The organism is Caldicoprobacter faecalis (assembly GCF_900115765.1).
Classification (GTDB): domain Bacteria; phylum Bacillota; class Clostridia; order Caldicoprobacterales; family Caldicoprobacteraceae; genus Caldicoprobacter; species Caldicoprobacter oshimai.
In genome coordinates, this window is sequence record NZ_FOXR01000004.1 from 115,343 (window position 1) to 155,722 (window position 40,380).

Here is a 40,380-nt window from a genome sequence, read left to right on the forward strand (position 1 = left end):
TCAATAGGCCTGATAACCGGTCCCTCCTTATCCTTGTTATCTTCACCCATGCGTCTGTACATCTGCTGTGCCACGGTTTTAAGCTATGATTCTGCAAGTTTAATTTGCCAAATCCGAGCATTACAGGGTTTCTCATTAAAAGATCAAATCACTTGCAGCAGTCACACTCGACATTCACATCCATCTTCTCAATCATGGCCATTATGAGGTTCCTCACTTTATCGTTATTCTCCTTGAAGACCCTAAAGACCTCTCCCTCGGTCACCGGCGCTATATCGTCGCGCCCTTCAAGCCCGGCATCGTAATCGGTGATGAGCGCAATGTTCACATAGCACATGCCCAGCTCCCTTGCCAGGATCACTTCGGGGTACTGGGTCATATTTATGACCTCCCAGCCCATGCTGCTGAACCAGCGGCTCTCTGCTTTGGTCGAAAACCTGGGGCCTTGTATAACGACCACCGTACCACCATCGTGGATGGTTATGCCCTGCTCTCTGCCAGTCTCCACTGCCAGCTTGCGCAGCCTGTGGCAATAGGGATAGGCGGCGCTCACGTGCCTCACCACCGGCCCCTCAAAAAACGTGTCCTCCCTGCCCCATGTCCTGTCGACAAACTGGTCGCACACCACGAAATCTCCGGGCTTGATGTGGGGCTGCAGGCTGCCCGAGGCGGTGGGCGCGATGATCTGCTTGACCCCCAGCTCCTTCATGGCATACAGATTTGCCCTGTATGGAATCCTGTGAGGCGGGTATCTGTGGTCCTTTCCGTGCCTTGGGAGAAAAGCTACCCGCTTGTCCCCTACCCTGGCCAGGGCGATCTTATCGCTGGGCGCCCCGTACGGGGTAGGTACTGTTATCTCCTCCACATCCTCTAAAAAGGAATAAAATCCTGAGCCACCGAATACTCCTATATCAGCCCTGTATTCCATATCATCTGCGGCGCAAAGCCTCCAACCCGTGTCAGCCTGGATCTGCTGCAAACCACCGCCATGGCCTGCCCAATTGAAAAAACATATACAAAGCTCACAGGCCATGACGGCATCATCCTGCACACCACGGGTTGGAATATAAAGCACCTTCCTCCTTTCTTTTTAAAAATTTTAAACTTTTGTTTTTCTGTTCAGCGCAAGCTTGTTTGAGAAAACACCTTTACTTTAAGCCAATCTAATGTGCAAAACAGGACAAAATTTAAAAATTTGCTGGTGCCCGGTACACCGTATTATACCATGCTCACCTGGTTCGTTACAATTCCGCCTTTACTGTTTGCAGCCATGCGCGAGCGATGAGCGCATGTCCCGCCTGAGAGGGATGAACCCCATCGGGCGCCCAAAACTCCGGCTCGCGTTTTGCGGCAGCTGCCGCAAAAATACCATCCAAGGGGACGTACAGTGCACCAAACTCCCTGGCCAGCTCCCGCACGACCTGAATCTTGGGGTCCAGGTCCTCCCGCCACATCTTGCGGTCCTCCGGCACCGGGAGTACAAAAGGCTCACACAGGATGATTTTCGCATTCAGCTTTTCGCTGACCTCGGTCAAAATCCTTCTGTACCCCGCCGCAAACACCTCCACCGGAGTGGGGTCATTTCTGTCATACCTGCGCCAGCAGTCGTTTATGCCTATCAATATGGACACCCACGAAGGATTAAGATCTATACAGTCGCGCTGCCATCGCTCGACCAGATCCCTTACCCGGTTGCCGCTAACTCCGCGGTTTATAAACCTCACCCTCTTTTCGGGATAAACGGCATTAAACCAGGCCGCTATCATGTTGGGATAGCCCTTTCCCAAATCCTGGTCATCACTCCTGCTTCGTCCGCAATCAGTGATGCTATCACCCTGAAACAAGACCACTGCCCCATCCTCTATCAACGTGCTCATTTTAAAAACCTCCTTACCCTTAATGTTTAGTTTAATATTGTCTGCTGGATCGCATTCACTTCTATACGAACATTTTAACTCCGCTGTACATGAAATACAGCGAAAACCCAATCAAAAACAGCCCCAGGGCAAAGATTACCCTGCGGTAGACGACGTCGCTTAAAATCTTCTTACCTCTAGATACCCCAACAGAGACGGCGGAGTACCATATAAGGTCTGACAGTATGTGGCCCATGTAGAAGAAGGCTACACCCAAGAATCCCAAAGCATAAGCCTGACGTATCATTTCCATGCCGGTGGTGGCCCACCACATTATAAAATACGGGTTGGTAATGCTGACCACCGCACCTGCCAGTACCAGGCTTTGAGCGCTGAAACGGCCTTTGGCGCCATCCTGTATGGAAACGGCGTTGCGCACAGCCAACCTTACCATGCCATAGCCCATCCACATCAAAAAAACTCCGCCCACCAGGCCTATCAACCCCGCCACCTTAGGATTTGCAAAAAAATCCTTAAGGCCGAACGCCATGACCACAACCAGTATCAGTTCCAGAATTCCATGGCCCGACACCACCATAGGCCCGGCGACAGACCCCTTCTTCAGGCTTCCGTCAATGGTGACGCCCAGCATGGGCCCCGGCATCATAGCACCTGAAAAACCTATGATAAGTGCGCTTAAAAATATCCCCCACAGGTTCATATCAGCCTCATAATCCCTTCCTCTCCCTGTCAAAATCTAGTTGAAAATATTTTACCACATTTTTACCTGCTCCGCAAAAGGGAAACTCAACCGGCCTTTTGAAGCGGCGGCTTCATTTATTTTCGCCTGTTTACTGCCTCAATTTTAAATAAAAAACAGCGTAGATGTACAGACTAACAGTACGATAATCAAAAAGGAAGGTGATAATCTTGGAAAAGAAAAAGCGCGTCCGAAAAGATGATATGATAAGCGACGTACTGCAGGACAAGAGCGCTTATGGAGAATTTATCTCTACCTTCCACGCCTGGACAGGCCAGGAAGGAACGCACAAGCGCGGGGCAGAGCTCCAGGAAAAAGGCAAGACCAAAACAAAACAGGATGAGCCTTACGTGGCCAAAACAAAAGAAGAATGAAAAATGGGTGTATCCATCTAAAAAGCATTTTTAAAGCTTTTAAAGCAGGAAAGCTCAACAAGCAGGTGGCGGCTTTTTGCAAACCGGGAACAGCTTAAAAATGATACAGGAAAGTCAGACAGCAGAGGCAAAGCCGCACAAAGGCCTCAGCGGGCACTCTCCGCATGACGGCTTTTTGGCTGCGCAATAATTGTTGCCCACCGCGTCAATCTGCGCGTGGTACTCGTTGTAAAGCATGACATCAGGCGGAATGTGATCCATGAAAAATCTTTGAAGCTGGCCGTATTTTATATCGGCATCCACCATGCCCAGCCTGGAAAATATTCTTTTAGTATAAGCATCCACCACAAAAATGGGTTTCTCGGCAGCATAAAGCAGTATGCTGTCAGCCGTTTCCTCGCCTATGCCGTATATCCCCAAAAGCTCCTCTCTTAAAGGCCAGAGGTCTTTTGCAAAAAGGCGTTCCAGCGATCCATCGTAATTCTCCAGCACATGCCTGCAAAAGGCCTGCAGTTTCCTGGCTTTCATGTTGTAATACCGGGTGGGACGTATAAGCCGGGCTAGCTCATCAAGCTCAGCATGAGCTATAGCAACCAGGTCAAGCAGCCCCGCCTGTTTTAAGTTTTTTATGGCCTGTTCCACGTTTCGCCACGCAACGCTCTGGGTGAGTATAGCCCCCACCACCACTTCAAAGGGCGTATCGGCCGGCCACCAGTGTCTAGGCCCAAAATGCTTATACATCCTGTCGTATATGTCCATCAGCTTCTGATACATGAACGCTTCAACCTCCAGCTGGTAATTTTAACTGCGCTAAACCGAACTCCAATTTTTATCGATTGATTGCATTCTAGTTAGAACTTTACAAAGGTTTTGTCTCCGGTCTCACCTCAACAGGCAACAACGGCCCAATGGTCGCTACCTGCAATCCCTGTACATAGCTATAGCCCCTCTATGCGAAAAAACCACTGCTGCCCGTATACATCTACAAGGTGTACCACCGGGGCTTGATCATCGTACACAGCCATCCTAAGCTCATCATTCAAGCATGGGGTATCAAAGCTCCTCATCGACCAGTTAGCCGCTTTGAACACGCCATCCTCCAAGTAGCCGACTGCCCAGCAATCCACAAGGTCGAGAGGCCCTAAAGGCACCATATCGCTTAAGCGCTCATCCCCCTGGATTTGCGGCAAAACATATCTTTTAAGCCGCACAGCAACCTGGTGATCGGGCAGCCTGACGCACTCCACCTCAACCTCAGGAACCACCATATATCCTGCTTCACCCTTGAAATCCTGACAATAATAAAACAATACTTTGACTCGTATGTTTGATAATTCCCCCGACACCCTGGCAGCATCTCCATATGGATTCCCGTTTACAAGGCGGTTGCAACCATCCTGGCCCACACTGCCTGACCAAACAGGAGCCATCGAATGCACGGCGCCCTCACCGTTATCACACCGCCGTTGCGCCTTCAAACCGGCTTCACCGCAGAAACGGTTCAGCTGGCGCACAAGCCGCTTCCTGCATGTATGCAACGAAAAGATACCATTGTCCACCCCTATCCAGCATCTGCCCAGCCTCTGGGCCACCGCCAGAGTGGTCCCCGAACCGGCAAAAAGGTCGGCCACCAGATCCCCCGGCCTGGACGATGCCTTGATGATCCGCTCAAGCAGCGCCTCGGGCTTCTGCGTATCATACCCCGTCCTTTCGGGGTCCTTTTGGTGGAGGTGAGAGATATCGTCCCACACATCGCTGGGATATATCTTGCTGTCCTCGTAATACCGGTATTCCCTGCCTCCTGACCTTATGGACCAGAATATTCGCCCATCCTCATCCACCTGCTGTTTCATATGGTTGCGCTTGTCCTTTCCCCTGGGAACCCCCACCGCCTCTATGTTGAAATAGTACCGCGGCGATTTCCGGTAAAACAGGATAGTATCGTGTTTACGGCTGAAATGGTTTTTAGCCCTGCCACCGCTCCTATAGTGCCATATGATCTCGTTTAGGAAATTCTCCTCACCGAATATCTCATCCAACATGATGCGCATGTAAGCGCTGGTACGGTAGTCGATGTGCAGATACAACGACCCCTCAGGAGAAAGAAGGCGGTATACGCAGGACAGCACCTCTCTCATCATCGATAAAAAGGCATCCCTGCCCGATTTCCACAGGTCATCGTAGGCGGTATGGGTTATGATGTACTGTCGGTCCCCCCTCCACCCCTGTGCACCAACCGGCTGCTGAAATCGAAACAGCTGGCCGGTCACAAAAGGGGGATCCAGGTACACCAGCTGTATTTTGCCTTCATACTGTTCAAGCAACAATGGAAGGGCCTTTAGCACATCGCACCAATAGAATCTGCCCACGACATGCTGCAAATCATGTCCAGAGCGGCCATATGAATTGCCGCTTAATGCGGCATTTAAACCGGTATTTGGTCCTGCATTTGAATCAGCACATAGGCAGGCGTTTGAAGCGGCATGCGAACCAGTATTTGAACCAGCCTTTGCACCTGTATCTACCCTGCCGTCTGTAAAACAGTCCATGCGAGTATCCATACCTGCGCAGTACTCTTCTCCTATAACATGTACCTGCCTTAATCGAACCAAACCCATCACCACATCAACCATTATCAACCATTAATTCACTTGGTAGGTAGCAAAAACGCCCAAGGCATTGTGACAACGGCAACAGTTACTTTGAAGGAGCATCCATCATTTCACCCTATTATGGTATCACATAGAAAAAATTATGTAAATAACTCCGAAAACAAACTAAGGGGCACGATACCCCTTAAAACATTCTCAAATTCATAAAATAACTTCTTAAAACCGCTTTTACCTTGACGCCACATAGTGAGGCTCGGGTAATTCCCTTGGTATCTCCTCTACCCTGTAACCAAAGCCCGGCCCTTTGATGGTGCTCAGGTCCAACACGCCATCCCTTCTCTTATACAACCCGGAGTGTACCTTGGCCTCTGGTTCTGAGGCTGATGGATAAAACTGCATGGCATTGCTCTCCACGCCCATGATAGTATCAACATGGCTTGCAAGCAGAACATGCGGTATCTGGGCAAGCATCGGGTTTGTGAGGTCCTGCACCATGACGGTCATGCCGTGGGCTTTGGCCCAACAGTATGTGAGCAGCGCCGATGTCTGGGTCTTACACGTCTTCAAAGCCACGCCGCTCCAGCCATCCTCCCTGCCCAGCCTTACAAGCTTCCAGTCATGAGCGCTTTCGTCCATAAATATTGGCTTTCTGTTGGCTATAGGCCTGACGTCTATCCTGCTGGCCTCAAGGTCATAAGGGAAAGGCTGCTCTATGTAGAGTATCCTCGCATACACCTCTGGTTCATCGTATAAAAGCCTGTCCAGGATTTCAACCACATATGCCGGATCTTTTACGGTACAGTTAAAGTCAACGGAAAGCCATAACACCCCGTTATCTATACCCACCCTTGCCACTTTCACTATCCTATTGTAGTCCCATTCAAAATCATTGCCCTTGAGCTTGATCTTTAAGCACTTCAGTCCATCCTGATTTATCCAGTCCTCGAGCAATACGGGATATCCGTCGTTGGGCTCATTTCCCGTGAGTTCCTCTTTGGTTACAGGATCCGTACCACCCACCAAATGCCACACCACAAGCCTTCTTCTTGGCACAGCCCTCAAAAAATCTTGTATGGTTTTCCCTTCAAATGAAACTTTGCCGCCCTCAGCAGGTTCTAAATAGTGCGACAGGTCCTTCTCTATTAAATCTTTCCCATATATTTTGTATACAGGTACTCCCACATATTTAGCGTATGCATCGTGAAACGCTATGTCGAAAGGCGAGTTACAAATAAGTGCAGCCAGCCACGGCATATCTTCGGAGCTTCCCTTAAACTTAGAATTAAACCTGACAAGCGCCAAAGGCAGCACATGCTCAGTAAATAGATATCCCACTTCTACAGGATGGCCTTCCAATTGCAGGTTCAGCCACTCATCAGCCAGCACCTTACAGAGATTTTTCATGTCTGCATGTCTGCTCTCATAGCTTATACTGCTCGGCCATGCCCACTGAACGCTTAAAGGAGTCTCTCCCCATCCGTCCACTATCCTTCCATCTCTGTCTGCTACAAACATATGAACCCTCGCACAGGTAATGGTTGTTAGAACCTGAGAGCCAAACTTCAGCGGCACCCTCGTTGTAACTGGTATGAAATAGAGCTCTATCTTGATGGGTTTAACGAAGTTTTTCACAGACAATCACTCTCCGTTAACAATTTTATTACAGTAAGGATATAAAGGCCTTTTGGCACACATAACCAAAAGGCCTTTATATCATAGCATATATTCTACATCATTTTAAAACTTTCCTCTACAAATAATTCAATGTACTATTTTTTGTCTAAACTTGATGCAGATTCAAAGCCCCGTTTCTTGTTATATAAGACTAAAGCAACTCCTCCAACAATCAGTACAATTCCTACTAACATAAATATTTTGACATCTAGCCAGGAACCGGTTTGTACTAGACGGCCTTCGTCTTTTTCCTCCTCCACCGGCTTCTCATCCTCTACTGGTTTCTCGTCTTCTATTGGCTCCTCATCTTCTACCGGTTTCTCATCTCCTATAGGCTTTTCTTCCTCTACTGGTTCATCATCCTCTACCGGCTTTTCGTCTTCTACCGGTTCTTCGCCTTCCACTGGCTCTTCCTCTTCTATAGGCTCCTCGTCCTCTACCGGTTCCTCATCTTCTATTGGTCCTTCGCCTTCCTCTTGTTTCTCCAAAACTTCTATAGTCAATACGTTTGATTTGTGAGTTACACCATTTTGCGTAACGTTAACATAAACCTCTACAGAGCCTTCCTTATGAGCAATCATAACTCCTTTATCAATGGAAAGGATACTGGGATCACTGCTCACGTATTCAATAGTAGTTCCGTCTAAATACCCCTCTTTGCCATTTACTAAAACTGTTTTTATTCCCAAAACTTTATTATCTCCTACCTCTAGTTGGGTGGTGTCTGAACTGATAACAACAGAAGATATAGGCACTGGAAGTTTATACAGATTAGGCCCTACTGCATAATAAATACTACCATCTTTACCTAATGTCATCAGGTGAACCCATCCACTTACTAACTGTTTATATTCCAAAGTCTTAGGATCAAAAACCAATAATTGCCTTCCCAATGTGGTATAGAGAAGCCCATTGTCACCCCATCTAATAAAGAATGGCCTCCAACTGCTAGCTTTTGTACCCAACTCAAGTATTCTATATTTTATTATCTCTTTCGTATAAGAATTCATAGCAAACAACGCAAAACCTTCTCTGGAACTATTTATATTCCCCCACATAATACCCCATAAGATACCATCGGCATCAAAAGACAGCTGCCCAATCATTTTTGGCGATTGAAATCCTGGAACTTCTGGAACAAACTCTTCTATTTTAACGTCATTTTCTACATCCCAGATAAACATCTTTGCCTCTGTTGCTGCAGGATCAATACCTGCTCCTCCCCAAATACTAGTACCACCGTATAACTTACCATCTTTATAAGCTAACCCAATAATGCTTTGGTCCTGAACAACATTTGTATGTATTACCCACTTACCACTTGATTCATCGTAAATGGCCAAGGCTCCACCCAATTTACCATAATCTGGAACAGTTCCTATAAATAATTTGTTATCCCCTGATGCAAAAGCAAACGGCCTACTTTGTCCAGTTATTGTATAAAATAAACCGGGATTCCCATCTGGAGTTTCCTTATAGTCATAAGGTAAATTTGGATCATAACGATAAATTCTGGCTCCACCATAGGTACCAAAATACACCTTACCATTTAGAAATCCAATACCTTCTATTTGCGAAGGTTGATTTTCTTGCATTTCAAATTTGGCTGTCTTAGGGTTGTAAATGCTCATAGCACCTTGGTATCCTCCCATATATAGGCGGCCATCATCTGCACATTCCAAGCTCTGTACATCAATGCCCTGTCGCTCTATTTCGGGGAACAATCTTGTGAAACTTCTATCTATCGGATCATAAATTACATATTCCAAAAGATGAGAAACCATAGCCAATACTTTTCTTCCCGCTTTTTCCCCTCGTGTTAAGGTAATCCAATCAATCCCTTTTAAAGCACTCTTCGTTACTTCAACCCCTGGTTCTGCCACTTTAATCTCATTAGAAGCCATATTATATATCCATAACTCACCAGTATTTTTATTCCTAAAATAGATTAGATTTGGATCATATGGAGAAGGTGGAGAAATAATGCCATCATAAGTATCAGCATCTTGCCAATCCATTTCTTTTAATACTTCTCCCGTTTCTTCGTCCATAATGGTCATAGAAGTTCCGTAGGCGATAAAAAGCTTTCCTCCATAAATCCAAACATTATTCACCATGGTATCGGTTCCTGTAGCAGGGAACTCAATTTCCACCATTTCTCGTGTCTGCCTATCCATTCGTATCAAATGGGCCTTAGCCCCGATACCAAGATAAAGATATTTATCCGTTACTCCTGCCCCTCTAACGTATTCTTCTCCTTCATAAATAACCCCTAAATCCGTAAAAGTATTAGTTTGTATATCATATTCAAACGCTTTAGCATCGGGGTAAACACTCCCATAAATTTTCCCATCCTCTGAAGCATCCAATTGCCAAACCCATTTATTAGAAGGGTTAACCCCTATCTTCTCAATTTTCATTTCTTTGGGCAGATATCTATACAATATTCCATCATTGGTACCTGCAAAATATACATTTCCATCCGCTCCCACTGTAATTGCCCAAACCACATCGATATTATTAAGGGGCTGCGAAAATTTTACCTCTCCTGTTTCCGCGTTTAAAACATAAAAAACCGAAGGGGAACCATTGGTACCTATGTATACTTCTTCGTTGCCAATCGCCACTCCCTGAGTTTTTGCAGCCAAAGTTGCAGGACCAAGATTGATTGGTGCTCCATATTCAAATGGTAGTTCTAAAACAATTTTTTCTTTCAAGGTAACATCATCATAATACACCTTGCCCCTATTTACTGTTCCTGAGTACAACCAAACCTCGCCTTTCACTGCTTGAGCTGGCGCAACAGCTTCAACGCTCAATTTTATCCATTGGCCCTTTGGCTCTGAAACTCCAAAACTCTCACTTCCAATCTCCTTACCCGCAGAATCAAAAAATTTAATGTATATTCTAGCTCCGGAACCTGTTGATGATTCAAGATAAGCATAACATGAAGCGGTGTAGGTTTTCCCTGGTTCTACTGGAACTTTATCACTTATAGCCCCTACAGATCCTCCGCTATTATCTTCAATCAAGAGACTATAGCTACCTGTATATTTCATTTCATCCGTAACACGAACAGCTCTATCTGAAGGCATTGGAGACGGATACTCTTTCCACCCAGGAATATTACCATTTGAAATCGGCTCTTCAAATCCTCCATTAGTCAGAAGATTTGTATCACTTTTTGCAGATGCAAGTATATCGATTGAATTGATTGGCATAGCAAACAACACTCCTATACAAACCGCATAACATAGTAAAATTCTATAATATTTTTTAAACATTTTACCATTTCCCCCTTTCTAGCCTATACTTTTAAGGTTAATTTTAGAAATATGGGCAGAGAAAATATCTCTGCCCATACAACTGCCTCAATTTATGCCTCTGTACTGCCTTAATTTCCGCTTTGCATAAACCTATCATAAGCTGTCTGATGTATTGATATATATTCATCGATTCCCATATCTTTCAACGTCTTTACATATTCATCCCACTTATCAAGTGAATCCTCGCCTGTTATAAACCTTGCTCGGGACTGACTTACGAAATTTGTAATATCGGCTTTCATTATGGAGAGCTTTTCCTGTTCCTCTGATGTAAATCTGACGTTGGGATAGATCCTTTCAGGCCTTATATAGGGGAATATATACCTCATGTTGTTCTCCCCTACCCACCTGAGGTATGGCGACTCAAAAGGTTTCTCTAGAACGCTGGTTCCTACAAGTCCTGTTTCAGAAGGAGTAACTTTCTGGAGCAATGTTTGGATTTCAGTCATACCTTCCTCGGGTTCAAATAAATACCTTATTGCAGAGCCATCCTCTGTGAAATCCCAGTCTACGCCCCTTCGACCTATCCACAACGCAACTCCAGTTATACCGTTGACTCCTTCGTCAGATTCGGTAAAGAACAGGTCAGCCCATTTAATGGATTCTACCGGGTATTTGTTGACCTTGGTGATGGCAAAAGCACCAGACGCATAGGCAACATCGCTCGAGCTGCTAAACCTCTCGCTATTATACTGCGAAGTGAGCGGCGAAAGTATCTGATACTGCTGCCAATCAGCCTGTCTGATATGGCCCAGTACGCCATACAGATTCTGTTTTGTCTTGGCCAGATATTCGTCCATGCTCTGGGACATGAACATGGGATCTATCAGCTTTTCCTGATACAATTTGTGCAGGAACTCAAGGTAATGCTTGTAACCCTCAGTAATAGGAGTAAATACAACTTTTCCGTCCTTCAAAGCGATATCCTGGGCCATTTCTCCAAATGCAGGTAAAAGCATTCCTCCCAAGATGCCGAAATCTATTTCACCTAATGGGATTTCATCCTGCTGCCCGTTTTTGTTTGGGTCCCCTTCCTTGAAGGCCTTCAACACGTTATACAGTTCATCTATGGTCTCTGGCACCTCTAAGCCGAGGTTTTCCAACCACACCTTGTTGATTACGGGTTTATACGAACCGATCGTAGGAGTTTTAATAACCCGGCCTAAAGCGTATATCTTTCCATCGCTTGCTGTGATGGTTTTTTTCAGCAGCGGATATTTCTCAAACGCTTTTTTAATGTTCACACCATGCTGCTCAATCAAATCAGTCAAATCTATCAATACACCCTGTGGGCCATATATTTCCTCATCTTCGGCGGTCAGTGCTCCTAAAAAGATATCCGGCAAATCCCCTGTTGCAAGCGCAAGGTTCTTCTTCTCTTCAAAACCTTCATATGCCACGTCGAATTCCAAATGTATATTGGTCATCTCTTCAAGGTCTTTAAATATGCGCAGGTTCTCCCATGGCCCTCCCATAGGATGTTTTGGCGCCATTACTTTGAGCGTTATCTTTTCTTTAGCAATGGGCAATGACGACGTTGAAGTCCCCTCAGAGCCATTCTGTTCATCTTGAGAATCTTTTTCAGTTCCTCCTGTTTCTTCTGGTTGTTTGGTATTCTGCGAGGTTTCTCCAGGTTGAGCCGTTTGTTCATCTTTGCTACAGCCTGCAAATACGGTAATGAACAACAATATCGAAACAATCAAGCATAAAATTTTTACAAAGGATTTTTTCATACCAGTAATCTCCCCCTTTTAAATTAATTTTCTGAAAGCCTGCTATTTCCCCTTCATGCTCAAATTGATGTTCTCATGACCACCTCCTCTTTGTTAGTAGCGTAATTATACTAAAACTACCCCTTTATAGCCCCAACCATAATTCCTTTTACAAAGTACTTTTGCAGGAATGGGTAGGCCATAATGACTGGCAACGTTGATACGATAATTACGCAGTATTTTAGCAGGGTGGCCAGTTCGACCCTTTTATGTATTACCTCTAATTCCCCTTCAGTCATCAACATTTCCATATTGATCTCGTTTATGATCAGAATCTCCCTTAATATCATCTGGAGCGGATACAGATTGCGATCTGACAGATATATGAGAGCAGTGAAATAGCTATTCCAACGGCCTACCCCGTAAAATAACGCCATGACAGCGATGACGGGTTTGGCCAGCGGCAGTATGATGCTGGTAAATAGGCGGGCATACGAACATCCATCGATCTGTGCGGCTTGCTGCAGCTCTTCCGGAATGCTGGTCTGATAAAAAGTCCTCACGATCACTATATTCATAAAGCTCACAGCGCCTAAAAGTATTTGTGAAAACACAGTGTTGCGCATCCCCAGGGCTTTTACTACCATATAAGTGGGAATAAGCCCACCAGAGAAGAACATTGTGATGGTAAAGTAAATTACGAAGACATTCTTGCCTACAAAATCCCTTCGGGCGAGGGGATAAGCGGCTGTCAATGTAAGCGCCAGGCTTATTAAAGTGCCCGCTATAGTATAGAATATGGTATTTCGATAGCCGATCCAGATATCATCATATTCCAGTACCCTTCTGTACCCATCGAAATTCAATCCTTTTGGCAGCAAAACCACTTTTCCCTGGGACACCAAAGATGGATCGCTTATCGATGCGCTGATTACGAATATCAAAGGATACAAAACTATGATGAAAAATACGGTTACAAAGAAGGTGTTTACTGCTTCAAATATAATGTCGTCTTTGCTCTTTTTCATAACCTTTTTTCTCTCCTTTACCAAAGACTTGTAGATGACAGCTTTTTGGCCACTCTATTCACCAATACCAGCAGCATAAAGTTTATGACCGAATTGAACAGCCCCACGGCGGTGCTAAAACTGTAACGCGCACTTTGAAGCCCAACCTTATATACATAAGTCGAAATGACCTCTGAAGCCTTGATGTTCAATGGCGTCTGCATAAGATAGACCTTCTCAAATCCGACGCTCATGATGCTTCCGGCATTCAATATGAGAAGGATTACGGCGGTAGGCATCAAGACAGGAACGTTTATATACCATATTCTTTGGAGCCTCGATGCACCATCAATTATTGCTGACTCATGTTGTTCTGGATCTATATTTGATAATACTGCAAAATATATAACCGAATTCCATCCCGTATGCTGCCATATATCTGACCATACGTACAAGCTTTTAAAGTATTCGGGCTTATTGATGAAATCAACAGCTTCAAAGCCTAAAAACTTTATCAAGGTATTGGCAATACCGTACACAGGATGCAAGAAGATATAGAGCATGCCGACCATGACGACGGTGGAGATGAAGTGCGGAGCATAGCTTACGGTTTGTACCAGTTTCTTATAATGCTTGTTGCTGACTTCATTCAACATGAGAGCAAATATTATAGGAATCGGGAAACCCGCTATCAGCGAATACAGGGATATGCCCACCGTATTGCCGATGATTTCCCAGAAGTAGTACGAACTAAAGAACAATTTAAAGTGTTTAAGCCCCACCCATGGGCTGCCCCATATGCCTTTGGTGGCAACGAAATCCTTAAAAGCCAACTGAACGCCATAAATGGGTGCGTAATGGAATATCAAAAAGTACAAAACGCTTGGAAGAATAAAGAGGTACAATTGATAATCGTTTAGCATCTTTTTTAGTTTACTCTTTTTATTATGGTGCGGCTTGGGATCCAAATTGACAACAACACCTTGACCGAGTTCTGCCATGAATAAAACCTCCACATACAAATTTTCTGCTTTTATTATACAAACCAGTGCCAGTTTAAGAAATATGCGAAAGGTATCATCGATTTGTCATATTATACATTGGCCATCATCTTCCTGTATTCACCTGGGGTAATCCCTTCTAATTTCTTGAAAGTTCTAGTAAAACTGGCCACATCGCTATACCCTATTCTATCCACAATATCCTTTATACTGCTGCTCGTCTCCCTCAATAACTTCTTTGCATAATTTATCCTCAACTCCCTCACGTAGTCGACAAAGTTAAACCCTATCTGCTCTTTGAAAAATCTGCTCAAGTATTTAGGGGAAATATTCAATTTTTCCGCTACCATCTCGAGGCTTAGCATCTTATTGGTATAGTTTTCATGGATGTATTCTATAACCGCTATTTTGAGGGCTTCGTTGTGGCTCTCTTTTCTGCTGTTTACGTACTCGCAAATCCTATACGCCAGCTTCTCAATTTTCTCTTCCAAATCCTCCAAAGAACCAAACTGGGCTAACTCTTCAATATCATCATCGAAATTTTTTATATCGAGCTCGTTCAATACCTCAACGACCGCGTTTATCATCCCAAAACATATGGCCCTGGTCAGGCCTATGGAAAGCTGCTTTTTCTTTATCTTCCCTATTATCTCCTTTATTATATCCTTGATCACATAGGTATTCCCTTGCTTTAAACACTGTACAAAGCGCATTTGTTCCTCAGCGGGATACCAATATGCCTTTTTGCTGGATGAAATAATGTCGTCGTAAAAGATGATATTCTCATAGCCTATCAGGAGGTTATAGTCAATGGCATTGAGCGCCTCTATAAAAGTGCGACTTATGAAATTGATGCCCTCATATACATTTCCAATGCCCACGTTGACCCTCACTCCCAGGTGGTTTCTGAAGAAGACCTGGATGTCCTTCATCATGTTTTCTATCACTATCTTGGAGCAATTTTCGTAGGATGTGTTAAACAGCAAAACGAAATCCCCCTGTACGGTATCAATACAATAAACCCTCTTGTTCTTTATCTTGTTCTCGATAATGCTATTTATATACAGGTTTAGCTCAGAGGTCGTTATGCTGTAATCCTTTTCCTTCTTTATGGAAACGACCGCTACGAAGAAATAATTATACGGAAAGTCTATTTTATACAAGCTGAGCAGCTCATTTATCTTCTGTTCATTGGACAATTTGCCTTTCACCAGCATCAAAAGGATTTGTTCCCTTACAAAGGATTGATGATGGCTAAGCTGCTCAACAAGGCTGCTGTTTCTAATCGCTATACCTTTCACAATCCTCTCAATGTTTTCAAGCTCGTTAGATATGGCAAATCCCCTTTCCCACCGCAAATCCCCCTCATCGCTCTCACCATTTTCAACTGGAAAATAAGCTTTTATCATGTTAAAAAGATTTTTGATGGGGCGATAGTTTGTCAGTGAGAAAACAAATGACAACAGCATCCCAACGACTATCACTATGCCTATCATTAACACCAGCTGCCTCTTCATCACAATGACCCTGCTTAAGTAGCTCTCGGGGAATATGGCCAGGAAAATTCTGAAATCCATGTTCTCAGACGCCACGTCTATTATTGACAACCTTCTGCCCTGTATCTCCATATTGTGTATCTCATCCAGGGTATTTCCCGGAAAAGCCTGGGGACCAATCTCTTTTGCTAGGGGAATGACCTCCTCATCTCCAAAATTAAATATGCTATCCATATCGCTGTTATATAAGATCAAGGCCCCTTTCAAATCCCCCAATACCTCAGAGGCCATCTTCTCAATAATCTGCCTGTCAATCACTATGCCTACAACTCCGTAATAATTGCTCCTTCCGAGCGGCAAAGGATAAAGGCACATAAACCCCTCATTCCGTGGTATCCCGGAAATCATCGTATCTATCCTCATCATGGCTGGAACATTAATCCTTTGAAGCTCTTCTTTAAAACTTTCACCGCTGTCATAGCTGGCTCCCAGAATGCTGTTGTACAGCGTATCAAACGATACCTTGCCCCCCAAGGTATACACATAATCGTCATTCTTAAAGTATACAAACATATTGCTCACATAGTTTTTATCCCAATACTTGTTTAGCTGATCTATTGCGCTTCTGCTGTGGTAATCATTTAAATTGACCACGTACGGCTTTATCCTTTCATCCAGGGAAATCTTGAGAGCGACCTTTTTGGTGTCCAAAATCATGGAATCCAGCGTTTCCCTCATCCTCACCACTTTGTCAAACGTATACCTCTTTACCTGGTTTTCCATCTCGATGACAGAATTCCTGTAGAAGCTCACTCCCAGTATTATAAGCGGTATAGCAAAAATTGCTATATATGAAATAAAATACTTATAAAGGACGCTGATTTTCCTCCTCGGGGATCCCATATACCCCCCTCACCTCTCCCCCTGCAATATTTGATTTAATTTTGTCAATGCCCTAAAAAGAAAATAAACAGCTTCTTACTCAAAGATGCTGTAAAACATAGTCAATCCCATTTTAAATGCTAACCTCAAGCCAAAATGCTCAACTTATTTTCGAAAACTTCGCCGTCCATCTTCTCCCCTTTAACGTAAGCTTGGATCTCTTTGACGGCATACTTGCCTATTCTGTACAATCCGTTATTCACCGCGCCGGCGATATGCGGCGTCAATATTACGTTGGGAAGGCTGCGGAACGGGTGGTCTTCGGCTGGCGGTTCAGGGTCGGTCACATCGATGCATGCAAACAGCCTTCCCTTTTTCAACTCTTCAACCAATGCTCCTTCATCTATCAGAGAACCACGGGCAGTGTTTATGAGTATAGCGTTATCCTTCATCAACGCCAGCGTCTCTTTATTTATCATATGGTACGTTTCAGGAATAGAAGGTGCATGGATGGACACCACATCCGATTTCGTGAGCAACTCCTCCAGCTCCACCTTTTTAACGCCCATCTCTTGTGCCTGCTGTTCATCCACAGTCGGATCGTACAGCAGTATGTCGACATCAAAATTCTTCATGAGCTTTATATAATGGCGCCCAGCTCGCCCGGCACCTATCACCCCTATGGTTACGCCGTATACCTCCCTAACTTTGTCGCGCCCTTCAGCCCATTTTCCTTCGCGGGTATTTCTGGCCAGGTTCCACATATTTTTAAGCGCGGTAATTGTAAATCCCAGCGCAGTCTCGGCAACCCCTATGCCCAGCGGGTATGCACAGCTAGAAACGCGTATTTTACGCCTCCAAACCTCATCGCTCACAATACCTTTAACGGTTCCAGCCGCGTGAACTATCAATTCCAGATCAGGGGCATGCTGCAATATGTCCCTATCCAATCGAGGACAGCCCCAGGAGGTGATGGCTATGTTTGCATCTCTGATGAGCTCCTTGGCTCTATCTGCATCCGGCCCCTCCTCATCAGTGTTGAAAACGATATTGCCGATTCGAGACAGTGCGTCTATATCTTCCTGCTTAAAAATATTGTTTCTCAATTTAGCGTTCAGCAAAAATACTATATTTTTCATCAACACACTCTCCCTTCACATTGGGGACCAACTGCTGTAGCCTACAAAAAGTTTTAACACTTAAACAGCCATTATGTACGCTTACAGCAGTTCGTACCCTTATATTTTCTTTTACACTAGCGGTACTTCATCATAACCGAGCGCAGGAGACTCCATCCTCTTCAAGATGGAGAGGAATGCGCTCTTCTCTCCTTTCTAACATTAACGTCTTTGCCTTCTCTATAAGTCTTAACCTGCTATGTTTTGCACTATCGTGTATCTTCTTCCCTGAAAGACTTCTTATAGCAAAATACCCGCTACCCCTTAAACCCGCTATTATCCCAACCCTGCCTTTGAGATTACATACACCATATGCGGTAAGCCTCCTTGGGGAATTAGGTGCTCATCGCCAATGTTAGACAGGCTTGTCATGCACAGGTCACTGTCCCTGCCCCTCAGGACTGTTTAAACCTGTACGACAGAGCCCGGAGCTTGAGCAGCACCCCGGGGTGTCATGACCTGTCTAACGTAGCTCCGTCACCTTTTGGCTGGTGGCTGAGGCTAGTCAACCAGGGCTCTTCGCAAGCCCCCGCTTCTTTAAGCGGTGGGTAGTTGACTTACTCAGCGTATCTGTTAAGCTTCACTGGTTTGCCCGTTTCATAGGAGCGCGCTGCACAATCCAGCATATCCATTATTTCAAGGGCATCATCTAGAGTGAGGGAAGCCTCACCCGTCTTGAAGAACCTGTATATCTCCCTTAGCTCTTCTGTATAGAACATCGAGCTGTCAACGACAAACGACGCAATTTGATTCTCGGCCCTCAGCGTACCGCCGTAAGTGTATGCTCCCACAGTGAGCTCCACAATGCCCCTCCTCTTGTCTGGATACTCCACAACCACCACGGCACCGGCTGCGTCTTTCCTAACATCCACGCTCACAGCGCCCAAGCCCATAGCCCTCTCAAGCATCTCAAAGCAGTGAACGCCGTACCATATGATGCCACTTCCTACCGGCGGGATCCCCAGCGGCCCGTAAAAATACGACTGCATGGGTTTTGGAACCTTGCTGCAAGCTTCTACCAGATTATGGGAAAACCTCAAGGCCGAGGCAGAAATGGCCCTAACGTTGTGCTTTTTGCACAAGTCATATATCTCCTTTGCATTGTGATAGTTATCGGCCAGCGGTTTATCGATGAAGATGGGTTTGTTCAGGTTCATGCATTTCTTGAAGTATTCGAGGTGGTATGCGGGATCGTTTATCTCCAGCATAATGGCATCGCAGTCTGCTACAGCTTCTTCAAAATCTTCGGTTACTTTAATTCCCCAATCTTCCAGTTGCTGCTGCCTTTTATCCAGGGTCTCCTTATTTGTAAAGGGCGTCTCAAACCTCAGACAGGTAACCGCCTTCATGCCATTCACCTTGAGTTCTTCGGGGCAGTCCGGCGCCTGCATCCTTCGAGGGAACTCAACCGAGTGGCTTGTATCAAGCCCTACAATGGCAACCCTTATCTCCTCTTTCATATCTGTAACACTCCTTTATATTTTAAAATTTTTAATTTATTTTTTGCCCAACTTTATTGTCCAATCTTGTCTTATAAGTTTAATTTGCATAATAGATTGCAGTTCACCTTACACCCACATGCTCTTCTTATCACTCTCAGTCATGTTACAAAAATTGCATTCTGACGCTGGTTGTTTCAGATAAAACGCTGTGTGGCACATCCTTGGCCACCTAAGCCTCATCATTTTCCCCATACATCCTGTCAAAGACGACCTTGCCGCCCACCACCGTGAGCAGTGCGTTGATGGACGGTATGTCTTCCACCGGGCACTCAAAGTAGTCCTTGGACAGCACCACAAAATCGGCCAGCTTGCCGGCCTTAAGGCAGCCCTTTTTATCTTCCTCAAAAGTTGCATATGCGGCCTTTTCGGTATAAAACCGCAGTGCCTGCTCCCTGTCTATGCAATGCTCCTCCCCAATTACGTGGCCGTCGTAAGTACGCCTCGTCAGCATGTTATAAAGCGCACAAAAGGGGTTGTATGGGTTGTGGGACATAAGCGGGTCATACTTGACCATGTGATCGCTTCCAGCAGCTGCATGGATGCCTTTCTCGACATACTTGCTGTACGGCAGAAAAATATCCATCACGTCCTTTGATAACATCTCATTGATAAACCCTGCATCCTTGAAATGCCAGGCAGGTTGAAAGAGCAAAACCAGCTTCAAGAATTTTATCATGTCCAGTGCGGCATCATCCGTAAAATCGCCGTGTATTATGCTGAAACGCCTGTCGGTTATATCGTTGAATTTTTCATTATATATCCTGTACGCCTCGAGCAATACCTGCAAAGCCCCGTCGCCTATACAATGGGCGCTCATTTGATACCCAAACTCATACGCCCTGTCTATAAACGGAATAATCTGGCTTGAGTTGTAGTTTATTACGCCCCTGTACCCTTCCGGGATATCAAATGCAAAGGCGGCATTGCCGTAACCCTGCTTCATAAAAGCCGTGCAGGTAAGTATCCCCCCGTCCAGCATGATCTTTATAAACGAGAGCTTAACCCACTCAGAGGGTATATCGACAATGTTGCTGTACTTCTTTGCCTCTTCTTCCACCTTGTCTGCGTCCGACACCACAAGCGTACATGCAACTCTCAAAGACAGCTCTTTCTGCCTGTAGAGCTGGCACAGGGCCTTGATACCCAGCTCGTTCGATGCCCCGTCCACAACGCTGGTTATACCCATCTCGTTATAGCGCCTCTGCAGGATTTTGATGCCCTCTTTGCAGTCTGCCAGATCATATTCGCGGCGCTTTATGCATTTCCGCAGAGCCGACAGCGTGGAAGAAGCATTGGCACCTTCCTTTATACCCGCCATCCTCAATGCACAGCTGTTTGCCCTCCCGGAATATACCCCATCGATAAAGACCGGATGGTGTGGTGCGACCTCATCCAGCTGGTCTATAGTAGGATAACGATGCTCCTTTAGCCTGGCAGGATAGGTGTTGGGCAGGTAAATCCATTCGCCCTTGGGCAGCTGTATTGCCTTCACCCTTATGTATTCCAGAAGCTGCTCTATACTTTCGGGGATGAACAGCTCACCGTCCAGCTCGCTCACCGCCGCCCAGAATAGATGGGTATGGGTATCGATAAGCCCGGGGATAACCGCCTTGCCCTTTAAATCGTATACCTGTGTATGAGGCCCACGCAACGACAGCACTTCCTGGTTGCTGCCCACCGCTATTATGGTGTTGCCCGAAACGGCCAGCCCCTGCGCCACCCTTGATTTTTGATCCATCGAATACACTATGCCGTTGTAGAATACCTTGTCGGCAACTGCATTTGTTCTAGACATACAGGCTCACTTCTCATCTATCCATAATACACTTAAGATTTGCACACGATGCGCCATGCAAAGCCATAACTGCGCAGTAATACAAATTTCTAACGGCGCAATACAATTCTAACGATGCGATGCACATTCTGACAACGCGATGCCCATTATGGGCGCACGCCAATCCGCTCGTTCTTGATGGTTATGCCCTCTTTGGCTGATTTGTAAGCTAGGTGTACCACCCTCAATGCCTCCAGGCCGTCTACTCCTCTTAAACCCACCTTTGCATCCTCGTCCTTTAGCGCGCACTCCATAAAATGCCTTATCTCATCCACATATCCGAGGTTGAACCTCTCGTCGACGGCCGGCTTTGACCACCCCGTCGTTATTTCAGCCTTTTCCACCGTATATTTCAGGCCGGGTATGGAATAGCAGGTGATGGGCGAAGAGAAGGTAATATCCACATGCAGGCAGCCTTCAGTGCCGTATATATCGATCACGTCCTCCATTCCACCCTTTGTGACATAATTGCTCTCCACCACGGCCGAGGTGCCATCGGCAAACTTCATGATACAGCAGGCCCAGTCTTCCCCTTCCAGCTTTTTGTGCATCAAGTTGTTTCCCAGCCCGCCGGATATAGATGCGGTAAGCTCCGTCCATTTGCCCTCTTTCAACGCCAGTATAAAGCCGATGGGGTGAATCCCCAGGTGAATCAAGCACCCGCCACCGCAGTACTGTATGGTCTGCGCATAAGGCGAATGAGAACCCGAATGGCATTCCCTGGCCCTTATAAACACCGGCTTGCCTATGGCCCCCTCCTCTATTATCTCGATGGCCCTGTTCAAAGCCGGAGCAAACAGCCAGTCCTCCGCATAATACAGCTTTTTGCCCACCCTGTTGGCCGTCTCCACCATATCCATTCCGTCCTCGACTGTGGTGGCCAGTGGCTTCTCGCATATGACGTGCCTGCCTCTGTTCAAAGCCGCTATTGCCACCTCGTGATGCAGGTAATTTGGCAGGCAGATGTCCACCACATCGCAGTCAACCTCCTGGATGGCCCTCATGTAATCGTCATACACCGCGCAATTCTCAAGTCCATACTTTTTGAGTAGCGCATGGGCCTTCTCCTTGTTTCTGCCGGTTATGGCCACCACTTCAGCGATGTCCCTGCACCGCGAATAGGCATACAGATGGAAATCGGCAGCAAAAGCCGATCCCACAATCAAAACCCTGACCTTTCTGCCCATTTCAGAGTTCACCTCTTTTAATATATATACCGGCTTGGCGTTTACTCATAATGCATCGTCAAAGCCTTTGTGGGGCAAAGCGCTATGCATATACCACATCCCAAGCACCTGTCAGGGGTGATGGCAGGCTTGTCGTCAACCATCTCTATGGCATCGCAATGCCCGGGCTTTGCGCATCTCCCGCAGCCGATGCACTTATCCAGGTCCACCTCAGGCCACCCCTCGAGTGCCTCAAGCTGATGTGAGGGCCGCAAATACTTGAGCGACTTCCCTATTATATCCTGATAAGTTACGCCCTGCTTTTCCAGATACTCCTCCATCCCCCGAACGATCCTGTCCACTATCTCCCAGCCGTACCACATGACGGAGGTACACATGGTAACAAGGGTGGCACCCCACATCATCATCATGATGCACTGCTCGGCGGTCTCCAGGCCGCCTCCGCCGATAATGGGCAGCGAACTTTTTGTGGCAGCCTGCGCCACCTGTGAAAAGGCCATGTTCAAGCAGGCCGGGCCGCCCAGGCTCCCGTGGGATACGCCATTTAGCAGATGGTATTCCGGCTTGCCATCATTGTAGATGTCCACCAGAGGCAAGCTGGATTGAGCGCCAGCAAGACATACTCCATCGGCTCCAGCCTCCTGGCACACCCTCACCATATACCCTATATCCGCCACGTTGGGCGTTAGCTTGGCAACCACTGGGATCTTCACGCTCTCTTTTAATGTTTTAATCACGTTGCGAACCCTCTGGGGGTCCTGGCCGGTCACCGCACCGCCAAACTCCCCTGCCCCCAGGGCCTCTTGCCCCTTTATGCTCTTTGTGGACAGGCCGACATTAGGGCAAACCATATTGGCCTCGATTATATCGGCGCCGGCATTCTCAAATTCCTTGGCCAGCAATGCCCAGCCGTCCATGTCCTCGTTGTCATGGGTGATATTGCTAAAGATTATCAGATTGGTCTTCTTCTTGGCTTCCTCTACCAGCCTTAAGCCTTCCTCCAAGTCCAGCCTTCTATCATAGCAAACTATGCTTGACAGCTTTATGTTGTTATGCATGCGCAGCTTGCCATAAAACGGCTGCTTTATAAAGGTCAGCTTTGTGCTCACCGCAGCAGCGCCGTGCTTTTCTGCCTCGATCAGCCATTTTATCTTGCTGGTCAAAGGGCTGGAAGCTATTACTACTGGGTTTTTGAATTTGATGCCTGCAAACTCCAACATCATCTACTCACCAAACCTTTCCAAAAACACTTCTTTGCCAGTCCTGGCCGATTCATATATAGCCAGTATAAGGTCAACGGCCTTCCTGGCCGACTCGCCGGTGATCATGGGGTCTCTGTCCTCTATGACTGCCGAGATCATATCGTCTATCAACGCATAATGTCCCCAGCTGGAGATGGCTGCCGCATCGGCCGAACCGCCGATCTTCTCGCTCTTCACATCGGGGAATGTATCCACATCGCTCCCTATAGTTCTCCATTGCTTAAACCCCGAATCCCCAAAGATGACGCTCCCCTTCTGGCCATGGATTTCAAGCCGCGTCTCCTGAGGGGGATAAACCGATGTAGTGCCTTCGATTACACCGATGGCGCCGTTTTTAAACTTCAAAAGGGCTATGGCCGTATCCTCCACCTCTATATCCCTCGCCAAGGTCTCGGCCCTCGCAAACACGCTGGCCACATCGCCCACTAGCCACATAAGCAAGTCGATACCATGGACGCCCTGGTTCATCAAAGCACCGCCGCCATCCAGCTCCCATGTCCCACGCCATCCGGCGGAGTTATAATACTCCTGGCTGCGGTAGTATTTCAGATAGGCATCAGCGAGAACGATCTTGCCAAACTCGCCCCTTTCGATGGCCTTCTTGGTCTCGATGGCCTCCTTCATCAACCTTCTCTGGAACACGCAACCCAGCTTGACGTTGTTGCGCCTGCAGGCCTCTATCATGCGGGTCATCTTGTCGGCATTGATGTCCAGCGGCTTTTCGCAGAAGACATGCTTGCCAGCATTGGCCGCATCAATGGTCATATCGCCGTGAAGCCCGCTGGGCGTGCAGATGCACACCACGTCTATGTCCTTTCTCTCCAGCATCTTCCGATAGTCAGTGTAATAGTAAGGGGCATTGTACTTTTGTTGAAACTTCCTGGCCTTCTCCTCTTCAATATCGCATACCGCCACCAGTTCTCCCCTCTTGTTGTTTACGATGGCATCTGCGTGATGGGGAGCTATAACGCCGCACCCTATAATCCCGAACCTGACCTTTTCCATTTTTAAATCATCCTCCCGTTTTCTTTTATTTCTTTTAAAAAATTAGATGTGAAGGCTTTAAGATATATGCTAGTATATACCCGGCTGATTAAGCATTTCCTTTATTTGCATCAACATTTGCACCAGCTATTTCCCTCAACTTGGATGTGAAATCTTAACGGCTGAAAAGCTACCTTGCTAAAGACCTCGCTGCGAGAATATGTTGCAATAAATCCGACTTATACGCCACCAATTGAGAACTTTGTACCGAAAGTCAACACAGGCGTACCTCTTCCAGGCTCTCGTCAATCTCTATGGCAGCCAGGCTAGACATCAGCACATCCTCGCCGGAAATTATCACGTCCTTCCTGCCCTCAATGCGGTTTATAAAATCCTGGATGAGCGTAGTGGGTACGGCCACGTCCTCGCACCTTATATAGGTTTCGGTATCCCTGATGAGCAGTGCAAATGGCTCGCCCTTTGCCTGGCAGTCGCCCGTGGTGCGTACCTCAACCCTGCCCTGCGTCCCTACGCAGAATATCCGCCCGTCACCGAAAGTAAAATAAGAGTCGGGCATCCACCAGTTGGCCTCAAGGGTAGCTACCACCCCGTTTTTCATCTTTATAACAGCGTTTACGCTGTCGTAAAAGGTCTCATACTGAGGATAGGCCGTCTTCTTGATATAACCGCTGCACGAGTCAAGCTCGCTGCCGGTAAACCAGCGAAGCAGGTCTATATCGTGTATAAGAAGGTCTATGGCTATTCCGCCGTTCTCCTCTTTGGAGAAGTGCCACGGGGCTCGCTTCTTTTCAAGCAGCTTGTGGGGTTTCATGATGGTAAAGCTGACCACCTGTCCCAGCCTGCCTTCACGTATCATCTTCCACAGGGCATAAATGGGGGGATTAAATCGCTCGGTCAGCATCATGCCCACCTGAATTCTCCCTTGCCTTATTACCTTCTCAAGCCTTGCATAGCCTTCCCTGCTGGTCACTATGGGCTTATCTGCCATGACGTGAATGCCTTGCTGATTGCACAGCTCGACGATGTCGATCTTCCGGTTGTTGACGGCCGAGGTGCCTATGACATCGGGCTTCAGCTTGAACAGATCTTCCCCTCTATCAAACAGGGGCACCCTGTACTTCTCAGCCATACCCTTGGCTATATCCAGCTCGGTCTCGTAAATACCTACAAACTCATGCCCCAGCTTGAGCATCTCATCGACAAACTCGGCTATATGCGCATGCCTGCACCCGTAAATGCCGAACCTCATACCAATCCCTCCACCAGCTTGGCGGCATCCCTGTCTAAAAACAGCACAGCCCTGTCATGTGTCCTGAGGACAGAGGCCGGGCACTTCTCGGTAATGGGGCCTGTCAGTGCAGACTTTACCGCCTCGGCTTTCCGCTCGGTGGGGACGATGCAGTATATATACTCCGCCGCCATAATGGCCGGCACCGTCATGGTTATGGCATAGCGGGGCACATCGTCCATGGAGGCAAACTTGAAATCGTGGAACTGCTGAGTCCTGCACTTCTCATCCAGAGTAACGCTCTTTACCAGCTTGGGGTCATCAAAATCGGCTTCGTGCGGCTCATTGAAGGCAATGTGCCCATTCTCCCCTATACCCAAGCACACGATGTCGATGGGCTTCTCAGCGAGGAGCTGCGCGTATCGCTGGCATTCGGCCTCTATATCCGAATTTTTGCCGTTCAAATAAAATACTCTGCCGGGATGGACCTTATCTACCACATGGTCCTTTATGAACCTCGCAAAGCTGTAGTTATCTTCCAAAGAAGCTCCTACATACTCATCCAGGTGAAAAGCCGTCACCCTGCTCCAATCGATGCCCTGCTCCTGCACCAGGTATTTCAAAAAATCCGACTGCGAAGGCGCCGACGCAAATACCACCCTCACCTCCTCCTTAGAGCCGAGGAGCTCCCTCAGCCTAGCAGCCACGCTGCTGGCAGCGGCCCTCCCCATCTCATCCCTGTTCTCATACACCTGCACCTTCAGCTTGTCAAATTGCTTTTCAATACAGCAGCTCTTCATAAGACACCCTTCCCTTCATTTATAAGATATCGATTTCGATTCTTCACGCCAGCGGTTTTACAGAATCCCGTATGATCAATTTGGGATGAAGGTTTACGCTCATGTTGGAATGGTTGTTTCCAGAAAGTTTATCCAGCAACAGCATCGCCGCCAACCGCCCCACCTCATAGGCGGGATATTGAACCGTTGTAAGGGGCGGCGAAAACATCCTGGCAAACGAGATGTCATCAAACCCGATCACCGATATGTCATCCGGCACCCTTTTCCCATGGAGATACATCTGCTGGATAAACCCAAAGGCCGTCATATCGTTGACCGCCAACACGGCTGTGGCATCCAGCTTGCGCTTTATAAATTCGTCGGCCATCTCCTTCCCGTTTTTGAACTCAAAGCCCTCTTCATCGATCTCCTCCTCGTGGCTGCCGATGAGGAAATACTCCTCCTCAACGGCAATGCCGTTGTCGCTGAGCGCCGCTTTATACCCTTTAAAGGTCTCCTTGCGAGTCCACTTGGTGAGCGGCGAGCTGACAAAGGCGATCTTGCGATGCCCGTTCTGTATGAGGTACTCCACAGCCATATAGGCCCCTTTGAAGCAGTCAAAGCTTATGAAGCTGCACTCCAGATTGTCTATCTTTTGGTCCAGCAGCACAAACTCCAAGCCCTTTTCGATATATTCCTGGATATTCCTGGCACCCAGCGTTGAGATGATGACGCCCTTTACTTGCTTCTCGTAAAGCGACTGAAGGTATCTCTTCTCCTTTTCTACATCCCTGAATGTGTTGCACAAAAGCAAGTTGTATCCCCTTTTATCGGCCTCTTTCTCTATGCCCAGAATGACCGATGAATAAAACGGGTTTGATATGGTGGGAATTATCACGCCTATATCATTGCTGGTATTGCTCTTTAGGCTTCTTGCCAGCATGTTGGGCGAGTAATTGAGCTTCTTTGCGGCCTCAACAACCCTCTTTCTTAACGCCTCTTTCACAGGATAATTGGAACCGCTCAACACCCTTGAAGCGGTAGCCGGCGAAACGTTGGCCATCTTTGCTACATCGTATATGGTTACCTTGTCTTTTACCCTAGGCATCTCAACGTACCTCCGCTTTGGACGTTTGCTTGAATCTGCTGCATCACAACGTAAATCAGAAGCTTTGGCCCGTATCCCCTCAGCCTCCGCACTCAGTTTTAGATATCGATTTCTGTATGATGTATATTCGACGCATTTCAAAAAATTCCTTCTAAGTTTTTAAAAATTTTTTATAAAAATCGCTCAAAAAGAAAAACCTAAAATGCCCAACCGGACACAAAAAAGAGGGCTGCCAGACAAAGTCTGACAACCCTCTTTTTACGGCTTTGTTTCTATCACACCTTTATATATTTCTCCAGAGTCTTCCTCACCGCTCCCCTGCCGTAAACCAGCTCTGCAAACATGGCCTCGACTTTGGGAGCAAGGTTGTACTCGTACAGGTTGACGCCAAAGATGTTTTCGTTGGACAGTATGGGCTTTAAGGCCTCGGTAAACGGCCCTGTATCTCCCAGCCTTATGTCCTTGACGTAGGACTGCAGGGTCTCCAGCATGGGATCGGGGCTGGGCGTGAAAGGATTGCCCTCATCGTCCACTCCCATGAGATACCTGATCCAACCTGCAAAGAAGAGCGGTATATAGGTCAATGTGGATATGTCCCTCTTACCGGTCCTGATATAGGCCTTCAGGGTCTCGCCAAAGCGCACCGGTATCTTCTGCGATGTATCGGTAGCGATCCTCTGGGGCGTATCGGGTACGAATGGGTTGGGGAACCGCTTCTCAATGACCTCTTTTATGAACTCGTGAGGATTAATTATACCCGGGTCAACCACCACCGGCAGCCCCTCTTCATACCCCACCTTTTCTATAAAAGCCTTCAAGTGCTTATCCTTCATCTCATCGGCAATCGACTTGTAGCCCAGCAGGCAGCCGTAAATTGCCAGTACGGTGTGAAGTGGATTCAAGCAGGTACACACCTTCATCTTTTCGACCTTATCCACCGTCTCCCTATCGGTGAATATAACGCCGGCCTTCTCTAGAGGCGGCCTTGAATTGGGGAATACATCCTCAATCACCAGATATTGTGCTTCTTCAGCATTCACAAAGGAGGATATATAGGTATTCTTCCTGGTGCACACTATGTCGGCGCCCTCAAGGCCTTCGGCTTCCAGCATGGCCTTTACCTGCTCGGACGGGCGCGGCGTTATCTTGTCTATCATGCTCCAGGGAAAGGATACGAGACTCGGATCTTCAATGTAATCCTTGAAACCCCTGTCAACAAAACCTTTTTCTACCCAGGCATCGACAAAGGCTCTTACGGCCTCATACAGCCTGGTCCCGTTGTGGGAGCAGTTGTCCATGCTCACCAGTGCTATGGGCAACCTGCCAGCCTGATACCTCTTATAGCACAGCAGTGCGATCATAGCCATCAAGGTTTTCGGCTGATCCGATAAGGAGTTGAGGTCGTCCACCACATCGGGATAATACTCGCCCCTGGCATTTTTCAGCGAATAACCCTTTTCGGTTATGGTAAAGCTGGCCATCTGCAGTGACGGAGATGTAAATATCTCCACCAGCCTGTCCATGTTGCCCCTGGCAGGTATGGCCTCCACCACGCTGGCCACAACCCTCTTATCCACGCTACCGTCGGCCTTCAAAGTGACGACCACGCTGAGGTTATCAAAGGGCGCATAAGCCTTTTCTATAATCTCCTCGTCGTAAGACTCGCAGACTATGATGCCCCTGTCGCTGTACCCTCCTTCCAGAAGGGTTTGCTGCAGCACAGCCGGAAAAGCCCTGAATATGTTGCCTGCTCCAAAATGAATCCATATGGGGTCCTTCCGGGTCTTCTCCCTTATCTTTTCGATATCAAACTCAGGCAGCTTATAGCCCTTTTCCTCCCATACCTGTCGATTTTTCAAATCGGCCACGCTAAGCTTCATACTTTCACCCCAACTTCTTAAAATTAATATATTTTACGCCACTATCCAATAGCTAGGGATAGTGGCCTATCAAAGTCCAAATTGGTTAACCGCTTACCTCGTTGCGCATTAATACTCTCCCATTAAGATAGCGCCTTTATAGCACCTTTCCACTCCATTTACTGGATTTACTGCGGAAGAAGAAAGTATTCTTCCACATTTTAGGTTTCAAGAAAAACAACATCCGCGCTTGATGCATGTCTTCAATCGAAAAGAAATACATTTCCGCTCAACAACCCGTTACTTTCGCCTTGTGTAATATGAATAGTTTGAATACTCTATGCAAAAATTGCCTTCTCGGCCGATTGTCTCTTCATCCGACTGTCCCTTCGGCCGATTAGGCTTTTGCTTTCTTTATGCGGAAAACAGATAAACGCTCAACTACCTGTATGCCTTCAAAAGCCGCCTCAATTCCCGCGAACGCTTAGCGTAATGGCATCTACCGGGCAACGCTCGACGCACTGGCCGCACCCTGTACACTTATCAGCAAGCACCCTGTGCTTTTGCTTGCGCTCGCCATCTATGGACTCAAACTTGCACACCCTCTTGCAGGCAGTGCAGCCTATGCACTTGTCCTCATCGATAAAGGCCACTTTGCGCTTGCTGAAATCGGCATATATGGCGCCGGTTGGACATTTCTCAGCGCATACCATGCAGTTTACACACTTATCATACCTTATCCTGGCAAGATTGTCAACAAAGTCTATGGCCTCAAACTGACAAGCCTTGACGCACAGCCTGCACCCTATACATCCCACCTTGCAGTTTTCACGCACCTGTTTGCCCGGGTCCTTGGATATACACAGCACCTGTACCAGGCTGGATTCAGGGATAAGCTCTATCAAATTCTTGGGGCAGGCCTCTACGCATTTGCCGCACCCGGTACACCTGTCGGGGTCCACCACAGCAATGCCACGGTCGGAGATGTGGATAGCATCGAAGGGGCATGCCCTCACGCAGGTCCCAAGCCCAAGGCAACCGTAGCTGCAACCCTTTGGCCCGCTGGCCAGCATGGATGCCGCCACGCAATCCTGTATGCCCCTGTATTCGTACTTGTTCACGGCGTTGTGGCAGTCACCCTGGCACAGCACACGGGCAATGCGTCGTTCCTTCTCCTCGACCTCAACGCCCATTATGCTACCAACCTTCAGTGCCACAGGCGACCCACCTACGGTACAGCCATCCACCGGCGCCTTACCGGAGGCCACAGCATCGGCAAAACCATCGCACCCCGGATAGCCGCATGCACCGCAATTGGCACCCGGCAACACCTCACGGATGGCTTCAGCCCTGGGGTCCTTCTCAACCGCAAACCTCTTCGACGCAAACGCCAGAACTGCCCCAAACAAAAGCCCCATGCCCCCTAGACTGAGCAGGGACAGCAGTATCTTCTCCATGGACAATATCCCCCCTTACTTTATGAGCCCCTGGAACCCTAAAAAGGCCACCGACATCAAGCCCGCTGTAATGAGGGCTATGGGAAAACCTTTAAGCGGCTTGGGTATATCCGACAGTTCCAGCCTTTCGCGTACTCCAGCAAAAAGCACGATGGCCAGGGTAAATCCAAGGGCAGCGCCCACTCCGTTAAAAAGCGCCTGAATCAAATCGTACTTCTCGTCTATGTTTATGATTGCCACGCCCAGCACGGCACAGTTGGTGGTAATAAGCGGTAGATACACGCCCAGCGCCTGGTACAGCGTCGGGCTGGTCTTCTGTATCACCATCTCGACGAACTGCACCAGCGAGGCTATCACCAGAATGAATATGATGGTCTGCAAATACTCAAGGCCCAAAGGCTCGAGTATGACATACTGGATTATATAGGTAATCAAAGATGTCATGGCCATCACGAAGGTAACGGCAGCGCCCATCCCCACAGCGGTTTCAACCCGCTTTGACACCCCAAGGAATGGGCAGATACCCAAGAACCTTGACATGACGAAGTTGTTTATAAGTATCGAGCTTATCAATATGACGAATATTTTACCCACGTATTCCATACCCTTTCCCCCTACACATTGCTTTTTAATTGAACCTACACCCGCTTAGCGCACGGTCATCGCCAAACACATCCAGAACGAAATCCGTATCAAAAATTTACCGTGCAACATCTATCCATCAAAATCAATTAATCCGTCTTTTCAGCTATTCAGCCAGCTCTACTCAGCCCTGCCTGTCAGCTTGTTGAGCAGCCCCAGCACCAGCCCAAGGGTTATAAATCCCCCGGGAGGCAGTATCATGATGACAGCTGGGCTGAAGCCATCCGAAAAAACGGGCATACCAAACCACGTCCCGGCGCCCAGTATCTCACGTATTGAACCCAGCAAAAGCAGCGCCAGGGTAAAACCTATGCCTATGCCCAATCCGTCCATTATCGACAGAAGCACCGAATTCTTGGATGCAAAAGACTCGGCCCTTGCCAGAATGATGCAGTTTACAACGATGAGCGGAATATATATGCCCAGGCTCTTGTTGAGCTCGGGAAGAAAGGCCTGCATTATCATGCTGACCACCGTCACAAAGGTGGCGATAACCACCACAAAGGCGGGAATCCTTATCTTCTGCGGTATGAAGCTTTTAAGCAGCGATATCACCAGGTTTGAACCCACCAGAACAAAGGTGGTGGCCAGCCCCATGCCTATGCCGTTTATGGCTGCAGTAGTCAAAGCAAGGGTAGGGCACATCCCCAGAACCATCCTGAAAGTAGGGTTTTCGTTGAGCACCCCGTTGAAAAACACCTTCAAAGCCTTCATTACTCAGCACCCCCGTCCTTTAATACCCGGTTGTAGAACTCTACAGCAGAGTTCACACCCTGGGTCACGGCTTTAGAAGTTATAGTAGCGCCGGTTATGGCCTCCACCTGTGTATCCTGTGTGGCGCCTCCCCTCACCACCGCCAACGGACTACCAGCCGACTTGCCGGTATACTGGCTCAAAAAATCAGGCTCAGCCGCTTTGGCCCCCAGCCCGGGAGTTTCGTTGTGGCTGATGATGTTCACGTTCTCAATTTTGTTCTCCTTAGCATCTATGCCCACAAACAGCTCCACATCGCCGCCGTAACCCTTGGATATCACCTTAAATACATAGCCCACCGTGTCATCTCCCAACTTGCCCTGGTACACCTCAACAACGTTGGGATACTCATCTTTGTATTCCGATATGTCCACCTGGACGAACTCCTGGGCATCGGGCAGCACGCCTTTTCTGGCCTCTACGCTAGCCTGTTCGTTCTGCAGCCTTATGGGCTCTTCGGTAATGGCATGGGTGATGCCCAGTGCCAGAGCCGCCACCGCGGTTATTATGAACAACTTGATGGACATTCTCATACCTTCAGACATCTGCTCTCACCTCCCCGTAAATGCGGGGCATTGTAAACCTGTCAATCAAAGGAGTGGCCACGTTCATCAGCAGTATGGAATAGGTGACCCCTTCGGGATAACCGCCGTACAGGCGAATGATAGACGTGATTATTCCGCACCCAATACCCATTATTATCTGCCCTTTAGGCGTCACCGGTGAAGACGAATAGTCGGTAGCCATATAGAACGCTCCCAGGATAAGCCCGCCCGAAAATATGTGGTATATCGCATTTCCTGTAAAAAGCCCCTGTGGCCCCAAAATCCACGTGAGCAGCCCCACAGTGCCGATGAAGCTAAATGGGATCCTCCAGTTTATTACCCTTCTCCACAGCAGATAAACAGCACCCAGCAGCAGCGCCACATCCGATGTCTCACCAAGGCAGCCTCTTGTATTGCCCAATATGATGGCCCACAGAGGAGGAAGCTGCGCCTCCGTCCCTTCCATCCCCTTAAGTATGGCAAGCGGTGTGGCCGAGCTGACGGCATCAGCCGCTGCCGCGCTCATAGCTCCGCGAATGGGGTCAGCCCAGGTAGTCATGTACACCGGCCACGCGGCCAGCAAGATGGCCCTGGCAGCCAAGGCCGGGTTCATGAAGTTGTGTCCTAGCCCACCAAAAGCCTGCTTGACCAGGGCAATGGCGATGGCCGAACCCACCGCAGGCAACCACAGCGGAACGGTAGGTGGCAGGTTAAAAGCCAGCATAAGCCCCGTCACCGCAGCGCTCCAGTCGTTGATGGTAACCGGCTTTTTCATAAGCTTTTGCACAACCGCTTCGGTTACCACAGCCGATAAAACGGATATAGCCATTATCAAAGCCGCTCTTCCCCCGAAGAAGTACACAGCAACTGCCGCCGCAGGTAAAAGCGCCAGCACCACATCCCGCATGATGCGAGCTGTAGTATCCTCTGAATACACGTGGGGGGAAGAGGAAACTATCAAAGGCTCCATCGCAACATCCCCCTGTTCATCTAAACCGTATGGGTATAATGCCGGCTTAGAAGGTTGGGGTATTTGTAATCCGCCTTTATATCATGCTGCCCCGACCCCAACAGGCGGTATTTGGGACAGCCCTGCTCCTTAATCCAGCGCAAATCAATTGCACCATACCTCAATGGCATAACATTTACACAACAGTTATACAACACTCACATAATACGGTATAACCCGGCACAACGTTGATACAACACTGGCACAAGGCTGTATAACAAAACTGTAACAGTATAAAAGTATACATACATCGAAAATGCCTGCTGCAAGATTATGCCCCTTAACCTGGCGGTATCCGTTTTGCTACAGCAGCTCATTGGGCTGCTTAAATCACATATCAGCTGGCTGCACACCTTTGACCGCCAGACATCAAATACGCCGCTGTCATTTGGCACTGGCAGCGCGCCTTCTCCTTTCGGTGATCACGCGCTTTGCCGTGCGAATAGACTGCACAAGCGGGCGTCTGGCAGGGCATATATACGAGCAGCAGCCGCACTCTATGCAGTCCATGGCATGCAGCTTTTCGCTGCGTTCGTAATCCCCCTTCAGAGCATAAGCGCTGATAAATAGAGGTATAAGCCGCATAGGGCAGGCCTCTACACATTTGCCGCATCGTATGCAGGGACCCGGCTCGGGCATCTCCACCTCCTGCTTGGTAAGCACCAGAATACCCGAGGTACCCTTGATGACGGGCACATCCAAGGTGTACTGCGCAATCCCCATCATGGGCCCTCCCGATATCACCTTGGCCGGTTGGCCCAGCAGTCCGCCGCAGGCCTCGACGACGTCCTTGAAGGGCGTACCTATGCGCACCAACAGGTTCTTGGGCTGGGCCACCCCACCACCCGTCACCGTTACGATGCGCTCGATAAGCGGCATACCCGTATTTATTGCCCGGGCAATGGCAGCCGCCGTGCCCACGTTGTTGACCACAACTCCCACGTCCATCGGCAGGCCTCCCGACGGCACCTGCCTGCCAGTCACGGCATATATGAGCTGCTTCTCGGCACCCTGGGGATACTTGGTCTTAAGCTGCACCACCTCCACCCCGGGCACTGATTTGACGGCATCCGCAATGGCACGCACGGCTTCCGGCTTGTTGTCCTCTATCGCGATGTACCCTCTTTCAACCCCAAGCACTTTCATGATGGCCTTCAGCCCATCCACCACATCCCGTGGATTCTCCACCATTAAGCGGTGGTCGGCCGTCAGATAAGGCTCGCATTCGGCGCCGTTTAAGATCACGACGTCTATCTTCTTGTCCTTGGGTGGCGAAAGCTTGACATGGGTTGGGAATGCGGCACCGCCCATACCTACAATACCGGCCTCAAGAATCAAATCTTTTAACTCCTCGGCGCTCAGCGACTCAATATCCTTTGGGACTATGGACTCATCAGGCTCATCCTTGCCGTCATTCTCAATGACAACGGCAAGCCCCTGCCCCATGGCAGGATGAGGTACCTGCTTTATCTCTTTCACAACTCCCGAAACGCTGGCATGAACCGGCGCACCCACAAAGCCCTTTGGCTGTCCAATCTTTTGACCCAGTTTGACATGGTCACCGGGCTTTACCAGCGGTTCACAGGGAGCACCTATGTGCTGCTGCAAAGGTATATACACCAGCTTTGGCGCTTGCATCCGTTCAACTGCTTTGTCCTGCGTGCTTTCTTTACTGTAGAAAGGATGCACTCCTCCTTTAAATCCAAACACCTTCAACCCCATTTCACACACCTTCTTTGCCTTAAATCTTTATGATTTATCTGATGGCGCCAACCGGCATGCAACTTAATCCGTCATAATGCAACATAATATGCATTCATTCTTGAATATTATAACACAGATTTTATAAAAATGTTATACATCTTACAAGTTTATTTTTTAACAAATGGCTTGAAAACAGCATTTTAAACAGTTTCAGCTGTTATATAACTATTACACATTTTTATGAGTGTATTATACATATATCCCATAAAATTGAGGAAGCTTTGCTAACTTTTATAAAAATGCAAAACTTTTTCACGGCGTTTACATGTTATAAATTTAGCAATCTCAGCAAAAACGTATATGTAATTTTTTACCAACAATCAGCCAGCCGGTATATTACTTTTTCCCGCTTCGCGTGAACTCGTAGATGCCCATTACCAGCAAGAAAACCCCAAACAGCTTCTTTAAGATACCCGAAGAAGTGATAACAGCAAGCTTAGCTCCCAGAAATGCGCCTATGGCCCCTGCCAGAAAGAGATAGAGGGCCATCCTGTATTTGATGTATCCGTTTTTGACGTGAAGCCAGATTGCCAGAATTGCCGTAGGAAAAAATGCTGCAAGGTTGACCCCTTGGGCAGCGTGCTGGGACAGGCCGGCCAAAAAAACCAGGGCCGGAATTAGAATGCTACCCCCGCCAATGCCCATCCCACCAACAATCCCGAAAGCCAGTCCTATAAAAAAAAGCAGCATCTATGCGATCATCCTTATCGCGGCAATGATCATGAAAAGGCCAAAAACTTTGCGCAGCCAGTAAGGCGAGATTCGGTCCAGGATCCACGCCCCTACAAGGCCACCCAGAGCGCCGCCGGCGGCCACCTTCCATATTACATCCCATTCGAAAAAGCCGCTTTTGAAATACACAAAAGAGCTTATGGCCGTCAAAGGCAGTATGACCGCCAGAGCGGTAGCATGGGCATCGTGCTCCTTCATGCCCAAAAGGTGCACCATTGCAGGCACCACAATGGTACCGCCTCCCGAGCCAAAAAAGCCGTTGCACAGCCCAGCCACAAATCCCGATATTCCAATTTTGAGCCAGCGCTTCATCCTTCGCATCACCCGTAATTAATCTTGCCAAAGAGGAAGCCTTTTATGCCTGTTTTTCATCGTTGCCATTTGAAAGTAGTTATATAGGTCGTAACATTAAATTAGAGAAAAAGGCTATACTTAAGTTACCTGAAATGACCACACCAGCCAGATTTGATGGCCAGTCAAATCCTGCAAACATACATAAAGGGTAACTCTCGTAAGTCAGCCAAAAAAAATAAAAAGCCGGCCTTATCGGCCAGCAGCTCTCATCACAGCAGCCTGATGATCAGGGTCCTGCCTGTTGTGTATATGGGTTTTGCTCTTGTAGAAGTGTATGCACACATGGCCCTGCATGCCGTTGTTGGGTATGGTATCATAGGCATGGGGCATTCCGTGCATGGAAGCAGCCACCCGCACGCCGCCGATCTCGACTATGACAGGCCTGCGGTCCCAACTCCAGCCGCCCCATATTTCTCTTATGATCTGCGCATCCTTTGCCGTCACCGGCTCCGAGTCTGCATGGTTGGTCCCACCGGTGCGCTTCATGTAGAACGACCTGCCGGTATACAGGTCTATCACTTTTGCCACTGCACCCCTGGGAAAGAGATACTGTCCCCTGGAGAACCACTCAACCAGCACCCCTAGGGAGTTCCTTCCGCCTCGAGAAGCCGGCAGATAAGAAGCCGCCTGGGATGGATAGGCAGTATAGCGCTTCGCACTAGGGCTGTACAGGACTTTCCTGGTCTCGGGCCCTACCGTTCCATCCACTGCAAGCCCGTTTTGCTCCTGAAACAGCCGAACGGCATCGGCTGTAGCCGTCCCGTAATATCCCGTGATCTTGTAGTTGAAATACCCCAGGTCCCTGAGCCTCATCTGAAGGTCCACTACCTTCTGACCGGTACACTTTACCTTCAACACCTCGTCATCGGTCGCTCCAGATGTAGCCCCCTCATCCATATCTCCATCAGCAGGCGTCCCTTCCCCTCTTGCCGGAACGCCCAACAGGAAGCACACAAATAACATCAACACAAGTATGCTGACCGTTCTTTTCACTTTTATCACCTTTTTTGAAATTGTACAACCCACCTACTATATTACCACAAATTATGGAAAATTGCATCAATTTTTTACAAAAATATTTCAAAAATATTTCCGATTTGTTAATTGGACTCAGCAAAAGCTAAAGGTCAGCACAGGCACAATGCAAGCAGCTGCTACACTCCAAATTCTTGGCCATGATCATTATATCCTCAGGCTTATTGTTCAGCATGATCTGATAGCGGGTTTTCCTCACCTCCGCATATCCCATACTCCTCCAGAATTCCAGTCCCGCTATATTGCTGGCCACTACACCGGTGTACAGCCACCTGATAAGCCACACGCTCCTGAAATACTCCTCCAGCATGGACACAACTGCATGTCCCACTCCCGCGTCTTGATAGGCCTCATCAATGAGGATGGAGCTTATCCAGGCCTCGTCCTTTAAGAGGTAGTGCACACGCCCTTTTACCACGCCCAGCATGATGCCATGCTGCTTTTCGACGACCTTGAAAAAGACCTCCCAGCGGCTGCAGCAGGCTTCGATGTACTTGTCCCTCATCTCCTCAAAGGTGATGGGCCGACTAAGTCCCGTGGCGTGCTTGTACCTTTCAACATCCCTGTACCACAGCCATATCTGAGGCAAATCCTCTTTGGTGACGGGCGCAATCAACAACCCATCACTTTCCAGACGGTGTTTAATCATTTAAGCGCATCCCCTCTTGGATATGGTATACGCACCACAACATACTGTAGTCATCTATTATTTTTATTCTACAAATAGTGCACGAAATCCTTTTTTAGAAATTAAAAAATTTTAAAACCCAAACTCGGTATCGATCCACCTGTCAATTATCCTCTTCAAATTTGACCTTATGGTGTTTTCCTTGACGTCGGCTGCGGTGTACAAATCCTTCCTGATGCTGACCTCATCGCCCAAGGTCACCTTTACATATCCTACCTTGGTGCCGGCTTTCACCGGCGCCTTGAGGTACTGCGGCAGTTTAACCTCGACCGATATCTCCTTTTCCTCTCCTTCCCTTACGGGCAAGAGTATCTCCTCCCTGCACACGGCTGCCACCTGGGCCTCATACCCATCCCTGACCGGAATGTGCCCCAAAACCTGCTTCTTCGAGACCACGGTATAGGGTTTAAAGTTTGCAAAGCCGTAGTCCAGCAAGGTGGCGCTGTCGTCAAACCATGGCTGGCAGTCCAGCACCACACACACCAGCTGCATGCCATCGCGCAGTGCGGCCGAGGCAAGGCACCTCCTGGAGACCTTGGTGTAGCCCGTCTTTATGCCGTTTGCACCTTCATAGCTCCACAGCAATGCATTTTTATTTTGGAGTACCCTATCGTAGCTTCGCCCCTCCCAGGGGATCTTCTTGTATTTTGTGGACACTATGGTGCGAAAAACGGGGTTTTGCATGGCATAGGCCGAGATTAATGCCAGGTCGTAGGCTGTGGTGTAGTGCATGTCATCATGCAGGCCATGCGGGTTGACGAAGTTGGTATTTCTGGCACCTATCTGAACCGCTTTCCTGTTCATAAGCCTCACGAAGTTTTCCACGCTGCCGCCTATGTGCTCGGCAATGGCAACAGCTGCGTCATTGCCCGAACGAAGCATGAGCCCGTACAAAAGCTGCTCCAGGGTCAGCCGCTCCCCCTTTGCCAGGTAGATGGACGAGCCCTCCACCCCCACCGCCTTAGGTGAGACCGTCACCACGTCCTCAAGATTGCCCATCTCTATGGCCAGTATGGCTGTCATGATTTTGGTGGTGCTGGCCATGGGCAGCTTCATATGCGGGTTTTTGGCATACAGCACCCTCTTGCTGGATGCCTCCATCACCACAGCCGCCCTCGCAGCGGTGGAAGGCGGCATTGAAGGCACCGCAGAGGGGTTGCTCAATATCTCTGCGCTCAGACCAGCACTTTGAAGTACAGCATCTTCGAATTTGGAGGCCGCTTGGGAGGCCGTCAAACCGCTATAAGCGACGTCGCCTGAATAAGCCCCTTGAGCAGAATATACAGCACCCGAATAAAAAAACGCATACGCAAAAAGCAATATGCATGCTATGCTGCGCTTTATCACCATTCCTTCCTCCCGTGCACAGTATGAAATGTAATCAACACACCATCGACATAGGTTTATTATTTGACAGACCGTGAAAATAATTCACCAAAAAAGCTAAAGCCTCGCTGTATCATCAGCGAGGCTTTTTACGTGGTGCGGAAGAAGGGACTCGAACCCTTACGCTCTTAACGAGCAGCAGCCCCTCAAACTACCGCGTCTGCCAGTTCCGCCACTTCCGCACGTTTACCCTCTATATTTTGTTGTAACCTTCGTCTCTTTGCAGGAAATATTATATCCGTTTCATATAAAATTGTCAACTGGTAATTTGGCAAACCTGTTGTTATTCTGTGATAATGTCATATTGAAATTATTCTGATATAATGTCATACATGAGAGAGGAGATATTCAACATGACACAAAAAGAAATGAC

The 40,380-nt window shown here is 48.0% G+C and carries 35 protein-coding genes and 1 tRNA gene (1 of these 36 running past the window's edge); 1 reads left to right on the forward strand and 35 read right to left on the reverse strand.

Going from position 1 to position 40,380, the window contains the following annotated elements; genetic code table 11:
- The 4 genes from mtnA to BM241_RS02965 all read right to left on the reverse strand — a co-directional run.
- Positions 1–50: the beginning of an S-methyl-5-thioribose-1-phosphate isomerase gene (mtnA, locus tag BM241_RS02950; RefSeq protein ID WP_092281996.1), read on the reverse strand. The gene continues 1,030 nt to the left of window position 1, outside the view; 50 of the gene's 1,080 nt are visible here — the first part of the coding sequence; its start codon is at positions 48–50; its stop codon lies beyond the left edge, outside the window.
- A 98-nt stretch (positions 51–148) separates the two neighbouring features.
- Positions 149–928 (reverse strand): S-methyl-5'-thioadenosine phosphorylase, encoded by a 780-nt coding sequence (locus BM241_RS02955; RefSeq protein ID WP_025747212.1) that lies wholly within the window; start codon positions 926–928, stop codon positions 149–151.
- A gap of 313 nt (positions 929–1,241) precedes the next feature.
- Complete coding sequence (locus BM241_RS02960; protein ID WP_092281997.1) at positions 1,242–1,877, reverse strand: SGNH/GDSL hydrolase family protein; 636 nt, start codon at positions 1,875–1,877, stop codon at positions 1,242–1,244.
- A gap of 61 nt (positions 1,878–1,938) precedes the next feature.
- Positions 1,939–2,577 carry a LysE family transporter gene (locus tag BM241_RS02965; RefSeq protein ID WP_092282015.1) on the reverse strand — a complete coding sequence of 213 codons (639 nt, stop codon included), beginning with the start codon at positions 2,575–2,577 and terminating at the stop codon, positions 1,939–1,941.
- 209 nt (positions 2,578–2,786) lie between these two features.
- Here BM241_RS02965 and BM241_RS02970 point away from each other — a divergent pair, with 209 nt between their 5' ends.
- Positions 2,787–2,990, forward strand: a complete 204-nt coding sequence (locus BM241_RS02970; protein ID WP_025747215.1) for a hypothetical protein — start codon at positions 2,787–2,789, stop codon at positions 2,988–2,990.
- A 114-nt stretch (positions 2,991–3,104) separates the two neighbouring features.
- Here the strand turns inward: BM241_RS02970 and BM241_RS02975 are convergent, their stop codons facing one another.
- The 31 genes from BM241_RS02975 to BM241_RS03130 form a co-directional block, all read right to left on the reverse strand.
- Positions 3,105–3,764, reverse strand: coding sequence for an endonuclease III domain-containing protein (locus BM241_RS02975; protein ID WP_092281998.1), 660 nt, complete (start codon positions 3,762–3,764; stop codon positions 3,105–3,107).
- Between the two features lie 164 nt (positions 3,765–3,928).
- Positions 3,929–5,623: a DNA methyltransferase gene (locus tag BM241_RS02980; protein WP_242948235.1), complete on the reverse strand. Its 1,695-nt coding sequence runs from the start codon at positions 5,621–5,623 to the stop codon at positions 3,929–3,931.
- Positions 5,624–5,830: 207 nt separating this feature from the next.
- Positions 5,831–7,234 (reverse strand): mandelate racemase/muconate lactonizing enzyme family protein, encoded by a 1,404-nt coding sequence (locus BM241_RS02985; protein WP_177206075.1) that lies wholly within the window; start codon positions 7,232–7,234, stop codon positions 5,831–5,833.
- A 137-nt stretch (positions 7,235–7,371) separates the two neighbouring features.
- Positions 7,372–10,560: a carbohydrate binding domain-containing protein gene (locus BM241_RS02990; RefSeq protein WP_025747219.1), complete on the reverse strand. Its 3,189-nt coding sequence runs from the start codon at positions 10,558–10,560 to the stop codon at positions 7,372–7,374.
- Positions 10,561–10,670: 110 nt separating this feature from the next.
- Positions 10,671–12,335: an extracellular solute-binding protein gene (locus BM241_RS02995; protein ID WP_092282000.1), complete on the reverse strand. Its 1,665-nt coding sequence runs from the start codon at positions 12,333–12,335 to the stop codon at positions 10,671–10,673.
- A 116-nt stretch (positions 12,336–12,451) separates the two neighbouring features.
- Entirely contained in the window at positions 12,452–13,342 is an 891-nt protein-coding gene (locus BM241_RS03000; protein ID WP_025747221.1) for a carbohydrate ABC transporter permease, read from the reverse strand.
- Between the two features lie 17 nt (positions 13,343–13,359).
- A complete protein-coding gene (locus BM241_RS03005; RefSeq protein WP_025747222.1) occupies positions 13,360–14,322 on the reverse strand; it encodes an ABC transporter permease in 963 nt (320 codons plus the stop codon).
- Positions 14,323–14,414: 92 nt separating this feature from the next.
- A complete protein-coding gene (locus BM241_RS03010; protein WP_092282001.1) occupies positions 14,415–16,721 on the reverse strand; it encodes a helix-turn-helix domain-containing protein in 2,307 nt (768 codons plus the stop codon).
- Between the two features lie 125 nt (positions 16,722–16,846).
- Entirely contained in the window at positions 16,847–17,839 is a 993-nt protein-coding gene (locus tag BM241_RS03015) for a hydroxyacid dehydrogenase (protein ID WP_025747224.1), read from the reverse strand.
- 596 nt (positions 17,840–18,435) lie between these two features.
- Entirely contained in the window at positions 18,436–19,338 is a 903-nt protein-coding gene (locus BM241_RS03025; protein WP_025747225.1) for a Gfo/Idh/MocA family protein, read from the reverse strand.
- A gap of 211 nt (positions 19,339–19,549) precedes the next feature.
- The gene (locus tag BM241_RS03030) at positions 19,550–21,175 is read right to left on the reverse strand and encodes an amidohydrolase (RefSeq protein ID WP_025747226.1); all 1,626 of its coding nucleotides are present in this window, start codon (positions 21,173–21,175) and stop codon (positions 19,550–19,552) included.
- A gap of 146 nt (positions 21,176–21,321) precedes the next feature.
- Entirely contained in the window at positions 21,322–22,401 is a 1,080-nt protein-coding gene (locus BM241_RS03035) for a Gfo/Idh/MocA family protein (RefSeq protein WP_025747227.1), read from the reverse strand.
- 41 nt (positions 22,402–22,442) lie between these two features.
- Positions 22,443–23,624: a 4Fe-4S binding protein gene (locus BM241_RS03040; protein WP_035146075.1), complete on the reverse strand. Its 1,182-nt coding sequence runs from the start codon at positions 23,622–23,624 to the stop codon at positions 22,443–22,445.
- Entirely contained in the window at positions 23,625–24,668 is a 1,044-nt protein-coding gene (locus tag BM241_RS03045; RefSeq protein ID WP_092282002.1) for a Gfo/Idh/MocA family protein, read from the reverse strand.
- Between the two features lie 253 nt (positions 24,669–24,921).
- Positions 24,922–25,917, reverse strand: a complete 996-nt coding sequence (locus BM241_RS03050; RefSeq protein ID WP_092282003.1) for a Gfo/Idh/MocA family protein — start codon at positions 25,915–25,917, stop codon at positions 24,922–24,924.
- Complete coding sequence (locus BM241_RS03055) at positions 25,914–26,696, reverse strand: glucosamine-6-phosphate deaminase (RefSeq protein ID WP_025747231.1); 783 nt, start codon at positions 26,694–26,696, stop codon at positions 25,914–25,916. The genes BM241_RS03050 and BM241_RS03055 overlap by 4 nt, the downstream gene beginning before the upstream one ends.
- A gap of 43 nt (positions 26,697–26,739) precedes the next feature.
- Positions 26,740–27,783: a LacI family DNA-binding transcriptional regulator gene (locus tag BM241_RS03060; RefSeq protein ID WP_025747232.1), complete on the reverse strand. Its 1,044-nt coding sequence runs from the start codon at positions 27,781–27,783 to the stop codon at positions 26,740–26,742.
- Positions 27,784–28,058: 275 nt separating this feature from the next.
- A complete protein-coding gene (locus BM241_RS03065; protein WP_025747233.1) occupies positions 28,059–29,663 on the reverse strand; it encodes a mannitol dehydrogenase family protein in 1,605 nt (534 codons plus the stop codon).
- Between the two features lie 446 nt (positions 29,664–30,109).
- Positions 30,110–31,099, reverse strand: coding sequence for an RnfABCDGE type electron transport complex subunit B (gene rnfB / locus BM241_RS03070; RefSeq protein ID WP_092282004.1), 990 nt, complete (start codon positions 31,097–31,099; stop codon positions 30,110–30,112).
- A 15-nt stretch (positions 31,100–31,114) separates the two neighbouring features.
- Complete coding sequence (gene rsxA / locus BM241_RS03075; protein ID WP_035146079.1) at positions 31,115–31,702, reverse strand: electron transport complex subunit RsxA; 588 nt, start codon at positions 31,700–31,702, stop codon at positions 31,115–31,117.
- 159 nt (positions 31,703–31,861) lie between these two features.
- Positions 31,862–32,455, reverse strand: coding sequence for an RnfABCDGE type electron transport complex subunit E (locus BM241_RS03080; protein WP_025747236.1), 594 nt, complete (start codon positions 32,453–32,455; stop codon positions 31,862–31,864).
- On the reverse strand, positions 32,455–33,039 hold the full coding sequence (locus tag BM241_RS03085; protein WP_092282005.1) for an RnfABCDGE type electron transport complex subunit G: 585 nt from the start codon (positions 33,037–33,039) through the stop codon (positions 32,455–32,457). The genes BM241_RS03080 and BM241_RS03085 overlap by 1 nt, the downstream gene beginning before the upstream one ends.
- Complete coding sequence (locus BM241_RS03090; RefSeq protein WP_025747238.1) at positions 33,032–34,009, reverse strand: RnfABCDGE type electron transport complex subunit D; 978 nt, start codon at positions 34,007–34,009, stop codon at positions 33,032–33,034. The genes BM241_RS03085 and BM241_RS03090 overlap by 8 nt, the downstream gene beginning before the upstream one ends.
- 20 nt (positions 34,010–34,029) lie before the next feature.
- Complete coding sequence (locus BM241_RS12890; RefSeq protein ID WP_278291941.1) at positions 34,030–34,152, reverse strand: hypothetical protein; 123 nt, start codon at positions 34,150–34,152, stop codon at positions 34,030–34,032.
- A gap of 280 nt (positions 34,153–34,432) precedes the next feature.
- Entirely contained in the window at positions 34,433–35,770 is a 1,338-nt protein-coding gene (rsxC, locus tag BM241_RS03100; RefSeq protein WP_092282006.1) for an electron transport complex subunit RsxC, read from the reverse strand.
- A gap of 378 nt (positions 35,771–36,148) precedes the next feature.
- The gene (locus tag BM241_RS03105; protein ID WP_025747241.1) at positions 36,149–36,502 is read right to left on the reverse strand and encodes a sulfite exporter TauE/SafE family protein; all 354 of its coding nucleotides are present in this window, start codon (positions 36,500–36,502) and stop codon (positions 36,149–36,151) included.
- The gene (locus tag BM241_RS03110) at positions 36,503–36,856 is read right to left on the reverse strand and encodes a sulfite exporter TauE/SafE family protein (protein ID WP_092282007.1); all 354 of its coding nucleotides are present in this window, start codon (positions 36,854–36,856) and stop codon (positions 36,503–36,505) included.
- A gap of 231 nt (positions 36,857–37,087) precedes the next feature.
- The gene (locus BM241_RS03115; RefSeq protein ID WP_143094040.1) at positions 37,088–37,891 is read right to left on the reverse strand and encodes a peptidoglycan-binding domain-containing protein; all 804 of its coding nucleotides are present in this window, start codon (positions 37,889–37,891) and stop codon (positions 37,088–37,090) included.
- A 127-nt stretch (positions 37,892–38,018) separates the two neighbouring features.
- Positions 38,019–38,582: a GNAT family N-acetyltransferase gene (locus BM241_RS03120; protein WP_092282009.1), complete on the reverse strand. Its 564-nt coding sequence runs from the start codon at positions 38,580–38,582 to the stop codon at positions 38,019–38,021.
- Between the two features lie 111 nt (positions 38,583–38,693).
- Positions 38,694–39,968: a D-alanyl-D-alanine carboxypeptidase family protein gene (locus tag BM241_RS03125; protein ID WP_207648956.1), complete on the reverse strand. Its 1,275-nt coding sequence runs from the start codon at positions 39,966–39,968 to the stop codon at positions 38,694–38,696.
- 133 nt (positions 39,969–40,101) lie between these two features.
- Positions 40,102–40,189: transfer RNA gene (locus BM241_RS03130), tRNA-Leu, on the reverse strand.
- Positions 40,190–40,380 lie beyond the last annotated feature (191 nt).

Coding starts and splice junctions, on each gene's coding strand:
- BM241_RS02980 (WP_242948235.1), bottom strand. CDS start 5,623: ATGGTTGATGTGGTGATGGGTTTGGTTCGATTAAGGCAGGTACATGTT.
- BM241_RS03060 (WP_025747232.1), bottom strand. CDS start 27,783: ATGCCTAGGGTAAAAGACAAGGTAACCATATACGATGTAGCAAAGATG.
- BM241_RS03120 (WP_092282009.1), bottom strand. CDS start 38,582: ATGATTAAACACCGTCTGGAAAGTGATGGGTTGTTGATTGCGCCCGTC.
- BM241_RS03055 (WP_025747231.1), bottom strand. CDS start 26,696: ATGAAGAGCTGCTGTATTGAAAAGCAATTTGACAAGCTGAAGGTGCAG.
- BM241_RS03085 (WP_092282005.1), bottom strand. CDS start 33,039: ATGTCTGAAGGTATGAGAATGTCCATCAAGTTGTTCATAATAACCGCG.
- BM241_RS03025 (WP_025747225.1), bottom strand. CDS start 19,338: ATGAAAGAGGAGATAAGGGTTGCCATTGTAGGGCTTGATACAAGCCAC.
- BM241_RS03010 (WP_092282001.1), bottom strand. CDS start 16,721: ATGGGATCCCCGAGGAGGAAAATCAGCGTCCTTTATAAGTATTTTATT.
- BM241_RS03035 (WP_025747227.1), bottom strand. CDS start 22,401: ATGGGCAGAAAGGTCAGGGTTTTGATTGTGGGATCGGCTTTTGCTGCC.
- BM241_RS02960 (WP_092281997.1), bottom strand. CDS start 1,877: ATGAGCACGTTGATAGAGGATGGGGCAGTGGTCTTGTTTCAGGGTGAT.
- BM241_RS03045 (WP_092282002.1), bottom strand. CDS start 24,668: ATGGAAAAGGTCAGGTTCGGGATTATAGGGTGCGGCGTTATAGCTCCC.
- rsxC (WP_092282006.1), bottom strand. CDS start 35,770: ATGGGGTTGAAGGTGTTTGGATTTAAAGGAGGAGTGCATCCTTTCTAC.
- BM241_RS03105 (WP_025747241.1), bottom strand. CDS start 36,502: ATGCTGCTTTTTTTTATAGGACTGGCTTTCGGGATTGTTGGTGGGATG.
- BM241_RS03065 (WP_025747233.1), bottom strand. CDS start 29,663: ATGAAGCTTAGCGTGGCCGATTTGAAAAATCGACAGGTATGGGAGGAA.
- BM241_RS03080 (WP_025747236.1), bottom strand. CDS start 32,455: ATGAAGGCTTTGAAGGTGTTTTTCAACGGGGTGCTCAACGAAAACCCT.
- BM241_RS02955 (WP_025747212.1), bottom strand. CDS start 928: ATGGAATACAGGGCTGATATAGGAGTATTCGGTGGCTCAGGATTTTAT.
- BM241_RS03050 (WP_092282003.1), bottom strand. CDS start 25,917: ATGAGGTTCGGCATTTACGGGTGCAGGCATGCGCATATAGCCGAGTTT.
- BM241_RS03000 (WP_025747221.1), bottom strand. CDS start 13,342: ATGAAAAAGAGCAAAGACGACATTATATTTGAAGCAGTAAACACCTTC.
- BM241_RS02975 (WP_092281998.1), bottom strand. CDS start 3,764: ATGTATCAGAAGCTGATGGACATATACGACAGGATGTATAAGCATTTT.
- rnfB (WP_092282004.1), bottom strand. CDS start 31,099: ATGGAGAAGATACTGCTGTCCCTGCTCAGTCTAGGGGGCATGGGGCTT.
- BM241_RS03090 (WP_025747238.1), bottom strand. CDS start 34,009: ATGGAGCCTTTGATAGTTTCCTCTTCCCCCCACGTGTATTCAGAGGAT.
- BM241_RS02965 (WP_092282015.1), bottom strand. CDS start 2,577: ATGAACCTGTGGGGGATATTTTTAAGCGCACTTATCATAGGTTTTTCA.
- BM241_RS03030 (WP_025747226.1), bottom strand. CDS start 21,175: ATGTCTAGAACAAATGCAGTTGCCGACAAGGTATTCTACAACGGCATA.
- BM241_RS03005 (WP_025747222.1), bottom strand. CDS start 14,322: ATGGCAGAACTCGGTCAAGGTGTTGTTGTCAATTTGGATCCCAAGCCG.
- BM241_RS02995 (WP_092282000.1), bottom strand. CDS start 12,335: ATGAAAAAATCCTTTGTAAAAATTTTATGCTTGATTGTTTCGATATTG.
- BM241_RS03040 (WP_035146075.1), bottom strand. CDS start 23,624: ATGATGTTGGAGTTTGCAGGCATCAAATTCAAAAACCCAGTAGTAATA.
- BM241_RS03110 (WP_092282007.1), bottom strand. CDS start 36,856: ATGAAGCGCTGGCTCAAAATTGGAATATCGGGATTTGTGGCTGGGCTG.
- BM241_RS03015 (WP_025747224.1), bottom strand. CDS start 17,839: ATGAAAAATATAGTATTTTTGCTGAACGCTAAATTGAGAAACAATATT.
- BM241_RS02990 (WP_025747219.1), bottom strand. CDS start 10,560: ATGTTTAAAAAATATTATAGAATTTTACTATGTTATGCGGTTTGTATA.
- rsxA (WP_035146079.1), bottom strand. CDS start 31,702: ATGGAATACGTGGGTAAAATATTCGTCATATTGATAAGCTCGATACTT.